Consider the following 56401-nt stretch of genomic DNA (forward strand, 5'->3'; position numbering starts at 1 on the left):
CGGCGACAAGCCTGAGGGTGAGCTTGCGGCTGCGATCGACGATGCCTTTGGTTCCTTCGACGCTTTCCGTGCCCAGTTCACTGCCGCGGCCATGGGCCTGCAGGGCTCGGGCTGGGGCTTCCTCGCCTACGAGCCGATCGGCGGCAACCTGGTGATCGAGCAGCTGTATGACCAGCAGGGCAACGTTGCACTGGGCACCACCCCGCTGCTGATGCTGGACATGTGGGAGCACGCCTTCTACCTGGATTACGTGAACGTCAAGGCGGATTACGTGAAAGCGTTCTGGAACATCGTGAACTGGGCCGACGTCGCCAAGCGCTTCAACGCCGCGCGCACCAGCGCCACAGGGTTGATCACCCTCTAGCAGAGCCGGGGCACTTCTGCGTGGCAGAGTTCACGCACCCGTAACCAAGTTCACCGCACGGGCGGTTCAGCCCGAATCGTGGACGGTCCGCCCCCGCACTTGCGGGGGCGGACCAAGTTAAACGTAAGATGGATCACGGAAGGCGGTTAGCCTTCAGCAATGTGGCTGGTCGCCCTCCGATCTGTAATCATCTCTGCCCAATGGCGTGCGGGATCTGTTAGTTGGCTTGAGCGCCTTCTCAACTAGTCGTGCTTGCAAGAGCACCAAGGAGACTGAAAACGTGACCACCCGTATTGGTATTAACGGCTTCGGCCGTATTGGCCGCAACTACTTCCGCGCCGCACTCGCCCAGGGGGCGGACCTCGAGATCGTTGCAGTCAACGACCTCACCAGCCCGGAAGCACTCGCCCACCTCTTCAAGTACGACTCCGTCGGCGGGCGCCTGGCCGAATCCATCGAGGTCAAGGACGGCAACATCGTTGTCGACGGCAAGACCGTGAAGGTCCTCGCAGAACGGGACCCCGCCAACCTTCCGTGGGGTGAGCTCGGCGTCGACGTCGTGATCGAATCCACCGGCTTCTTCACCAAGGCCGCCGATGCGCAGAAGCACATCGACGCCGGTGCCAAGAAGGTCCTGATCTCCGCCCCCGCGTCGGACGAGGACATCACCATCGTGATGGGTGTCAACGAGGGTCTCTACGATCCGGCGGCGCACCACATCATCTCCAACGCCTCGTGCACCACCAACTGCCTCGGCCCGCTGGCCAAGGTCATCAATGACTCCTTCGGCATCGAGCGCGGCCTGATGACGACGATCCACGCCTACACCGCGGACCAGAACCTGCAGGACGGTCCGCACAAGGACCTCCGGCGCGCCCGGGCCGCTGCCATCAACATGGTCCCCACCTCGACGGGCGCAGCCAAGGCGATTGGCCTGGTCCTGCCGGCGCTCAAGGGCAAGCTCGATGGCTACGCCATCCGTGTACCCGTGCCCACCGGCTCCGCCACGGACCTGACCGTCGTCGTCTCCCGCGAAACCACCGTCGAGGAAGTCAACGCCGCCCTCAAGGCCGCATCCGAAACCCCTGAACTCAAGGGCCTGCTGACCTACACGGACGAGCCGATTGTCTCTTCGGACATCGTCGGGGACCCGGCATCCTCCATCTTCGACTCCGGCCTGACCAAGGTGATCGGCAACCAGGTCAAGGTCGTTTCCTGGTACGACAACGAGTGGGGCTACTCCAACCGCCTGGTGGACCTCACGGAGCTCGTCGCAGCCAAGCTGGGCTAGGGTAAGACTCATGACATTCCACACCCTCGACGAATTAATCGCTGATGGTGTCCGCGGGCGGTACGTTCTGGTGCGCAGTGACCTGAACGTGCCGCTCGACGGCTCTACAGTGACTGATGACGGCCGGATCAAGGCCTCCCTCCCAGTGCTGGCGAAGCTCACGGACGCCGGCGCCCGCGTGCTGGTCACAGCCCACCTCGGCCGCCCCAAGGGTGCGCCCGAGGACAAGTACTCGCTCAAGCCCGCCGTCGCCCGGCTGGCCGAGCTGGCCCCGTTCAATGTGTCCCTCGCGGAGGACACCGTCGGGGACGCCGCGAAGGCCGCGGCTGAGGCGTTGCAGGACGGCGAGGCCCTTGTCCTGGAGAACGTGCGTTTCGACGCCCGGGAGACGTCCAAGGACGACGCCGAACGGGGTGCCTTCGCGGATGAGCTCGTGGCCCTTACCGGCTCCGGCGGAGCTTTCGTGGACGACGCTTTCGGCGCGGTGCACCGAAAGCATGCATCCGTTTACGACGTCGCCACCCGGCTGCCGTCCTACCAGGGCGATCTGGTCCGCACCGAAGTTGAGGTGCTGCGCAAGCTCACCACCGACACCCAGCGGCCCTACGTCGTTGTGCTGGGCGGTTCCAAGGTCTCGGACAAGCTCGCTGTGATCAGCAACCTCATCGGCAAGGCAGACACGATCCTGGTAGGCGGCGGCATGCTGTTCACCTTCCTTGCCGCTGCAGGCCACAAAGTCGCCGGCAGCCTGCTCGAAGAGGACCAGATCCCGGTGGTCCGGGACTACCTCAACCGCGCGGCGGACGCCGGCACCGAATTCGTGGTTCCCACCGACGTCGTGGTCGCCGGCAAGTTCGCTGCCGACGCCGACCACGAAACGGTGCGCGCCGACGCAATGGAAGAGTCCGGCTTCGGTGCTTCCGGTATCGGCCTGGACATCGGACCGGAATCGGCGGCCGCGTTTGCGGAGCGGATCAAGGACGCGAAGACGGTGTTCTGGAACGGTCCCATGGGCGTGTTTGAGTTCCCGGCGTTCGCTGCCGGTACCCGCGCCATCGCCGAGGCCTTGACCGGAACGGACGCGTTCACCGTCGTCGGCGGCGGCGACTCCGCCGCTGCGGTCCGGACCCTCGGCTTCGCCGATGATCAGTTCGGGCACATTTCCACCGGCGGCGGCGCCAGCCTGGAGTACCTCGAAGGCAAGGAACTCCCGGGCCTCAGCGTCCTGGACCGCTAACCTTCCGGCCGGCAGGGCGCCCTGTCCCCGGACGGGGCGCCCTGCCGGCCTTTTTCACCGCTACCAACTTTTGGAGACCACGTGACTACGTCAACCAACGGCACCTTCGACCGCAAGCCCTTCATTGCGGGCAACTGGAAGATGAACATGGACCATGTCCAGGGCATCACCCTCCTGCAGAAACTGGCCTGGACTCTGTCCGATGCCAAGCACGATTACAGCCGGGTGGAGGTGGCCATCTTCCCGCCGTTCACCGATCTCCGCGGGGTCCAGACCTTGGTTCAGGGCGATGAGCTCAGCGTTGTATACGGCGGACAGGATCTCTCCCCGGCGGACTCCGGCGCTTACACCGGCGACATCTCCGGCCAGTTCCTCGCCAAGCTGGGCTGCAGCTACGTCCTGGTCGGCCACAGCGAACGCCGCACCATCCACCACGAGGCGGACGACGTCCTCAACGCCAAAACCAAGGCGGCCTTCAAGCACGGCCTCACCCCCGTGCTGTGCGTCGGCGAGGGCCTGGAAATCCGGCAGGCCGGAACCCATGTTGATCACACCCTGGCGCAGCTCCGCGCCGGCGTCGAAGGCCTTAGCCCCGAGCAGGCTGCGGAGCTCGTCGTCGCCTACGAGCCGGTCTGGGCGATCGGAACGGGCGAAGTCGCCGGTCCCGAGGACGCTCAGGAGATGTGCACCGCCATCCGTGCCGAGCTCGCCACCCTGTTCGGAGCGGACGTGGCCAACAAGACCCGGCTCCTCTATGGCGGTTCCGTGAAGGCCAACAACGCCGCGTCGATTCTCAAGGAACGCGACGTGGACGGATTGCTCGTGGGCGGCGCCAGCCTTGATGCCGCCGAGTTTGCTAACATTGTCAGGTTCGAGAGTCACCTGTTGACCGATTAGTTCGGACACCGTCGTGGCCCCCGCAATTCACCTCTTCTGAAAGGCCGTCGTGGACGTTCTTCATGTCATTCTGCAGGTCCTCCTGGGCATCACCAGTCTCTTGCTGACCCTGCTCATCCTGCTCCACAAAGGCCGCGGCGGAGGCCTCTCGGATATGTTCGGTGGCGGTATGACATCCGGCCTCAGCTCCTCCGGTGTGGCCGAAAGGAACCTGAACCGCTTCACGGTTATTCTCGGCGTCACCTGGGGTGTGGTGATTATCGGGCTGGGCCTGCTCATGCGATTCACCGGCGGCGGCGACTCCTAGCACCAAACCCTTAGAACCTGGAAGACTGCCTGCGAAGGCACAGGGTAAAAACTTCATCTAGGGCCCTGTGGCCCTCCCCGCATCGGGAACTCCAGATTTACACTGTGGCATTGCACGCGTGGCTGATTGCACGCGTATTATGTCCGCCGAGTAGCCAGGAGTTCCCGATGCTGCATTCTGCCCCCGGATTTCGGGGTATCCGTGTAGGAGCCACCGAGGGGGCTTCCCCGCGGCACGAGCCGCCCGACGGCATCCGCACACCCCGCATCCAGGTGATCTACCGCTGCGCCAAAGGCCACGAGACTCCGCTGATCTTTGCCCAGTTGCCGGACGAGCTGATCCCCGGTGTCTGGGACTGCCGCCGCTGCGGCGGAACGGCCACCCGCGACGAAGCCCAGTTCGCGTTGGAGGACATTCCGGCTGACGGCTTCAAGAGCCACCTGGAATACGTTAAAGAGCGGCGCTCCAGCCAGGACGCCGAAGACGTACTGGCCGGAGCGCTTGAGCGCCTTCGCGCCCGCCGCTGCCTCCCGGGGGGATAGCGGCGCTGACCACCCGGCAGGCGCTAGCCCTTCCGGACGAGCTGGGCCGGCACCCTGGCGGCCGCGTTCTCGTCGATCAGCCACAGCGTTTCGTTCCGGCCGCGCGGGCCCGCAGCCGGCACCTGCACCGGGTTGGCGCCGGCCAGGGCCAGGCCGACGGCCCCGGCCTTGTCCTCGCCGGCCACCACCATCCAGACTTCGGACGCGGTGTTGATCGCAGGCAGGGTCAGTGACACCCGCAGCGGCGGCGGCTTGGGGGAGTTGCGGACCCCGACCACGGTGAGTTCCTTCTCCCGGATGCCGGCCTGTTCCGGAAACAGCGACGCGATGTGCGCATCGGGCCCCACGCCGAGGAGGACGATGTCGAAGCGGGGGAGCGCAGCCGGCCGTTCCGGCCGGTCATCGGACATGTCCGCAGCGTGCTCGGCGGCTGCGGCCTCGGCCAGCCGCCGGGCATAGTCCGCGGCTGCCTGCTCCGCAGAGTCGAAGTCCGCCGTGGACCCGGGCACGTGGATCCGCGCAGGCTCCGCATTGATGTGCGCCAGGAGTGCCTCGTGCGCCTGGCCTGCGTTGCGTTCGGCGTCATCAGGCGCGACGAAGCGTTCGTCACCCCACCAGAAGTTGACCTTGGACCAGTCAACGGCGGGGGCCGCCGGGGATTCGGCCACGGCCTTCAACGAACCGATGCCCATCGACCCGCCGGTAAGTACCACAGTCGCCTCGCCGTGTTTGTCCTGGATGTCCACCAGCTTGGTGATCAGGCGGGCTGCGATGGCGGCCATGAGGACTGTCGAGTCGGGATGGATGCTTACTCTGGGTTCAGCGCTCACTGGGACGGACACTCCTTAGATTGGTACGCGGCAGTCCAATAGTAATCACTTCACCGAACACTTCGTCCGGGTCCAGTCGCCGCAACTCCTCCGCCAGGCAGTCCTTGAGGCTCCGGCGCGGCAGCGAGATGCGCTGCACCGGCTGGCCCGGCTGGCTCAGTTCTGCCACCGTCAGGCCCGGCCGGAACAGCTGCACGTCGCCGCCGGTCCGGGTGAGCCGCACCCGGCGAATGCCGGTGCCGGCCGGATCCGCGACGATTGTCACCGGCGCGTCCAGCGCCAGCGTAAGCCACGCTGCGAGCAGGATGGTGCTCGGCGAATCGGAGGCACCCTCGACGGCGACGGCCGTCACCGGGGAGCTGTCCACCTGGTCCAGGACCGCGGCCAGTTGGATCCGCCAGTTGGTCAAGCGGGTCCAGGCAAGGTCCGTGTCGCCGGCCTTGTAGGTGCGGCGGATGTTCTCCAGCGCGCGCTGCGGATCCGCCTCGTTGCCCGAGTCCGTGATCCGGCGGTGCGCGATCCCGCCGATGGAGGTCTGGCAGGCGTTCCTCGGGGCGCCGTGCGGCCACCAGGCCACGATCGGCGCATCAGGCAGCAGCAGGGCGGCGACCAGTGATTCGCTTTCCTCGGCGAGTTCCCCGTAACCGCGCAGCAGGATGACCTCCGAGGCACCGGCGTCGCCTCCCACCCGGATCTGTGCATCGAGGCGGGTCGGCGCCTCGGCTCCGGCGTCGGCGAGGACGATAATCCGGCAGGGATGCTCCCGGCTGGCCTCGTTGGCGGCTTCGATGGCCTCCTCTTCCAACCCGGACTTGGTCACGACCACGAGGGTAAGCACCCTGCCGAGCGCGATCACACCGCCCTGCTCGCGCAGGGCCATGATCTTCTTGGAGACCTTGGAGGTGGTGGTGTCGGGAAGATCTACAATCATGGCCTTCTCCAGGTTCGTCCGTCGCGGGCAAGGAGTTCGTGGGCGGAGGCAGGTCCCCAGCTGCCGGGTGCATAGGGTTCGGGCTGTTCCGCCAGGGATGCCCAATATTCCTCGAACGGATCCAGGATCTTCCAGGACAGCTCAACTTCAGCGTGTCGGGGGAAGAGCGGGGGCTCGCCAAGAAGCACGTCGAGAATGAGCCGTTCGTACGCCTCCGGGCTGGACTCCGTGAACGAGTGGCCATACCCGAAGTCCATAGTGACGTCGCGGACTTCCATCTGCGTGCCCGGAACCTTGGACCCGAAGCGGATGGTGGCACCTTCATCAGGCTGGACCCGGATGACGACAGCGTTTTGGCCGAAATCGTCCTCACCGTGGTCGGTGAAGAGCAGGTTCGGCGCACGCTTGAGCACGACCGCGATCTCGGTCACCCGGCGGCCCAGGCGCTTGCCGGCCCGCAGGTAGAACGGCACGCCGGCCCAGCGCCGGGTGTTGATGTCGACCCGGATGGCGGCAAACGTTTCCGTTTTGGAGTCGGCGGGAATGCCGTCCTCCTCCAGGTACCCTGCCACCTGCTCGCCGCCCTGCCAGCCGCCGGTGAACTGACCGCGGGCCGAATGCGTGGAGAGGTCCTCAGGGAGCCGGACGGCTGCGAGGACCTTTTCCTTCTCGGCGCGGAGATCGTCCGCGTTGAAAGAAATCGGCTCTTCCATGGCGGTCAGCGCCAAAAGCTGCAGCAAGTGGTTCTGGATGACGTCGCGGGCTGCACCCACGCCGTCGTAGTAACCTGCCCGGCCGCCGGTTCCGATGTCCTCGGCCATGGTGATCTGGACGTGGTCCACGTAGTTGGCGTTCCAGAGCGGCTCGAAGAGCTGGTTGGCGAAGCGCAGCGCCAGAATGTTCTGCACTGTCTCTTTCCCCAGGTAGTGGTCGATCCGGAAGACCGCGTCCGGTGGAAAGACCGATTCCACGATGTCGTTGAGCTGGCGTGCCGATTCAAGGTTGTGGCCGAAAGGCTTCTCGATGACCACGCGCCGCCACTTGTCACCCTCGGCCTGGGCCAGTCCGTGCTTGGACAGCTGCCGGCAGACGAGTTCGAAGGCGTTGGGTGGGATGGACAGGTAGAACGCGTGGTTGCCGCGCGTGCCACGCTGTTCGTCCAGTTCGTCGATGGTTTCGCTCAACCGCTTGAAGGCGTCGTCGTCGTCAAACTCGCCCTGCACGAACCGGATGCCTTTGGAGAGCTGCGTCCAGACCGTCTCGTCGAAGGGGGTGCGGGCGTAGGCCTTGACCGCCGCCTTCACCTCCGCGGCGAAGTCCTCGTTTTCCCAGTTCCGCCTGGCGAAGCCAACGAGGGCGAAGCTCGGTGGGAGCAGCCCCCGGTTGGCGAGGTCGTACACGGCCGGCATGAGTTTCTTCCGGGCCAGGTCCCCAGTGACCCCAAACAGGACCAGCGACGACGGTCCTGCAATACGGTTCAGGCGCCTGTCCCGCGGATCGCGGAGCGGATTGCGCCGCGGCCCCCCGGAAGGACGGCTGCCGTTGTATTTTTCTGGCATGGTTACGTGGGTGCCTTAGCTTTCGGTGGAGGGTGCGGCGTGGCCGGCCAGGGTGGAGACGAGTTCCTGGAACTGGCGGACGCCAGCCCCGCGGTCCGTGAGGTGCAGCCGGAGAACCGGCCGGCCGTGGTCGGAGAGCACCTGTGCGTCGCCGGCGGCCTGGGCTGAGATCAGCTCACCGAAGGTGAAGGGGCGGTCAGGGATCGCCAGGTCGGTGGCGGCAGCGGCAGTGACCTGCAGAAAGACGCCGATCGCGGGGCCGCCTTTGTGGAACTGGCCGGTGGAGTGCAGGAACCGCGGGCCCCAGCCGAAGGTCACGGGACGGCCGCTGAGGGCTGCCAGCTGGTCACGGACGCCCTCCAGCGGCGCGTAGGCCAGACGGTCGAAATAAGCCTGCACGCTGAGGTAGTCTTCCGGGCCCAGCTCGCCGAGGAGCGCGCTGACGGCATCAGCGGCGGTGCTTGCTCCGCCGAGCCAGTCTCCGCCGCGGACTTCGATGGCACCGTCGGTGAAGGCCGCCGGCGTCGGTTCCGGCTGCGCGTCCAGCAGACCGCGCGCCGCCACTTTGGCGGCCTCGACGTCCGGCTGGTCGTAGGGATTGATCCTGAGGAGGCGCCCGGCCACCGCTGTGGCGAATTCCCACGTCATCATCTGGGTGGGCAGGCCCCCGGCGATGGCGACTTCATTCTCACCGAGTTCGACGTCGGCGTCCGCCGCGACGAGGCGGACCACGAGGACGTCCGGTGCGCCGAGGGTGGCTTCGGGGGAGCGGGGGCCGGCGACCACCGGCAGCACCCCGGTGCCGAGCTTGCCGGTGGATTCGGCGATGAGCTGTTCGGCCCAGTCCGCAAAGCCTTTGATGCCGGAGCCGTCCTCGGCGATGACCACTTTGTTGCGCAGCGGGCTGGTGCCGCCCAGCGCGGCACCGAGGGCGAGGCCGATGTTTTCCGCACCGTCCTCGTTGAGAACCTCGGCGGCCTCCTCCGCTTCGTCAAGAAACGCCTGGATGTCCACACCGGCGAGGCCGCAGGGAACCATTCCGAACGCGGTGAGCGCCGAGTATCGGCCGCCGACGTTGGGGTCCGCGTTGAAAACAGCCCGGTAGCCCGCCTCGCGGGAAGCTTTGTCCAGGGGCGAACCCGGATCGGTGACGATCACGATCCGGCTCTTCGCATCCAGACCCGCCTCAGTGAACGCGTGCTCAAAGATGCGGCGCTGGGAATCCGTTTCCAGCGTGGAACCGGACTTGGAGGACACGACGATTGCGGTTTCAGCCAGCCGGTCTGCGAGGGCAGCGGCAACCTGTTCCGGGTCGGTGCTGTCCAGCACTGCCAGCTCGACGCCCGCGGTTCCGGCGATGACTTCGGGGGCCAGCGAGGAACCGCCCATGCCGCACAGCACGATCCGGCTGACGCCCTCGGCGCGCAAGGCGTCCCGCAGGGCCAGGATGTCCGCGACCAGCGCCTGGGAGACGGTGGCCGCCTCAACCCAGCCGAGCCGGACGGACGCCTCGGCCTCGGCCTCGGGGCCCCACAGGGTGGCGTCCTTCGCGAAGATCCGCGTGGCGACCTTTTCTTCGAGCAGGGCGGGCAGGTGCTGGTCGTGGGCCAGGCGGGCGGCGCCTGTGGCGTCGTAGCTGAGAGTGGTCATGGACTATGCGTCCTTCCGTGCAGCGGCGAGGGCAATCTCGACGTCGGCGAGCAGTTCCTTCCAGCTTGCCACGAACTTGTCGAGGCCTTCGGTCTCGAGCAACGCGACGACCTCGTTGTAGGAGATTCCGAGGCCGTCCAGCGCGTTCAGCGTGGCGTTGGCGTCGTCGTAGCCGCGGCTGATCGTGTTGCCCGTGACGGTGCCGTGGTCGAAGGTCGCGTCGAGTGTCTTTTCCGGCATGGTGTTCACGACGCCGGGGGCGACGAGTTCCGTGACGTACAGGGTGTCCGGGTAAGCCGGATCCTTGACGCCGGTGGAGGCCCACAGTGGACGCTGCGGGAGGGCACCCGCGTCCGCCAGGAGGGCCCAGCGTTCGGTGGCGAAGAGCTCTTCGTAGACCTGGTAGGCCAGCCGGGCGTTTGCCAGGCCCGCTTTGCCCTTGAGGGCCCGGGCTTCATCGGTGCCGATCGCGTCGAGCCGCTTATCCACTTCGGAGTCAACGCGGGAGACGAAGAACGACGCCACCGAGTGGATCGCAGCGAGGTCGTGGCCGTTGTCCTTGGCCTGCTCCAGGCCGCTCTGGAAGGCGTTGATGACGGCCCGGTAGCGCTCCAGCGAGAAGATCAGGGTGACGTTGACGCTGATGCCGGCGGCCAGCGTTGCCGTGATCGCTTCCAGGCCCTCCAGGGTGGCCGGGATTTTGATCAGGACGTTGTCCTTATTCACGCGTTTGTAGAGTGCCTTGGCCTCGGCAATGGTGCCGGCCGCGTCCCAGGCCAGGCGGGGGTCAACCTCGATCGACACCCGGCCGTCCACGCCCTTGGTCGCGGCGGCCACCGGGGCGAAGAGGTCGCAGGCGTCGGCGACGTCGGTGGTGGTGATGGAGAAGACAGTCTCCTCGACGCTGTTGCCGGCGGCCGCCTGCGCGGCGATGACGGTGTCGTAGTCGTGGGCGACCGCGAGGGCCGACTGGAAGATGCTCGGGTTGGTGGTGACCCCGACAACGTTCTTCTCTTCGATCAGTTTGCGCAGGGTGCCGGTATCCAGGCGTCCGCGGGACAGGTCATCGAGCCAGATGGAGACGCCGGCATCGGAGAGCTGCTGCGTGGGGGTAGAGCTGGGGGTGGTGGTCATAAGTCACTCCTGGAGTCTGGGGCCGCCGCCACGGTACGGGACAGCGGCCCGAAAACGAAAAAGGTACTGGTTAGGCCTTGAGGCCGGCGAGGGAGTCCCTGGCGGCGGCCGCTACGGCCTCCGCGGTGATGCCGAACTCCTGGAAGAGGCGCTTGTAGTCCGCCGAGGCGCCGAAGTGCTCGAGGGAGATGGAACGGCCGGCGTCGCCGACAAATTCCTTCCAGCCCAGGGCAAGTCCGGCCTCCACGGATACCCGGGCCTTGACGGCGGCAGGGAGCACCGCTTCGCGGTAGGCGGCGTCCTGGGCGTTGAACCACTCCACGCACGGCATGGAAACGACGCGGGTGGGGATGCCCTGGGCCTGCAGGGCTTCACGGGCCTCCACCGCGAGTTGGACCTCCGATCCGGTGCCGATCAGGATGACCTGAGCCTTGGCGGTGCGGCCGTCGGCTGAGGCCTCGGCCAGGACGTAGCCGCCGCGGGCCACACCGGCGGCGGAACCGAAGGTGTCCCCCTCGGCCTCTGACGTTCCGCGGGCGTAGGTGGGGATGTTCTGGCGGGTCAGTACGATCCCGGCGGGGTTCGCGTGGTTCTCGAGCATGACCTTCCAGGCTGCCGCGACCTCATTGGCGTCGCCGGGGCGGACAACATCCAGGCCCGGGATGGCGCGCAGAGCGGCCAGCTGCTCCACCGGCTGGTGCGTGGGTCCGTCCTCGCCGAGCCCGATGGAGTCGTGGGTCCAGACGTAGAGGGCCGGGGCGCCCATGAGGGCGCCGAGCCGGATGGCCGGGCGCTGGTAGTCGCTGAAGATCAGGAAAGTGCCGGAGAACGCGCGGGTGCGGCCGTGCAGGCTGATGCCGTTGACGATCGAGGCAGCGGCGTGTTCGCGGATGCCGAAGTGCAGCACGCGGCCGTAGGGGTTGCCCTTCCACGCCGCCGTGGACCGGGAGGCCGGGATAAAGGAGGGCGAACTCTCGATCGTGGTGTTGTTGGACTCGGCGAGGTCGGCCGAACCGCCCCACAATTCCGGCATGACCGGGGCGATCGCGTTCAGGACCTTGCCGGACGCGGCGCGGGTCGAGACGTCCTTGCCGGCTTCGAACACCGGCAGGGCGGAATCGAGTCCGGCGGGGAGCTTGCGCGCTTCGACGCGCTCGAGCAGCGCAGCGGCCTCGGGGTTTCCGGACTGCCACGCCTCAAAGGCCTGCTGCCATTCGCTGCGCGCAGCCGCGCCGCGGTCCGCAGCTTCGCGGGCGTGGGCCAGGACCTCGTCGTCGACCTGGAAGGTGCGCTCCGGGTCGAACCCGAGGATGTCCTTCAATGCGGCGACTTCCTCGGCGCCGAGGGCGGAGCCATGGATCTTGCCGGTATTCTGCTTCTTCGGGGCCGGGTAGCCGATGATGGTGCGCAGCGAAATGATGGACGGCTTGCCCGTCTCGGCCTTGGCCGCGACAAGTGCGGCGTGCAGTTCCTGCACGTCTTCCTTGTACTCACCGGTGCGGGTCCAGTCCACGCGCTGGGTGTGCCAGCCGTAGGCCTCGTAGCGCTTCAGGACATCCTCGGTGAAAGCGATGTCGGTGTCGTCCTCGATGGAGATGTGGTTCTCGTCGTAGATGACCACGAGGTTGCCGAGCTCCTGGTGCCCGGCGAGAGAGGAAGCCTCAGCCGTGACGCCTTCCTGCAGGTCGCCGTCGGAGGCGATCACCCAGACGGTGTGGTCGAACGGGCTGGTGCCGGGGGCGGCATCGGCGTCGAACAGGCCGCGTTGGCGGCGCTGGGAGAATGCGAAACCTACGGCCATGGCCAGACCCTGGCCGAGCGGGCCGGTGGTCACTTCCACGCCCGCGGTGTGCTTGTACTCCGGGTGCCCCGGAGTCAATGAACCCCACGTGCGCAGCGCCTCGAGGTCGGACAGTTCCAGGCCGTAGCCGGAGAGAAAAAGCTGGATGTATAGCGTCAGGGAGGTGTGGCCGGGGGAGAGGACAAACCGGTCACGTCCCAGCCAGTCAGGGTTCTTCGGGTCGTGCCGCATCAGCTTGTGGAAGAGAAGGTACGCGGCCGGAGCCAGGCTCATGGCGGTCCCGGGGTGCCCGTTTCCGACCTTCTCCACGGCATCCGCGGCGAGGACGCGGATGGTGTCCACGGCGCGGTCGTCCAAGCTGGTCCATGACAGTTCTTGCTCTTCCAAATGTGGCACGAAAACCGGGCCCCTCTCTGTGCTGACGGCGGGCGGTAAGGGCAGTCCCGTCCGGGGCACAGTGTGGTGCCCGCTGCGGTACGTCCCAGCCGTTCACCATCGAAACGTTGATCTATCCTTCAGCCGCGAATGGGCGAATGGACATCTGCGGTAATAGCGGATGGACACCTCAGACATTGGGACCGCCGATGTGGCGGTCCCGTGCGCGCTGATCTGCAGACAGCTTAGCCCCATTCGCCCGGGCAGGCGCGGTTTATCTCACCAACTGGACCGGATTTCGCCCTCGAGTGAATCACCGGCCTCCGGGGCGGCTGTGGGCACGCGCTGCCACGCGATAATCTGTGTGGCCTCCGGGAGCGGTATGATGGGCGTGGCTACCAACGGGGGCGGGGACACGGCTGTGCGCTGCTTGTGGACCTTTGCGAAAAGCAACCCGTGTTGCGAAAACAAGCCGGACTGAACAGCCAGACAGAACAGAGTGACTGCCACCGTGAGCACAACACATACGCCGCTGACCGCTTCTCTTCCGCGCGGACGGGCCGGCTTCGCCCGCAAAGCCAAGGCCTACCTGGCGCTCACTAAACCCCGCGTCATCGAGCTGCTGCTCGTCAGCACCCTGCCTACCATGATCTACGCCGAGCGCGGCTTCCCATCCATCGGTCTGATCCTGGCGACCCTCGTGGGCGGCGCCTTCGCCGCTGGCAGCGCAGGAGCGTTTAACTGCTACATCGACCGGGACATCGATAAACTCATGCACCGCACCGAGAACCGGCCGCTGGTCACCGGTGAGGTCACGCCACGGGAAGCGATGGTGTTTTCCTGGCTGCTGGGCGCGGCGGCAATTGCCATTCTCTGGTTCGGCGCCAACCCGCTCGCAGCGTGGCTGGGGCTGGGTGCGATCGTCTTCTACGTGGTCATCTACACCATGATCCTCAAACGACGCACCGCACAGAACATCGTCTGGGGCGGCGCCGCCGGCTGCTTCCCCGTGCTGATCGCATGGGCCGCGGTGACCAACACCGTGGAGTGGCCCGCCGTCGTGCTCTTCATGGTCATCTTCCTCTGGACACCGCCCCACTACTGGCCGCTGTCCATGCGCTACGGCGAGGACTACCGCAACGCCAAGGTCCCGATGCTCGGTGCGATCGCCGGCGCCAAAGTCGTATCCGTCCAGGTGGTCCTGTACGCATGGGCCATGGTGGTGTGCTCGCTGCTGCTGATTCCGGCGGGCGGCGCCGGCTGGGTCTACACCGCCACCGCCGTGCTCGCCGGAGCCTGGTTCCTCCACGAATCGCACGGCCTCTACAACCGGGCGCAGGCCGGGGACGTCTCCAATAAGGGCGCCATGAAAGTCTTCCATGGCTCGATCAGCTACCTGACCCTGCTCTTCCTCGCCCTCGCGGTTGATCCGTTCGTCGGCTCCGCCATCATGGGAAGCTGACCGGCGGCTTCCAGCAAACAACGACGCGGGGTCAGTTACCGCCCGGTCCGAGGATTCGGAACGGGCGGTAGTTGACCCCGCGTTGCTGGGTGAGATCCCTACTTCACCGGGCTGCTGCGGGCGAGGTCGGCGGCGTTGACCGCCGCGCTCATGAGAAGTGCCGAGCCGAGCATGTGCGCGGCGACCAGAAGCGCCGGGATGCCGTTGTAATACTGTGTGAAACCGATGACCGCCTGCAGCACAGTGACGCCCAGCAGCAGAGCGACGGCGGTGCGGAACGCACCGGAAATCCTGCCCCGCACCACGAGGAACACCGCGAACAGCGCCCCGGCTGTCACCAGGTAGGCCGGAACCGCGTGGATGTGCGAGAAAAGGTCCCAGTCCAGGTCGTTGCGGGGGGCGTCGGCGTCGCCAGCGTGCGGGCCTGCCCCGGTGACCACCACACCCAGGCAGACCGCCACGGCGGAGAACAAGGCGAGGGCAGCCGTCAGCGGACGCGCCACACCCGGCAGGGCCGGGAGTGCGGCGGTGCGGAACTTCCCGGTCCGGCCGAATGCGCGGTTGACCAGCAGCGTGGCCACCACCACGAGGGCCATGGAGACCAGGAAATGCAGGCCCACCACCCACGGGTTGAGCTGGGTCAGCACGGTGATGCCGCCGATCACGGCCTGCGCCGGGATGCTGGCGAGCAGGGCCAGGGCCAGCAGGAAAAGGTCGCGGCGTTCCCGGCGCAGATTCCACAAGTACACCAGCATGGCGACGGCGACGGCGGCCAGCGCGAACGTCAGCAGCCGGTTGCCGAATTCGATGATCCCGTGGATCCCCATTTCCGGGGTATTCACCAGCGAGGAGTCCGTGCACCGCGGCCACGTGGGGCAGCCCAGGCCCGAGGCGGTGAGACGGACGGCGCCGCCGGTGACGATCAGGAGGGTCTGGCCGATCAGGGACAGCACCGCCAGCCGCTTGACCGCCGTATTAACGGTGTCGGGCAGCCAGGGGATGGTGCGGGAAGCGGTCCGGGGTGTACGGGAGGCCGTGCTCACAGTTTTCTCAATTCCATTTGAACCAGCGGTTTGCTGCGGTGCCGGCGACTGCCGTCCAGAGCAGCAGGACAAGGACCGGGGCGGGGTGGACGCTGCCGGAAAGAAACGCGTCCCTCAGGGCCTGCCCCAGGGCCCCGGACGGGAGGAAGTGCACGACGTCCTGCAGGAGGGCAGGGAGCCGCTCGGCCGGAATCACGATGCCGCCGAGGGCGCCGAGCAGGATCCAGAGCAGGTTGGTGATGGCAAGGGTGGCCTCCGGCCGGACGGTTCCGGCGACGAGCAGGCCCAGCGCGGTGAACGCCGCGGCGCCCAGCACCAGCACGGCGAGCCCGGGAACCCAGCCCGCCGGCTCGGGCTGCCAGCCCAGCAGGAGGGCTACCGCCGTGACGACCAGTACCTGCAATGCCAGGACGGCGAGGACCGCGAGAATCTTTCCCGCCATCAGGCCCGTTCGGCCCAGCGGTGTCGTCGACAGGAAGCGGAGGACCCCGTACCGGCGGTCAAACCCGGTGGAGATGCCCTGGCCGGTGAAGGCGGTGGACATGGCACACAGTGCGAGGATGCCCGGCACCGCAACGTTGATCCGGCTCGACCCGAAACTGTCCAGCAGGGGGGTCACGGTCAGGCCCACCATGGCCAGGAGCGGCAGGACGATCGCCAGGATCAGCTGCTCGCCGTTCCGGAGCATGGTGGCCGTCTCGTATTTGCCTTGCTGGAGGATGCGGCGCAGCAACGGGGCGGGGGCGCTGCCGAGGGAACGGACCGGCGGCGCGCTGCCGGCCGGTGCGTTCCCTACTGCGGCACTGTCGCGGGTCATCGAATTTCCCTTCCGGAGATGTCGAGGAACACGTCTTCCAGGCTGCGGGCCTCAAGACTCAGTGAGCGCGGCATGATGCCTCGGGATGCCCACTCCGCAGTGATCGCGGCAAGGTCTGCCGCGGTCAGGGCGCCGGTGGCGGCGTAGCTGCCCGCGCGCGCCTCGGTGACGGTGACGCCGTCGGCCAGCACCCCGGCGAAATCAAGGCCGGGCTCGGTCTCGAACAGCAGCGTGCGGACGTGCTGCTCGCCGGCGCCGGGCGGCAGTGGGTGCTGCAGGAGCTGGGCCACCGTTCCTTCGGCAACGTTGCGGCCGGCGTCGATGATGTAGACGTAGTCCGCCAGTCGCTGGGCGTCGTCCATGAGGTGGGTGGTCAGGATGATCCCCATCCCGCGGTTCCGGAGCTCGGAGATGAGCTCGAACACCAGTTGGCGTGATTGCGGATCCAAGCCGGCGCTGGGCTCGTCCAGGAACAACACCTCGGGATTGCCCACCAGGGCGGCGGCAAGGGCAAGCCGCTGTTTTTGGCCGCCCGAGAGCCGCCGCACCGAGGTCCGGCTGAAAGCGTCGATGCCGAGCCGTTCGATCAGTTCCTCGACCGGCCACGGGGCCTGGTACATCCCGGCCACATGCCTGAGCAGGGGGATGGGACGCGCCGACGGCGGGAGCCCGCCGTCCTGGAGCATCACCCCGACGCGGGCCCGCAGCCCCGCCCCGGCCGTGTCCGGGTCCTCACCCAGAAGGCTGATGCTGCCGGAAGTGCGCTTCTGCAGCCCCTGGGCGCATTCGATGGTGGTGGTTTTGCCTGCGCCGTTGGCCCCCAGCAGGGCCGTGACCTGTCCGCGTTCGGCTACGAGGGAAAGCCCGCTGACCACCCGCAGCATTTTGCCGTCGAGAGTGGGCAGTGGACCAACATCCTTGACTAGCCCGCTGATGGACAGGACGGGGGATTCGGGGGATCGCACCACAGCATTCTACGTGATGTAGTACGTCCTGTTCGGGCCCGAGGATAGTCATGCCTTACTGGATGCAGGGACTAAATTACGACATGATTGTGTTGTGTATTCCATGAGCTCTCCTTCTGTTGCCCTCGCCGGGCCCGGCCGTCCGCGCAACGCGCCGGCCGCCGCCTCCGGGGCGCCCGGAGCCGTGGCAGCCCAGGCGGCGACCGCCTTCCCGGCGGCCGACGCCGAGGAACGGACCCGGGACCGCGTGCTGAACGCCGTGCTCGAACACGGCCCCATCAGTGCTGCCGAACTCGGTGAGTTGCTGGGCTTCACGCCGGCCGCGGTCCGCCGGCACCTGGACCACCTTTCCCGCGACGGGGTAATCGAGGTCAAGCGCGCAGCCCGGGCAGGCGCAGGTGCCGGGCGTCCGGCCCGGCGTTACGTCCTCAGTTCCCAGGGCCAGTCCACGCTCGGGAACGATTACCTGGACATAGCAACGCTGGCGCTGCAGCGCCTCAGCGAAACGGCCGGTCCCGAGGCGGTACGCCAGTTCGCCGTCGAACGCTTCGGTGACATGGAACGCCGTTACGCGCCGGAAATCGACGCCGCCGGTCCGGACATCACTGCCCGGGCGCAGGCGCTTTCCGAGGCGCTGAGCCGCGACGGGTTTGTGGCGTCCACCGCGTCCATCGAGGCCAGGGCACCGCTGCCGGCGGCGCTCTCCAGTGCGCAGCTCTGCCAAGGGCATTGCCCCATCCAGCAGCTCGCCGCGCACTTTCCGGTGTTTTGCGACGTCGAAACGGATGTCTTTTCCCGGCTGGTGGGCGTCGACGTCCGCCGGCTGTCCACGCTGGCCCGGGGCGGCCACGTCTGCACCACCCACATACCTACAGGCCGTCCGGCGGCCGCGGTGCCAACCGGTCCCGCCCTCCCGGGCAGCCTGGACGAAATATCCAACCATCTGCAAGAAAGGCCGTGATGACGGACCAACTATCAGAGAAGAAGGTTGCTGAATCCACTGTGATTTCGGAGATTCTGGAAAAGAATCCCGAGCTCCACGGAATCGGAACCTATGAGTACGGCTGGTCCGACAAGAACGACGTCGGCGCCAACGCCCGCCGTGGCATCAACGAGGACGTCGTCCGCGACATTTCGGCGAAGAAGAACGAGCCGGAGTGGATGCTGGACCTGCGTCTCAAGGGTCTGAAGTACTTCGACCGCAAGCCGATGCCGACCTGGGGTGCTGATCTTTCCGGCATCGACTTCGACAACATCAAGTACTTCGTCCGGTCCACGGAAAAGCAGGCCAACACCTGGGAGGACCTGCCCGAGGACATCCGGAACACGTACGAGAAGCTGGGCATCCCGGAAGCCGAGCGCAGCCGGCTCGTCTCCGGCGTGGCCGCACAGTACGAGTCCGAGGTGGTGTACCACCAGATCCGCGAGGACCTTGAACAGCAGGGCGTCATCTTCCTGGACACGGACACCGCGCTGCGCGAGCACCCGGAGATCTTCCAGGAGTACTTCGGCACCATCATTCCGGTGGGTGATAACAAGTTCGCGTCCCTGAATACCTCCGTCTGGTCCGGCGGTTCCTTCGTGTACGTGCCCAAGGGTGTCCACGTGGACATTCCGCTGCAGGCCTACTTCCGCATCAACACGGAAAACATGGGCCAGTTCGAGCGCACCCTGATCATCGCCGACGAGGACTCCTACGTCCACTACATCGAAGGCTGCACAGCGCCGATCTACACCTCGGACTCGCTGCACTCCGCCGTCGTGGAAATCGTCGTGAAGAAGGGCGCCCGGGTCCGCTACACGACCATCCAGAACTGGTCCACCAACGTGTACAACCTGGTCACCAAGCGCGCCATCTGCGAAGAGGGCGCCACGATGGAGTGGATCGATGGCAACATCGGTTCCAAGGTCACCATGAAGTACCCGGCCGTCTACCTCGTGGGCGAGGGCGCCAAGGGTGAGACCCTGTCCATTGCGTTCGCCGGTGAGGGCCAGCACCAGGACACAGGCTCCAAAATGGTCCACATCGCGCCGAACACCAAGAGCTCGATCGTGTCCAAGTCGGTGGCCCGCGGCGGCGGCCGCGCCGCGTACCGCGGCCTGGTCCAGGTCCGTGAAGGCGCCAAGCACTCGGCCAACACTGTCCGGTGCGACGCGCTGCTGGTGGACACCATCAGCCGGTCGGACACCTACCCGTACATCGACATCCGCGAGGACGATGTGACCATGGGGCACGAAGCCACGGTCTCGCGGGTCAGCGAAGAGCAGCTGTTCTACCTGATGTCCCGCGGCATGCGCGAAGACGAGGCCATGGCGATGATCGTCCGCGGCTTCATCGAGCCGATCGCCCGTGAGCTGCCGATGGAATACGCCCTCGAGCTGAACCGCCTGATTGAACTGCAGATGGAAGGATCGGTCGGTTAATGACTGACATCACTACTGAAAAGGCCCGCATCGGCGCGCCTTCAGCCCAACCGTTCATCAACGGTTTCACCGAAGAAGGCGAAAGCCTGTCACCGTTGAACACCGCGGAGTCGAAGTCACCGCTCGCCGGGGAAGCCGTCAAGGCCCACTCGCATGGCGGCGGCGTGGGCGTGCCCGACAGCTCACGCGCCGGGCGCCTGGCGTCCTACCAGCTGGCGGACTTCAAACCGCTGACCGGCATGGAGGAAGACTGGCGGTTCACTCCGCTTAAGCGTCTCCGCGGCCTGCATACCGCAGTCCTCAATGGAGCCGCCCCGGCCGTAGCCGTCACCGCACCGGACAACGTCACCGTTGAGACGGTCGGCCGGGAGGACCGTCGGATTGGTTCCGCTGCGATTCCGGAAGACCGCGTCTCTGCAAACGGCTGGGAAAACTTCACCGAAGCCACCGTCATCACTGTTCCGGCAGAGGTCCACGCCGACGGCGAGATCAGCGTCGTGTTTACCGGCCAGGGCACAGAGGCGTCCGCGCAGCACGTGGTCATTGTTGCCGAAAAGTTCTCCAAGTCGGTTGTCGTCCTGGACCACCAGGGCACCGCCGTAGTCTCGGAAAACATCGAAATGCTGGTAGAGGACGGCGCGCAGCTCACCGTGATCTCGCTCCAGGAATGGAACGACGACGCCGTTCACGCGTCCTCCCAGCAGGCGAAGCTGGGCCGCGACGCCAAGTTCAAGCACATCGTCGTCAGCCTCGGCGGCGACTTGGTGCGCGTCACGCCGTCGGCACGCTTTACCGCCCCCGGCGCTGAAGTGGAACTCTTCGGCCTGTACTTCGCCGACGCCGGCCAGCACCTGGAGCAGCGGCTCTTCGTGGACCACGCCGTCCCCAACTGCAAGTCCAACGTCCTGTACAAGGGCGCCCTGCAGGGCCGCAATGCGCACACTGTCTGGGTGGGTGACGTCCTGATCCGTAAGGAAGCAGAAGGCACCGACACCTACGAGGCGAACCGCAACCTTGTCCTCACCGACGGTGCCCGCGCCGACTCTGTGCCGAACCTGGAAATCGAGACCGGCCTGATCGCCGGCGCCGGCCACGCCAGCGCCACCGGACGGTTCGATGACCAGCACCTGTTCTACCTGATGGCCCGCGGCATTCCCGAAGAGGTGGCCCGCCGACTCGTGGTCCGCGGATTCCTGAACGAGATCATCCAGCAGATCAGGGTTCCCGCGATCGAGGAGCGCCTCACGGCCGCCGTCGAACGCGAACTCGCGGCAACGGACAACTAGTGCGCAGCACTGGAGAACACAGCACCAGAGAACACGGAAACCTTTCATGACTGAACAGCCAAAGGGCGAACTGGTCTGCAACGCCAGCGAAATCCAGCTTAAGCAGGCGCTCCGGATCCTGATCGACGACTATCCGGTCGCGATCGTGAAGGACTCGATGGGCGAGATCCACGCCATCGGCGATACCTGCTCGCATGCGGACATCTCCCTCTCCGAAGGCGAGGTGGAAGGCTGCAAGATCGAATGCTGGGGCCACGGCTCCCAGTTCGACCTGCGCAGCGGCGAGCCGCTCCAGCTGCCGGCCTACGATCCGGTCCCTGTCTTTGCCGTCACCGTCCTGGATGACGAGGTCTATGTGGACTTCACCAACGTCCTGAACGGCGCCGAGGCCCCGACCTTCAGCTAGCTGCCCGCAGCCGGCACCCGCACAACTGAACTTATCGACAAGAAACCGCACAGTGCCGGAAGGCACCGTGCAGAGGAGAACAAGGCACATGTCTACTCTTGAGATCAAGGACCTGCACGTCAGCATTGACACCGAGCAGGGCACGAAGGAAATCCTGAAGGGCGTCAGCCTGAGAATCCGCACCGGCGAAACCCACGCGATCATGGGCCCCAACGGTTCCGGCAAATCCACCCTGGCGTCCACCATCGCCGGGCACCCCCGCTACAACGTCACCTCCGGCACCATCACGCTGGACGGCGAAGATGTCCTGGCCATGAGCGTCGACGAAAGGGCCCGCGCGGGCCTGTTCCTGGCGATGCAGTACCCGGTGGAGGTCCCCGGCGTCAGCATGACGAACTTCCTGCGGACCGCCAAGACCGCCATCGACGGCGAGGCTCCCAAACTGCGCACCTGGACCAAGGACGTCAAAGCCGCCATGGCCCAGCTGCGCATCGACGCTGACTTCACCCAGCGCAACGTCAACGAGGGCTTCTCCGGCGGCGAAAAGAAGCGCGTGGAGATCCTCCAGCTGGAGCTCTTCAAGCCGAAGTTCGCCATCCTCGACGAGACCGACTCAGGACTTGACGTCGACGCGCTGAAGGTTGTTTCCGAGGGCGTTAACCGCGCGCACGCGGAAGGCAACATGGGCACCCTGCTCATCACGCACTACACCCGGATCCTGCGCTACATCAAGCCGGAATTCGTCCACGTGTTCGTTGACGGCCAGGTTGTTGAAGAAGGCGGCCCGGAGCTCGCCGACCGCCTGGAAGAAGAAGGCTACGACCGCTACGCCACCGGCGCAGGGGCGGCCACCATCGCTGCTGCTTCCGCTGCAGCACAGGCCTAGATAGGACAACGCCATGACCGAACTCAATGTGGCCCGAACGGGCCTCGAGGACGTCGAAGAGGCCCTCAAGGATGTCATCGACCCGGAACTGGGCGTAAACATCGTCGACCTGGGTCTGCTCTACGGCCTGAAGTACTCGGACGATGACGGCGCGCTGCTGATCGACATGACGCTTACCACCGCTGCCTGCCCGCTCACCGATGTGATCGAGGAGCAGGTTGGCCAGGCCCTGGAAAGCGTCGTCGACGAATGGCGCCTCAACTGGGTGTGGATGCCGCCGTGGGGTCCGGAGCGGATCACCGAGGACGGCCGCGACCAGATGCGCGCCCTCGGCTTCAACATCTGAACCGCACCGCGCCAGGCGCATCTAACACGGTGCACCGTAGACGGCGCACTTACGACGGCGGCCGGTCCCCTTCCACTGAGAAGGGGGCCGGCCGCCGTCGTACCCTCACCGGGTTATTGGGGGTCAGGGGGTGGCAGCGCCGAACGTGTCGCACTGGTTGATATCGCCGGTCTGGTAGCCCTGGTAGAACCATTTCTGGCGCTGCGCGCTGGAGCCGTGGGTCCAGGCCTCCGGGGACACCCGGCCGGTGGCGGCCTTCTGGATCCGGTCGTCGCCGACGGCCGAGGCGGCGGAGAGGGCGTCCTGCAGGTCCTGCTCCTTCAAGGGCTCCAGGTACGGGACCCCGGTGTTGGGATCCTGCTGGGTTGTGGCGTACCGGACCCACAGGCCCGCGTAGCAGTCGGCCTGCAGCTCCACCCGGACGCCCCCGGATTCCGGCCCCTGGGGATCCTGCTGGGCGCGGTCCAGGTTCCCCAGGACGTTCTGGATGTGGTGGCCGAACTCGTGGGCCACCACGTACTCCTGCGCCAGCGGACCGCCCGAGGAACCGAACCGGTCCACGAGCTCCTGGAAGAAGCCGGGGTCAAAGTACGCGGTCGTGTCCGCGGGGCAGTAGAACGGACCCACGTCCGACGTCGCCGCGCCGCAGCCGGTGTTGGTTGCCGCATCGAAGATCACGGTCTTGGGTCGCGGATACTTGGTGTCGTACTGGGCCAGGTACGCCGGCCAGAACGCGTTCAGGCTGTTGACGGTGCCGGTGATGCGGCAGTCGAGCCTGGCGTCTGCGTCGGCTCCGGTCTTGCAGGCCGGCGCCGTGCTCTGGCTTTGCGAACCGGATTCCTGCGTGCTGGACCCCAGACCTTCCAGGAGGCCGGGATTGATGCCGAGGAGGGCGGCGATCAGCAGGACAATTCCGCCTCCGATCCCGCCGCCCACTTTGACGCCGCGGCCCATGCCGCGGCGGTCCTGGACCTGGGATGGATCCAGCTGGACGTTGTCGTTAAAACTCATGGAGTCACAATATCGCGGACCGGCTGCGGGAGCGGTTCCGCCCGGTAAAGTTGGGCTGATGCCTTTCCTGAACAGACTCCAGCGCTGGGCCGCCGACCGCCCCGACGGGACCGCCGTCGTGGTGGCCGGGCAACGCCTGAGCTGGGAAGCGCTGCGCGATGCTGCCGCCGGGCTGGTGCCCGGCTCGCCCGCGGTGATCATGCTGTCCGAGGAAAACTCCCTGCACTTTGCCGCCGCGTTCGCCGCGGCCGTCGCAGGGGAGCGGCAGTGCGCCGTTTTGGACCCGACGTGGCCGCAGAGTCTGCAGGACGGGATCAGGGCGCGGATCCGGGACACCTTCCGGGCCGCGGTGTCCACCGCCGCCTCCCCGGACCTGGCCGACGGGCCGCCGGACACGCCGTTTCTGATTGGGCTGACCTCCGGCACCACGTCCGTGCCCAAGGCCTTCAGCCGCTCGCGCCGGTCCTGGCAGCAATCCTTCGAGGCCTCGGTCGCCTTCTTTGGCCTGACCGCGGAGGACAGGACGCTGGCACCGGGCCCGCTTGCGGCCAGCCTGAACCTCTATGCCCTGGCCGAATGCCTGTACGCCGGGTCCGAGTTCCACACCCTGGCAAGGTTCGACGTCGGCGACGCCCACACCGCCGTCGGCCACGACGGCATCACCCGGCTGGTCCTCGTCCCCACGATGCTGAGGATCCTCAGCGAACGCGGGTTAAGCGGCGGTGTCGACGCCTCCGGAATCCGGAGCATCATCTGCGCGGGCTCAAAGCTGGACGCGCGGACGTTGGAGGCGGCCCGCCGCTGGGCGCCCAACGCAACCATCTTCGAGTACTACGGCGCTTCGGAGCTCAGCTTCGTCGCCGGCGCGGGGTTGCTCCCCGGGGAGCAGCCGGATGGTCGCGGAACCAGGATCGGCGAACCGTTTCCCGGCGTCGAGATCCGCATCGTCGACGCGGACGCCGGCGGGGTTCCGCTGCCCGACGGCAGCGACGGGACCATCTGCATCCGCAGCTTGATGGTCAGCGACGGGTACCTCTGGGGCGACGACGGCCGGGCCCTGCAGAGCTTCAACGGCTGGCACACCGTGGGGGACCAGGGCTACCTCGACGGCGGGACGCTGCACCTGCTGGGACGCCGCTCGGACCTGATTATCACCGCCGGCACCAACGTCTACCCGCATGAGGTGGAGCTGGCCCTGGCCTCCGTTCCCGGTGTCGCCGCTGCCGTGGCGGCCGGTACCGCCGACGAGCTCCGCGGCCAGCGGGTGGTGGCCGGGGTTGTGCCGGCCCATGGCGGGCTGACCTCCACCCAGCTGAAGGCGGGCATTGAAGACGTGCTGCCCCGCAACAAGCGCCCGCTGGAGTACTTCGTGCTGGCCGAACTTCCCCTGACCGACCGCGGCAAGCTCAGCAGGGAGCTCATGCTGAACTGGATCGACCGCGACGATCCCCGGATCCGGCGCCTTGCCTGAGCGTTCCCGCCCGGTGCTTCCCGACGACCGGCAGCCCGTCATCATCGCAGCGCTGCGCACCCCGATCCGCCGGGCCAACGGCGCCCTGAAAACCGTCCGGGCCCACGAACTGCTGGCTCCGGTGCTCGGCCGCCTGCTCCGTGACGCCGGCGTGGAGCCGGGCTGGGTGGCGGACGTGGTGATCGGCAACGCCGTGGGCGGCGGAGGGAATGTAGCCAGGCTGGCAGCGCTTGAGGCCGGGGTGCCGGTCAGCGTTCCCGGCTTCACGGTGGACCGGCAGTGCGGGTCCGGGCTCGACGCGATCGCCCTCGCGTCCCGGCTCGTGGCCGCCGGTGGTGGTGGTCTGTACTTGGCCGGTGGAACGGAAAGCATCAGTACCGCACCGCTGCGCGGCCACCTGAACAGCGCCGGCTCTCCGGAGTTCTATGCCCGGGCTCAGTTCGCGTCCGCCGGCTACGGCGATCCGGACATGGGTGTGGCGGCGGAAAACGTCGCAGCCGAGTTCCGGATCAGCCGGGAACGGCAGGATGCCATGGCGCTGCGCAGCCACCAGCGCGCGCTGGCTGCGGCCGCAGCCGGCTTCTTCGACGCCGAGATTGTGCCCCTCGCCGGGGACTCCGGTCTGGACGGGGCGGGCGTGGTGCGTTCCGACGACGGGCCGCGCCGGGGGCTGACCCCGGCCGTGCTGGCCCGCTTCCCGCCGGCCTTTGCTGCGGAAGGCACAGTCACCGCAGGGAATTCCTGTTTCGACGCGGACGGGGCGGCCGCCGTCGTGATCACCTCCCTGGCGCACGCCCGCGAGCTTCGGGCGTATGACGGATTGCTCGTGCTGGGCACCGATACGGCCGGCGTGCACCCGCAGCTGCTGGGTATCGGGGCGGCGGCCGCTGCCCGGCGCCTGCTCGAACGCAGTGGTGTTTCTGCCGCGGAGCTGGGACTGATCGAGTTCAACGAGGCCTTCGCGTCCCAGACGCTTGCCTGCCTGGACCAGCTGGGCATCAGCCCGGAGCGGGCAAACCTCGACGGCGGTGCCCTTGCCCTGGGTCATGCCTATGGCGCGTCCGGCGCCGTTTTGGTGACGCGGCTGCTGGCCCAGGCGCGGCGTACCCCGGTTGAGGGCCAACTGGCACTGGCGCTGATCAGCATCGCCGGCGGCATGGGGACGGCAGCGCTGCTGGAGTACCGGAAATTGTTCTAGCGGCCCCCCGGGCACCAGGACCAGGGGACCCGCGGGCACTCGGGCACTCGGGCACTCGGACCAGGGGACATGTCCGTTCCTGGACCGGCCAGGGGCCCGCGGACCAGGGGACATGCCCAGTCCTGGCTCGGACATGCCCAGTCCCAGGTTCAGCCAATGCGCATGTTCAGTTCTGGCGAGGACATGTCCGGTCCTAGGATCAGCCATTGGGCATGTCCGGTCTTAGAATCAGCCAACGGGCAGGTCCGGTTCTGGCGAGGACATGCCCAGTTTTGGATTCAGCCAATGGACGTAGCGGGTTTATGTTCACTGGCCCGGGCGAGGGGTGGGCATGTGCGGTCTTAGGATCAACCAATGGGCATGTCCGGTCTTGGCTGGGCCCGGGTGAGGGGTGGGCATGTCCGCTGGCGGGCGGCCACCGGACAGGGATTTAGTCGTCAGGGTCAGCCTCGCCCAGGCCGCGTGCGGCGAGCGCGTCTCCGGTCTGCCGGGCGAAGGCGACGGTGGTGATGAAGACCGGGAGGATGAGGGCCCGGGGGTTGCGCTCAAGTCCGCGCGCCCGTGCGGCGTCGCGGACATCGCTGTAGGCACCGGCGATGAACGGGATGCTGCGCAGCATGATGGCGATGGTCAGCGCGAAGCGTTCGGGATCCGCGCCGAAGCGCTCGAAGGGCCGGGCCAGGGATGCCACCCCGTCCAGTAACCGTTGCACCGGCGTTGTGGCGGTGAGGATGGACGCCGCAACGATGCAAACCAGTACGTTGAGCACAATCCGGGCCGCAGTGGGCCCGCCGAGCTGCCACCACTGGAACACGCCGATCGCCGCCATAACCGGAAGCACCGGCCGGACCGCCCGCCACAACCGAACCGGACCCGCCCCACTGAGCAGGAAAACCCCGCACAAAGAGGTCAAAGCGGCGGCTGCGGCGGCCCAGTCCACCACCAGGAACGACGCCATGCCGCAGCCGACCACCAGGAGGAACTTCAGCCACAGCGGCGCCCGGTGCACCACGGAATCCCCGGGCGCGTAGTTGGCGAGCAGGATGCCGTGGCCGCTCACCGCCGCCCCAATCGCGATTCCGTGGACGCGGGGTCGGCGGGATAAGGATCTTTGGCAACGGGACCTGTCGAACCGGAATCTGTAGAACCGGGATACGTGGGCTTCGGATCGTCCGGCTTCATCCCGTCCCGGGGCGGCCGGCCCGAGCCCGGGCCCGAACCCGGGTTGGAGCCCCGGCCCGAACCCGAGCGAGTGTCGGAACCCGATAGTCCCGCCGCGCACAGCTCCCGGTAATAATCGACGGCGGCGGCCGGCAACCCATCGAACACCACCGCGCCGGCGTCAACCACGAGGACCCGGTCCAGGTCCCGTACGAGTTCAAGATCATGGGTGGACAGGATGACTTGCTGGCTGAGTCCGGCCAGGGTCCGCCGCAGCAGCTCTCGGTTGCGCAAATCCAGCAGGGTGGACGGTTCGTCCAGCACCAGCACGTCCGGGTCCACGGCGAGGACCGCTGTGAGGGCAAGGAGCTGGCGTTCCCCGCCGGACAGTTCATAAATACTCTGGTCAGCCGACGCCAGCAGCCCGAAACGGTCCAGCGCCCGTTCCGCCTTGGCCCGGCGTTCCCGTGCGTTCCGAACAGAGCGCCGGAGGGACAGTTCCACGTCCTCGCGGCCGGTCGGCATCACGAGCTGGGACAGCGGGTCCGTGAAGACAAAGCCCACGCGCCGGCGGACATCACGCACGGAGCGTACGGTGTCCCAGCCATCCACCGTGACGGCGCCACTGCTCGGCGCCACCAAGCCATTCAACAGCCGGAGCAAAGTGGATTTGCCGGAGCCGTTGGCACCTATCACGCCAATCCGCGGTTCGGTCAGCTCCAGGGACAGCTCCTCGAGGAGGGTTTTCGGGCCGGAGCGGCCGTCGACCGCCACCCGCACCGCAGCCCGGTCCAGCACAATACTGCTCACGGCCGGTGATTCGGCGTGGCGTTGGCGGGTGCCGCAGTGCCGACCGCTCCGAAGGTACGGACCCGGCGGACCAGCAGGTCAGGAAACGCCTTGTGCAGGGCCAGGGCAATGATGACTGCCAGTATGTTTTTGATCACGTCGCCGGGATAGAACACAAGGTCCGACAGGAACGCCTGCGAGAAGCCCAGCTTGGCGTTGACCATCATGCCTAGAATGCCGAGACCGTGGACAAAGATGACACTGCTCACCATCGCGGCCGCGAAGAGAAGCACCGCACGGAGCTTGCCCGGTCGTCCCGCTGTCCGGCGCAGCACCACGACGGCCAGCCAGCCCGCCGCCGTGGCCGCCAGCACGAATCCAATGATGTAACCCGCCGAAGGGCCCGCCAGGACCCCCAGCCCGCCGCGCCCGCCGCTGAAGATGGGCAGTCCGGCCAGTCCAAGGAGAACATACAGCCCGACGGCGGCAAACGCCCGGCCGGGGCCCAACGCCAGGCCGGTCAGCATCACGGCGAGTGTCTGCACCGTAATGGGGACACCCAGCCCGGCCACCGGGACGGCGGCGACCAGCGCGGAAGCACCCACCAGGGCGGCGAAGACTGCAATCAGTCCCAGGTCGGTGGCGTTCCAGCGGTTCCGCTGCCGGGCGGTGGTGGCGGCAGTGCCACCGTCAGTCTTCGTCATGGGAGTTCCTGTCGCGGGTAAAGGGCTGGCATTTGATTCCGACTCTACGAGCATGCCGGGCCCGGGATTTTGTAGGAGCCCTACCAACCCGCCGCGCCGGAACTGGAGGGCAGGACCAATGGCCACTGGGGATTACGGCTATGCGGGGTGCCACCGCCGCCGGCCGTTCAACGCGGGCGCCTGCCGGCCCTTCAACGCCACCGCCGCCGTCCGTTCAACGCGGGCGCCTGCCGGCGCTTGTCACCAGCGCGAGGCTGGGCCGGTAGACTGGGGAAGGCCGAACTCTCGGCCGTACTGTCCCGGCACCCCCCAGCTTCCATCCGTTGTGCCGCGGCGTTCCCCGTTGTGAAAGGCCTTAGCTGCATTGATTACCGTCCAGGATCTCGAACTGCGCGCCGGCGCCCGCCTCCTCATGGACCAGGTGAGCTTCCGGATCGACAAGGGAGACAAGATCGGCCTTGTAGGCCGTAACGGTGCAGGCAAGACCACGCTCACCCGGGTGCTCGCCGGCGAGGGCCTGCCCGCCGGAGGGAAAGTCACCCGCAGCGGTGAGATCGGCTACCTTCCCCAGGATCCCCGGACCCCCGACATGGAGCAGCTGGCCCGCGACCGGATCCTGGCCGCCCGCGGCCTGGACATCGCCGTCAACAAGCTCAAGCAGACCCACGAGGACATGGCCAGCGACGACGCCGAGGTCCAGCGCAAGGCGATGAACCGGTACGACCGGCTCGAGTCCGAGTTCCTGGCTGCCGGCGGCTATTCCGCCGAGGCCGAAGCCGCCGCGATCTGCTCCAACCTTGCCCTCCCGGACCGGCTGCTGAACCAGCCGCTCAAAACGCTCTCCGGCGGCCAGCGCCGCCGCGTCGAACTCGCCCGCATCCTGTACTCGGACGCCGAGACGATGCTCCTCGATGAGCCCACCAACCACCTCGATGCGGACTCCATCGCCTGGCTCCGCGAGTTCCTGAAGAACCACCAGGGCGGCTTGATTGTGATCAGCCACGACACCGAGCTGCTGGAGGCCACTGTCAACAAGGTCTTCCTGCTGGACCCCAACCGCGCCCAGATCGACTTCTACAACATGGACTGGAAGCGTTACCTCCAGCAGCGTGAAACGGACGAGCGCGCCCGCAAGCGGGAGCGAGCCAACGCGGAGAAGAAGGCCCAGGTCCTCTTCGACCAGGCCAACAAGATGCGCGCCAAGGCCACCAAGGCCGTCGCCGCGCAGAACATGGCCAAACGTGCCGAGCGTCTGCTCGGCGGCCTCGAGGCCGTTCGCGCCACCGACCGGGTAGCAGCGCTGCGCTTCCCGGATCCGTCGCCCTGCGGCAAGACCCCGCTCACCGCCGACGGGCTCAGCAAATCCTTCGGTTCGCTGGAGATTTTCACCGACGTGGACCTTGCCATCGACCGCGGCTCCAAGGTGGTCATCCTGGGCCTGAACGGCGCCGGCAAGACCACGCTCCTGCGCATGCTGGCCGGCGTTGACAAGCCGGACACCGGCGAGGTGGTGGCCGGCCACGGCCTGAAGGTGGGCTACTACGCCCAGGAACACGAGACGCTCGACGTCGACCGCACTGTTCTGCAGAACATGCGCTCCTCCGCCCCGGATATGAACGACGCGGAGGTCCGCAACATCCTTGGTTCGTTCCTGTTCTCCGGTGACGATGTCGATAAGCCCGCCGGGGTCTTGTCCGGCGGCGAGAAGACCAGGCTTGCCCTGGCCACCATTGTGGCTTCCAGCGCCAACGTGCTGCTCCTCGATGAGCCCACCAACAACCTGGACCCGGCCAGCCGCGCGGAAATTCTGGGGGCGCTGAGCAATTACACGGGCGCCGTGGTGTTGGTCAGCCACGACGAAGGCGCCGTCGCGGCCCTGAATCCCGAGCGCGTCGTGCTGCTGCCCGACGGCATTGAGGACCACTGGAACGAAGACTACCTCGACCTGATTACGCTGGCGTAGGCGCCGTCGCGCCTCGGCGCATGCGGGCAGATTACCCGCGTCAGCGCACCGGCATGACCTCGGCACCGGTGATCCTGCGCAACTCCTCGTAGCTGATCGAGAACATCGAGTGGTGGTCTCCCGCGCCTGCCCAGAGGACGGGGTGGGCCGCGAGGGACTCGTCCGGCAGTGTTCTGATCTTTGCCGGATGCCCGACCGGGGCCACCCCGCCTACCTCTTGGCCCGTGTGTTCCAGCACGAACCCGTGGGCGGCCCGGCGGATCGTGCCCGCACCCAGCTGTCCGGCGACTTTGCCGACATCCACCCTGGCTGAGCCGCTGGCCAGGATCAGCAGCGGAACGCCGTCATGGTTGAACACCAGGCTGTTGGTGATGGCTGCGACATCGCAGCCCAGCGCGGCGGCCGCCGCTGCCGCCGTCGGGACCGCCGACGCGAAGCTCATGACGGTGACCTGCGCCCCGAGGGCACCCAAGGCACGCTTCACCCGGGCCACTGGCTCCGGGACGATGCCGGCCACCTCAGAACCCCTGGGCATCGAGGATGGCGTCTTCTTCTTCCTCCGCGGTCGCGTTCTTCCGTTTTCGCGGCGCGGGACGGCGACGCGCGGCCGGGCCACTGGAGTGCATGAAGGCGCCATCCCCGTCGCCGGCCTGGGTTTCGGCGTCCTCGGCGTCAATGGCCGCGTTGCGCGCCTGCTGCCGGGCCGCGTATCCGAAGCCGATGAACATCAACACGCCGAACGCGAACCACTGCAGCGAGTACGACAAGTGGGTGCCCTCGTCAGTCGACGGCTTCGGAAACGGGAACGGCATGTCCGCGGCAGCCGGATCTTCTGACGCCAACTGGCCGTAGGCGCCCGTGAGCAGAGGATATCCAAGCTGCGCGGAGTACGTTTTGAGGTCGATCGAGGCCAGCTGGCCGTCCGGGGCACCCCGCTGGAGTTCCGGCTCGGCCGGCTTCAAGCGTGCGACGACGGTCACGGGGCCTGGCGGGGGCGCCGGGACCGAATCGGGGCGGCCCGGGTTGTTGTTGCCGATCGGGAGCCAACCGCGGTCGATCACGACGGTCTCCCCGGTGTCGACCTTGAAGGGCACCACGACTTCGTACCCGGGCTGGCCGTTGAGGGGACGGTTGCGGACTATCCTCTGCCCGGCGACGTCGTAGCTTCCCTTCAACTCCACCTGCGTCCATTCGCGGTCGGCCGCCAGGGTGGTGAACTGGTCTTTCACCTGAGCGAACGGGACCGGGGTGGCGGAGTAGTTGGACACGACGCGGTTGATGCCGGCGAGGGTCTCAGCGCGGCGGTCCATCTGCCAGCGGCCCAGACCAACGCAAGCCGCAGCAAAAATCGCAGCCAGCAACAAATACCCCAGCCACTTACTGGAGAACAGAAAACGGTACATTCAGCGTGCCTTGCCTGCCGGGTCCAATGCCACAGTGTCCTTCCAGAGCCCGCGGGTCTGCAGATAGTCCTCGAGCCAGGCCCGATGCTCTCCGCAGGCCAGCCAGATCTTGCGCCGGTCCGGGGCATGGATCTTGGGGTTGTTCCACAGCAGCTGCCAGTCAGCACCGCTCCGGCATGCCTTGCGGGAACAGCGGGCGTCGGCCGGTCCGGCTGCGCTCCCATTCCCGGTGAGGTCAAAAAGGTTCATGATGCAGCCCGCCCCGAATCGTCGCCGCGGCGCCCGGGGACGTCCTGCGGGGACTCCTCATCCTCAACGACTTCGCCCTGGAGCAGCGTCACGGCGGGATCTTCCGGCACCGGCACACCAGTCTCGGGCGGAACGACGAGTGCGGCCGGCGCATCGAGCTGTGCCAGCGGCGCGTACTCCAGCAGCGAATCGGAGTGAACCTCCGCGGCGTCGCCGCCGTTGGCGATGATCACCGCAAACCAAGGCAGGAACACGGCCCCGATGACAGGGAGGATCTTCAACCAGCCATCCACCACAAAAATCAGAACAAGGCACACCATGCGGATGCCCATCGCAATGGCGTACTTGATCATCCGCTGGCGCATCTCTTCCGAGTGCGCGGTGGCGGCGTCCGTAATGCTGTGAACCTCAATGTCACCGGACGGCAGGTCCGGATTCCCGGGCACAGGTACACCGGGTCGGTTTTTGAGTGTCAAGGCTGTTCGATCACGCTCCCAAGGCTTACAACAATTCTCTCACCAACGGCAGGGCCACCCAAACGCGGACCAACCGGGCGCTAAGATCGGAGGCAGCAAAAATTCCGCCCCCAGCGCGGCGCCGTCCCGCCGCAGAATTCCGGAGCCCCACCATGCCTGAAGCAGCAACCACCGGCCGCAGCGTCCTGATCACCGGCGGCAACCGCGGAATCGGCCTTGCCATCGCCGAGGCCTTCCTCGCCAACGGCGACAAAGTGGCCGTGACCTACCGCAGCGAATCGGTCCTCCCCGCCGGCATTCTCGGTGTAAAGGCCGACGTCACCGATGAGGAGTCCGTGGACGCCGCGTTCGCCGACGTCGAAGCGGTGCACGGGCCCGTGGAGGTGCTGGTGGCGAATGCCGGCATCACCAAGGACACGCTCCTGATGCGGATGAGCGAGGACGACTTCACCTCGGTCATCGACACCAACCTCACCGGCGCCTTCCGGGTGATCAAGCGCGCCTCCAAGGGAATGATCCGTGCACGCAAAGGCCGGGTGGTCCTGATCTCGTCCGTATCGGGCCTCTACGGCGCACCCGGCCAGATCAATTACTCGGCCTCGAAAGCGGGCCTGGTGGGCATCGCCCGCTCGCTGACCCGCGAGTTGGGTGCCCGCGGCATCACAGCCAATGTGGTGGCGCCGGGGTTCATCAACACCGACATGACGGCGGAACTGCCGGAGGCCACGCAGAAAGACTATCTGTCCAAGGTGCCGGCCGCGCGCTTCGCCGAGGCCTCCGAGGTCGCCAACGTGGTCCGCTGGATCGCCAGCGACGAGGCCGCATACATTTCCGGGGCCGTGATCCCGGTGGACGGCGGCCTCGGCATGGGCCACTAGCCGGCCACAACGGGACCTTATGCCCTAAGCGCCGATCCAAGCCGGGTGTGTACTGGGGCTACAGCCCCTGACCACACCTTGGCAGGGGCATGGGATCAGGAGGACTATCGTGGCCGAGCTAAACAAGTGGGTGCCGTCGGACGTGCTGGAACCATTCAAGCGTTTCATGGACGGCGACCTTACGATGACCCCATCCATCAAAGTGGAGCAGTTCGTGGACGGCAGCACCCTGGTGGTGCGGGCCGAGGTACCAGGGATAGACCCGGACAAGGACGTGGACGTCTCCGTCAGTGAAGGCAGGCTGCACATCAAAGCCGAACGCGAGGAAAAGTCCGAGCACAAAAGCAAGGACGGTTACCACTCCGAGTTCCGCTACGGCTCGTTCACACGCAGTGTCGCTCTGCCGCCGGGAGCCAGGGAAGAGGACATCACCGCCACCTACAAAGACGGCGTGCTGGAGGTACGCGCCCCCGCCGCCCCGGTCACCCCGCCGGAGGCAACCACCCGGAAGATCAGGATCGACCACCCGTAGCCTGCGCCGGGGCACTAATCGGCCCGGGCCGGCACTAGCCTCGTGCGGCTTCTTTGTGGAACCCAGACAACCGAAAAGACCCGTGGCGCTGGCATGATGGACAGCAGACCCACCGTTTTTGGACGTTTGGAACAAAGGAGCTTATATGGGACTGCTGGATAACAAGACCGCAATCGTGACCGGTTCGTCACGGGGCATCGGCGCGGAGGTGGCCAAGTTCCTCGCCGCCGAGGGCGCCGCCGTCGTGGTGAACTACCGTCAGAAGGCGCCCCGCGCCAACAAGGTGGTCGCGGAAATCGAAGCCGGCGGGGGCCGCGCCGCGGCCGTCGGAGCCGACCTCACAAGCCAGGAAGGCGTCCAGGCCTTGGCCAGCGCCGCGATGGAGAACTTCGGCTCGCTCGACCTCCTGGTGCTTAACGCCTCCGGCGGGATGGAATCCGGTGTCGAACCGGACTACGCCCTCAAGCTCAACCGCGACGCCCAGGTGAACATGCTCAACGCGGCCGTACCGCTGATGCCGGAGGGTTCCCGGGTGGTTTTCGTGACCAGCCACCAGGCCCACTTCATCAACACAGTACCCACCATGGAGAACTACGAGCCGGTGGCACGCAGCAAGCGCGCCGGGGAGGACGCCCTCCGCGAACTCATTCCGAACCTGGCCGAAAAGGGCATCTCCCTCGTCGTCGTCTCCGGGGACATGATTGAGGGCACCGTCACCGCCACCCTGCTGGACCGCTCCAACCCCGGCGCCATCGAGGCCCGCCGGGCAGAGGCGGGAAGGCTGTACTCCGTCAAGGAGTTCGCGGCAGAGGTCGCCAAAATGGTGACCGCCGACGTCGAAAGCGGCCACACCGAGTACGTCGGCGGAGCCGATTACTTCGACAAGAGCAGCAGCTAAACATCAGCCGCTTCGAGCGGAACACGGAAATGGCCGGGGCGGTTGCCCCGGCCATTTCTGCCGGGCCCGCCTGTTCCCCCCGCCTACGGTGAGCTTCAGACGCCGGCGATGTACCGCACGGCGTCGAGATAGGGCATGTTCACCGCAGCGTCCGCCGCGGCCCGGACAGCCGGTTTGGCGTTGAAGGCCACGCCCATCCCGGCAGCTGAGAGCATGTCGAGGTCGTTCGCGCCGTCGCCGACAGCAATCGTGTGCTCCAGCGGGATGCCCTCCTCGGCAGCCCATTCGCGCAGGTACCTCTCCTTGGCCGCCCGGTCAATCACCTCACCGACCACTTTGCCGGTCAGCGCGCCGTCGACGATCTCCAGCTCATTGGCAATCCAGTGGTCCAGCCCCAGTCCCGCCGCGATCGGTCCCAGGATCTGGTTGAAACCGCCCGAGACCACGGCCACCACATGGCCGGCGGCCCGGAAGGCGGCCACGAGCTCCGCCGCACCCAGGCTGAGTGTCACTTCGGCCAGGACAGAATTTACGACGTCGGCCGGCAGTCCCGCGAGCACCGCCACCCGGGCGTGCAGACTTTGGGCAAAGTCCAGTTCGCCGCGCATGGCGGCCTCGGTCACGGCCGTGACCTCGTCGCGTTTGCCGGCGTAGGCCGCCAGGAGTTCGATCACTTCCTGCTGGATGAGGGTGGAATCCACATCCATCAGGAGCATCTTCCGGGCCGCACCGCGAAGGGCCGCGGGGACGATGGCCGTGTCGACGCCGCCGGGGCCGATCCCGGCCACCGCGCGGCGGAGGTCTGCCAGCGTTCCGTCTGCGATCGGGGTGCCGGCCGCGCCGAAACCAACGTCCGCCGTGTAGACCTCGAAGCGGGAGTCCCCGGTACGGGTTTCGGCGCCCAGCGCCAGTCCTGCCCCAGCGAGCAGCGAACGGAGCCGTTGCACCTGGGGATCGGTCAGTTTCGGGGCATAGCTCACGGCGGTTCCGAACAGGTTCATGGCTGCAATCCTAACGAGGATGCGGATAGCCGCCGGAATTCGTTGCGCTCCGGTGACGCCGCGGAACCCTGGCGGCACGCCCCCGGTGCTCCCCGCCGGTTAGCAGTCGCCCGCTTTTTTGTCCTAGTGTCTACTCCTATGAGTGATGTTCTTGAAATGGCCGCCGTCAGCGTTGTACGTGGGGCAAAAACCCTCCTGGACAAGGTTGACTGGCAGGTCAAGGAAGGCGAGCGTTGGGTGATTCTGGGCCCCAACGGCGCCGGTAAGACCACTCTGCTCCAGCTTGCTGCGGCGCGGATCCATCCCACGAGTGGGATGGCCGGCATCCTGGAGGAAGTCCTCGGTGCCGTCGACGTCTTTGAATTGCGGCCCCGGATCGGCCTGTCCTCGGCCGCGCTGGCCAACCAGATCCCGGAGCATGAGAAGGTCCTGAACGTTGTCGTGACGGCCGCTTACGGCGTGACCGGACGGTGGCGGGAGGGATACGAGAAAGACGACGAACGCCGCGCCTTCGCGCTGCTGAACGAGTGGGGCATGGGACCGCTGCTGAACAGGCCCTTCGCCTCGCTGTCCGAGGGGGAGCGCAAGCGCGTTCAAATCGCCCGCGCCCTGATGACGGACCCGGAATTGCTTCTGCTTGATGAACCGGCCGCCGGACTCGACCTCGCCGGACGCGAGGATCTGGTGTACCGGCTCAGTGAACTCGCCCGCGACGAGGCCGCCCCGGCCATTGTTCTAGTCACGCACCACCTTGAAGAAGTCCCGCCCGGCTTCACCCACGCCCTGCTCCTGCGCGATGGCGCCGTGGTGGCCCAGGGTCCGATCGACGGCGTCCTCACGGCCGAAAACCTGAGTGAGACGTTCGGGCTGCCGCTGGATATCAGCGTCAACGCCGGCCGGTACGCCGCGACCGCACGGCGCTGATTGGGCCGTTGACCGAGCGTGGAATTCTTCAATAGCGTCCTCATATTCTTCGCCGGCCTGTGGGCCGGCACCATCAACAGTGTTGTCGGTTCCGGCACCCTGGTGACGTTCCCTGTCCTGATCGCCCTGGGCTACGCGCCCGTCACCGCCTCCATCAGCAACGCGATGGGTCTGGTGGCCGGGAACGCGGCCGGAGCATGGGGCTACCGCAAGGAACTGACGGGCCGCGGCAGACAGCTCCTCAAACTCCTGCCGGCCTCGCTGCTGGGCGGCATCACCGGGGCTTATCTGCTGCTGCACCTGCCCGAGAAGGTCTTCCACTACGCCGCGCCCGCCCTGATTGTGCTGGCACTGTTGATGGTGCTGTTCCAGCCCAAACTGCAGCAGTGGGTCCGGAACCGGGAACAAAACCCCGAACACGCCATCCGGGACCGACGCCACGGCGTCGTTCTCGTGGTCCTGGTCTACCTGGCCGGCGTCTACGGCGGATACTTCGTGGCCGCCCAGGGCATCCTGCTGGTCGGCATCCTGGGGATCTTTATGACCGGGACCATCCAGAACGCCAACGCCATGAAGAACATTCTGGTCCTGGGCGTGAACGTTGTGGCGGCAGCCTCATACCTGCTGTTCGCCTTCGGCCGGATCGACTGGCCGGTTGTGGGGCTGATCGCTGTCAGCTCCCTGATCGGCGGCGTGGTCGGCTCCAAAGTGGGCCGCCGGCTGTCCCCGGTGGTCCTGCGCGGGGTGATTTTTGTCCTGGGCCTCGTCGCCCTGGGTTTCATGATCGCCAACCTCTTCAAATAATCCGCTCCGTCGCCACCGAAATGACCAGCCCGTGACCTTCCACCGCCTCAACGCCGCCGACGACCCCAGGGTTTCGGACTACACCCAGCTGACGGACGTGCACTTGCGCAAGCTCCGGGAACCGGCCGAGGGCATGTACATCGCCGAGTCCTCCCGGGTGCTCCGCCGGGCACTGGCGGCCGGACACCGGCCGCGGTCGTTCTTCCTTGCCGAGAAATGGCTCGAGGACCTCACCGATGTCTTTGCGCGGTATCCGGACGTTCCGGCGTACATCGGCTCCGCCGAACTCCTGGAGGACATCACCGGCTTTCATCTGCACCGGGGTGCGATGGCTGCCATGCAGCGGCCGGCGCCCGTGCCGCTCGCCGAACTCCTCGCCGGCGCCAGGAGGGTGGCTGTGCTTGAGGACATCGTGGACCACACCAACGTCGGGGCGATCTTCCGCTCCGCCGCGGCGCTGGGCGTGGATGCCGTCCTCGTCTCACCGCGCTGCGGGGATCCGCTGTACCGGCGCAGCGTCCGGGTCAGCATGGGGACGGTGTTCCAGGTGCCCTGGGCCCGGCTGGAGGACTGGCCCGGGGACCTGGAAGTGCTGCGCAGGCACGGGTTCACTGTGGCTGCCATGGAACTCACCGACGGCGCCGTAAACCTCGATGAGCTGGCCGCACGCCGGCTGGATAAGCTCGCGCTCGTACTGGGCACCGAAGGCGCGGGCCTGAGCGCCGGTACCCTCGCCGCCGTCGACCTCGCGGTGAAGATTCCCATGCGGGCCGGCGTGGACTCGCTCAACGTGGCGGCGGCCTCCGCCGTCGCCTTTTGGGAACTGCGTCCGCCCGAACTGCAGCCCTGAACTGCAGCCCTGGCCCGCGCCGCCGGACCGCAGCGCCCGGCAGTCCGCGAAGGCCCGGCGTTTCCGCTATGATGGGTAGCTGGCCGTCCGGTGCATTCCGCCGGCCATCCCATTCATACCTGGCAGCTGGCAAAATCCAGTTGTGCGAACAAAGGCCCAATTATGAAGTCTGATACTCACCCGAAGTACGAAGCTGTTGTTTTCAACGACCTGGCTTCCGGCGTCAAGTTCCTGACCAAGTCCACCGTGTCTTCCAAGAAGACCATCGAGTGGGAAGACGGAAACACCTACCCGGTTATCGACGTCGAAATCTCCTCCGAGTCCCACCCGTTCTACACGGGCAAGCAGCGCATCATGGACTCTGCAGGCCGCGTCGAGCGCTTCAACGCTCGCTTCAAGGGCTTCGGCGGCAAGAAGTAACCTCTTCTCCCCAAGGTCTGTTGAAAAACCCGCACCGTTCCCGGTGCGGGTTTTTTCGTCCTGCGCGGAACCGCACCGGTATCCGCCACGGGGACCTCACCGCGTGGCAGGATTAATGCCATGACAACCCCCACCCCGGCCCCTGATCCCCGCAGCTCTGACGACGGCGGCACCCGCCACCACGGGGAGTACAAGGTTCCCGGCGGTAAGCTCGTCGTCGCCGATTTCGACGTCGCCGACGGTGTACTCGCTCAGGTCTCCCTTAGTGGTGACTTCTTTCTGGAGCCGGACGAGGCGCTGTCCGAGATCAATGCGGCGCTCACCGGCCAGCCCGCGAATGCCAGTGCGGCGGAGATCTCCGCCGCGGTGTCCGAGGCCCTCCCCGCGGACGCTGTCCTGTTCGGGTTTTCGGCCGACGCCGTGGCCGTCACCATCAGGCGCGCCCTGGCGAAGGCCACCGGCTGGGCGGACCACGAGTGGGACATCATCGCTCCGACCGTGCTGCCCACCCACGTCAACGTGGCGCTCGACGAAGTCCTGGCCGAAGAGGTCGGGGCGGGGCGCCGCAATCCCACCTTGCGCTTTTGGGACTGGAAGGAACCGTCGGTGGTGATCGGCAGTTTCCAGTCCGTGCGCAACGAACTGCACCCGGACGGCGTGGAACGGCACGGAATCAGCGTGGTCCGCCGGGTCAGCGGCGGGGGAGCGATGTTTATGGAGGCCGGTAACTGCATCACCTACTCGCTGTACCTGCCGCAGAGCCTGGTGGACGGCATCAGCTTCGCCGATTCCTACGGCTTCCTGGATGCCTGGGTGATGGCAGCCCTGGCGAAAATGGGGATCAGCGCGTTCTACGTGCCGCTCAATGACATTGCCACCGATCAGGGCAAGATTGGCGGCGCCGCGCAGAAGCGGCTTGCCAACGGCGGGATGTTGCACCACGTGACCATGAGCTACGACATCGACGCGGACAAGATGGTCGAGGTCTTACGGATCGGCAAGGAAAAGCTTTCGGACAAGGGAACCCGGAGCGCCAAGAAGCGCGTTGACCCGCTCCGCCGGCAAACCGGCCTGGCCCGCGCGGACATCGTTGCCACGATGATGGAGGTCTTCACCGAACGGTATTCCGCGACCCCCTCGGAACTCACCGCGGCGGAGCTCGCCGCCGCGCGCTACCGGGTCGATGCCAAGTTCGGCACCCCGGAATGGCTGCACCGGGTGCCCTAGCGGCCAGGGCCGTTGCGGAGCAGTCGACGTCGGTTCGTGCGGGTTATGCCGGGGAGGCGGTGTGGGCCTGCGCCGTGAGGGCCCGGTGCAGATGGCTGCACTGTTCGATGATGATGCGGCGCAGCGCCCGCGGGGCCTCCGGATGCGCGGCCAGCCAGCGGTCTGTCCGGACGATGACTGGGTGCGTGTCTGCACTGCCGCCATCCAGGTCCTGGCCCGACGGGTAAAGACCGCGGACTATCCGGCTGGCGATCTCGATGCTGCGCCCCGCCCAGACCTCTTCGAGGCAGTCGAAATAGCGGTCCACGAAGCCGTGCAGCAGCGCTGCCGGGGCCGTGGTGAAACCGGCAATGGTGGCGCTCAGCAGCTGGTTGGACAGCGCGGTGCCGTGCACCGCGTCCTGCCAGGCTGCCTCCTTGACGGCCTCGTCGGGGCGGGCCGCGAGGGCGGTGGCATGACCGGACTTGCCGGCTGCCGTGTTGTCCAGGGCGAGCTCCGCGTCGAGCTGGGCCGAGGTGGCCTGCCCGTTCGCGGCCAGGGCATGCCACAGGTTCCAGCGGAGCTCCGCGTCGACGGACAGGCCGGCAATGACAGTGGTGCCGGCCAGGATGCCGCGGAGCAGGTCAAGGCGGCTGTGGTCGTAGCGGCTGGTCGCGGCGAGGGTGCGGGCCCACGCCAGCTGCTGGTCCGAGCCGGGTGCGGCCCGCTGCAGCTGATCCGCCGCGAGGTTAAGGAAGCCGGAGCGGAGCCCGGCCCGGGCGGCGGCGGGAACGTAGCGTTCAATCGCGGTGGAGGCGTTGCCCAGGACGTTCAGCAGCACGCCGATGCCGGACTCGGACGGTCCGAAGCGCGTGACCGCGTCGACATAGAGCGACGCCGGGGTGACGGCGTCGCGGGCCGAGTTCCAGAGCGCGGTCCAGCACAGGGCGCGGGCCATCGGGTCGCTGAGGGCACTGAGGGAACTCCGGACAGCAGCTTCAGAGCCCGGGTCCAACCGGACCTTGGCGTAGCTGAGGTCCTCGTCATTGACCAGCAGCAGCGCCGGGCGGGCCTTGCCCGACAGCGCGGCCACCCCGGTCCAGGTGCCGTCGAGGTCCGTCTCGACGCTGTCCGTGCGGACCAGGGCACCGGCGTCGTCGAAGTTGTACAGTCCAATCCGGAGCCGGTGCGGCCGGGGTTCCTGCCGGCCCGTCGTCGGGTCCTCGGCGTCCTGGCGGACCCGGACGGTGCCCAGGACGCCGTCGTGCTCCTCGATTTCGGTGCTGAGGGTGGAAATACCGGACGTCTGCAGCCATTGCCGGGCCCAGTCCGTGAGGTTCCGTCCGGAGGCGGTGCTGAGGGCGGCCAGCAGCTCGGCCAGGGTGGTGTTGCTGTAGGCGTGGTCCTTAAAGTACTGGCGGGAGCCGGCCACGAAGGCCTCGAATCCAACGTAGGCGACGAGCTGCTTGAGCACCGAGGCGCCCTTGGCGTAGGTGATGCCGTCAAAGTTCTGCTTGGCGGCCTCAAGGTCGGGGATATCCGCGACGATCGGGTGCGTGGTGGGCAGCTGGTCCTGCGTGTAGGCCCAGGCCTTGCGGTTGTTGGCGAAGTTCACCCACGCGGTGGCCCAGTCCGTGGTGCGGTCCACAGCCAGGGTCCCCATGTAGTCGGCAAAGGACTCCTTGAGCCACAGATCATCCCACCACTGCATCGTGACGAGGTCCCCGAACCACATGTGGGCCATCTCGTGCAGCAGGGTGTTCGCCCGGCCCTGATACTGGGAGTCGGCGGCGCGGGAGGTAAAGACGTAGCTTTCGGTGAAAGTCACGAGCCCGGGGTTCTCCATGGCGCCGAGGTTGTACTCGGGCACAAACGCCTGGTCGTACTTTCCCCACGGGTACGGGAAATCGAAGAGCTCATTGAAGAAGTCCAGGCCGTTTTTAGTCAGAGTGAACAGGGCCTCCGGGTCGAAGGAGGGCGCCAGTGAGCTGCGGCAGTAAAGGGCGAGCGGGACGTCCAGGGTGGTGCCGTCGTCGAGCGTCCGGCTCCAGGAGTCCTCGGCTTTGAAGTAAGGGCCGGCCAGGACCGTCGTGATGTAGGTGGACATCGCCTTGGTGGGAGCAAAATCCCAGCGGCTGGTGTCCGGGTCGCTTGTCAGGAGCGTACGCTGGGTTTCGATCCCGTTGGAGGACACCTGCCAGGCCGACGGTGCCAGCACGTGGAAGGTGAATTCCGCTTTCAGGTCGGGCTGTTCAAAGTTGGCGAACACCCGGCGGGCGTCAGCGGGCTCGTACTGGGTATAGAGGTAGCACTGGCCGTCGGCCGGGTCGACGAAGCGGTGCATGCCTTCCCCGGAGGTGCTGTAAAGCGCGGTGCCCGTGACGGTGACCTGGTTTTCCGCCTGGAGGTTGTCGAGCCGGATCCGGGAACCGTCCACGACGCCGGCAACGGGGAGCCCTTTGCCGTTGAGGAAGACGCTGTGCACATCGCTGCTGATGAAATCCAGGAACGTCGAGCCGCCGGGCTCACTGGCCGAGAAGGTGATGACGCTGCGGCTCGGGTAGCCCGGAACGTTTGGATTCTCAGCCCGCCGGACGTCCAGGGAGACGTCGTAGCTGTGCGTGGTGATCAGGGTGGAGCGGGTGGCGGCCTCATCGCGGCGCAGGTTCTGGTTCGACACTCCGCTATCTAATCATGAGGAACGCGGCGCCCAGGCCCAGCGCCGCAATCAGCATCCAGGACGCCAGCGCCGCCAGCAGTGCCCGCAGCCCGGTGTGCAGCAGGTGGCGCACCCGCACAGCCGAGCCAAGGCCGAACAGCGCCATGCCCAGGACCAGGTCCTGCAGCACCGCGGCGGCGTCGAGGATGGCGGGGGAGAGCCAGCCCGTGGTGCGCAGGGCTGCCAAAGCGATGAATCCCAGCACAAACAGGGGAACGATGGGCGGCCGCTTCAACCCGTCGCCGGCCCCGGCACGGCTGCGGTGATGCAGCCCTGCGGCGGCGACCATGGGCGCCAGCAGGATCACGCGGGTGAGTTTGACGACGACGGCGACGGCGAGCGCCGATGCCCCCGCTGTCTGCGCCGTGGCGACCACCTGCCCCACATCGTGGACCGACGCCCCGGTCCAGGCACCGAAAACTTCCGGACTGAGTGCCAGCGGCTGGATGAGCAGCGGCAGCACTCCGATGGCGAGGGTGCCGCAGAGTGTTACGAGGGCCACCGGAAGGACGGTGTCGAGCTGACGGATCCGGCGCACGGCGGCCATCGCCCCGATGGCCGAGGCCCCGCAGATCGCAAACCCGGTGGCAATCAGCAGCGACACCTGAGGCGGCAGCCGGAAAAGCCGGCTGATGCCATACGTTCCGGCGAAAGCGGCGAGGACGACGCCCGCGATCAGCAGCAGCGCGCCCCAGCCGAGGCCCAGCACGTCCACCAGGCTGATCTTCAGCCCCAGGACGACAATCCCGGCACGCATCAGGCGTTTACCGGCAAAATCGAGCCCCGGGCGGCCTGTCCCCGCGGCCCAGCCGGCCGGGCCGGGGACGTTCGCGGCGAGGAGCCCGAAGGCCACGGCCAGCGTCATGGCCGGCAGCGCCGGCACCAGGGCGTGGCCGGCGAGGGCCAGAACGACCGCGGCAGCGGCGGCCAGCAGCCCCGGCAAGAGGCCTGACTGTCCGACCGGTGGCAGGCCCGGGGCGGGGGTCGGCGCTGGCGGCGGTGGGGGAGTGGACGGTGGCACGTCTCCACCTTGCCGCAACCATCCCCAAAAGCCGTCACCGCCACGGTGGCCTCCGCGCGGAAGGCCGCCGCTGCCGGGCTGCTGGACTGTCCGTCTCAGTCGGGCGCGCCTGCGGGGCTGGAAATGATTTCGCAACAAAAAGGTGGTTGTCTTGGAATCATGTCAGACCTATTCCAGGATTACTCAGTAGCCGCCGAACGCTCCGGCGCCTACGACGAGATGTTCACCCCCGGGCAGCTGGTCCGGGAGTCCTACGGGCAAATTGCCGGGGCACTGCGTGAACTGTCGCTTGCTGATGTCACCGCCCGCGCCGATTCCATGGCCCGGACATTCCTGGACCGCGGCGTGACCTTCGACTTCGCGGGGGAGGAGCGGCCCTTTCCGCTTGACATCGTGCCCCGGGTCATTCCCGCCGATGAATGGTCCGTACTGGAGAAGGGTGTGGCGCAACGGGTCCGGGCACTTGAGGCCTTCCTCAATGACGTCTACGACAAGATGACAGTGGTGGCCGACGGCGTCATTCCGCGCCAGCTCGTCACCACCAGCGCCCACTTCCACCGGCAGGTGCACGGTTTTGAACCGGCTGGCGGTGTGCGCGTCCATATCTCCGGCATCGATGTGGTCCGTGACGCCGCCGGAACCTTCCGGGTCCTTGAAGACAACGTCCGCGTCCCTTCCGGCGTCAGCTACGTCCTGGAGAACCGCCGTGCCATGGCCAAAGGGCTGCCGGAGGCCTTTGGCCAGCAGCTGATCCGGCCGGTCGAGGAGTATCCGCGCCGGTTGCTGTCGGCGCTGCGCAAGACGGCACCCACCGGCGTCGACGACCCCACCGTGGTGGTCCTCACTCCGGGTGTTTTCAACAGCGCCTACTTTGAGCACACCCTGCTCGCCGGCCTCATGGGAGTCGAACTCGTTGAAGGCCGCGACCTGATCTGCCGCGGCAACCGCGTCTACATGCGCACCACCGCCGGTGAACAGCGGGTCGACGTCATCTACAAGCGGATCGACGACGAGTTCCTCGATCCGCTGCAGTTCCGGTCCGACTCCATGCTGGGCTGCCCGGGTCTGGTCAACGCGGCCCGCGCCGGCGGCGTCACGATCGCGAATGCCGTGGGCAACGGCGTCGCCGATGACAAGCTGGTTTACAGCTACGTTCCGGACCTGATCCGCTATTACCTCAATGAAGAACCCGTGATCGCCAACGTGGACACCTTCCGGCTGGAGGAGAAAGAGGCCCGGGAGGAGGTCCTGGACCGCCTGGCCGAACTCGTCGTCAAGCCGGTGGACGGTTCCGGCGGCAAGGGCCTGGTGATCGGACCGGATGCTTCCAGGGACGAACTTGAGGCCTTGCGCAAGCGTGTCGTCGCGGACCCGCGCGGGTGGATCGCGCAGCCGGTTCTGCAGCTGTCCACCGTTCCCACGCTCAGCGGCGACAGGTTCGGTCCCCGGCACGTGGATCTGCGGCCCTTCGCTGTCAATGACGGCGACGACGTCTGGGTGCTGCCGGGCGGCCTGACCCGCGTGGCATTGAAGGAGGGCTCACTGATCGTGAACTCCAGCCAGGGCGGCGGTTCCAAAGACACCTGGGTTCTGGCGGATTCCCCCGAAGTGCCGGTGGAGACCCTGCCGCGCCCGGCCATCACGGTCCGGGAACGCGTCTCCGTCTGGCCCGTGGAGAGCAACTGGCGCGACAGCCAGAAGGAGCAGCAGCAATGACCCCGACCACGGTGCCACCGGATTTTCCGCCGGTCTGCTCTTTTTCGAATTTCGATGCGCTGGAGGTAACTGCGAATGCTTAGCCGTATCGCCGAGTCATTGTTCTGGATCGGCCGTTACGTGGAACGGGCTGACGGTACCGCCCGGATCCTCGACGTCCACCTGGAACGGCTGAACCACCTGCCCATGGAAGAACAGCGCAGCGTAGCGCAGGAACTTCTGGCCGTCATGGGCGCCCGGGCGCAAAGCGGGGACTTCGGCCTCCCCGAACTGCTCAACGCCCTGGCGTACGACAAACACAGTGCCACCTCCATTGCCGGTTCCCTCGGTGCTGCCCGGGAAAACGCCCGCAGGGCCCGCGAAACCGTGTCCTCCGGCCTGTGGGAGAGCCTCAACACCACATACTACGGACTCAACCAGCACCGCAAGGACGTGGTCGGCACGTACCGGTTCTGCAACTGGGTACTGGAACGCACCGCCATGGTCAGCGGCCTGGCCGACACCACGGTGAGCCACGACGAAAGCTGGCAGTTCCTGGTCCTGGGACGCTCGCTGGAACGCGCGGACATGACTGCGCGGATGCTCTCGACCCGGGATGTCCTTTCCGCCGGCATGTCCTGGGTGAACATGCTCCGGTGCGCCGGGGCGTACGAATCGTTTCTGCGGACCCGCCGGGCGGCCTTCGGCGACCAGCACGCCGCCGAGTTCCTGCTCCTGGACCGGCTGTTTCCGCGGTCCATCGTGTATGCACTGCGGGACGCCGACGATTGCCTTGCCAAGCTGGACCCGTCGGCCCAGCGCGTCGGCTTCATCAACGACGCCCGCCGGATCGTGGGCCAGGCCCGCACTTTCCTGGAGTTTCACCGCACCGAGGACCTCATGTCTGAACTTCCGGAGCACATGGAGCGCGTGCAGAAGGCCGTCTCCCAGGCGTCGGATGCCATTTCCCGTAAGTACTTCAATCAGGCAGACGAACTGGCCTGGGTGGGAGAAGTTTCATGACCCGGCTCAGCATCATCCACAAGACCGCGTACAAGTACAACAAGCGCGTCACGCTCTCCTACAACGAGGCCCGCATGACCCCCCTGACGGACCCCCAGCAGGTGGTCCTGGAGTCCTCGCTGAAGGTCTCCCCGTCCCAGGCTGCCCTCAGCAGCTACCGGGACTATTGGGGAACCCGGGTCACGGCGTTCGACATGCAGATGCCGCACGAGCACCTGGAGGTCCTCTCCACCACCACCGTTGAGGTGCACCGGGTGGAGCGCATCCCGGCGGAGACGGACATCGTCACCTGGGACGCTTTGGGGGCCGCGGAGACCGTCAACACGTTCAGCGACTGGATTCCGCAGTCGCAACTCACCGGGCCCGGCACCGAGGTGCTCGGAATCATCCCCGGCGTCGTTAGCGGCCGCAGTCCGCACGAGGCGGCTCTGGCGGTCTTTGACTGGATGCGCGGTGAAATGTCCTACATGGCGGGCTCCACCGGAGTCACCACCAACGCAGAGGAAGCATGGAACCAGCGCCAGGGTGTCTGCCAGGACCTGGCGCACCTCGCCATCGGCGCGCTGCGCAGCCTCGGCATCCCGGCGCGGTACGTATCCGGGTACCTGCACCCCCGGTCTTCTGCGGAACTCGGCGAGACAGTGGCAGGGCAGTCCCACGCATGGCTGGAGTGGTGGGACGGCGAATGGCGCAGCTGGGACCCGACCAACCACAAACCGGCCGGCGACTTCCACGTGACCGTGGCGAGGGGCCGCGACTACCGCGACGTACCGCCGCTGAAGGGGATCCTCTCCGGCGGCGGCGGCTCAGCGCTCAGCGTGGCCGTAGAGATCACCCGTCTCGCCTGACCCTGATCTGCCGGCGCCGGGATTAGCAGGCGTTATTCGAGCCCGGAACGGGTGGCGTCATCCAGGGGTGTCCACCAGGTGAGTGGCGGCACCACCTTGAAGCGGCGGCCGGTCACGGTGTCCGGGGTGATCCGGACAAAGTGCTCTTTCTTGCCGGCCTGCCACGGGAACAACAACAGGCCCACTGTGTCCAAAATTTCCTGCTGGTTCTGCACCGGCGCTGCCTGCCCTTTGATCACCACACTCCACGCAATGCCGGTGTCGGCGTCCACGCCGTCGGCCTCCACCGCCACGGGGGTGTCACTGGTGGCCGCCTGCAGTTTGGTGCCTTCCGCCGTGCGGAACACCAGCGTGCCGTGGTCCACCTTGTAATTGATCGGAAAGATGTCGGGGTGGTCATCCACCCATACGGCAAGCCTGCCGACGGTGACGCCGCGTAACAACCGCCAGCATTCGTGGTGGTCCAGGTTCTCAACTTCATGTGCCGGCTGGTGTTTCCCCGGAGTCGAATCAGTGCTCATGTCCGGGAGCCTACGCCGGCCCGGCGGCCGCAGGTAGGGCAAAAGGTCACAATCGGGCGTAATATCATCCGGCCCACCGGGTCTTTGTACCCGCATCGGGGGTAGTCTGGCATCAATCGTCAGCGCGGACGATCGTTGTCTTCGATGGATCGAATTGGGGCCATGAGCATGCATTCAATGGGGGAACGCCCGGACTACACCGCCATTGAGCAACAGCCAATGATCGACGGTGTGCTCAAAGGTTTTGTGTCCCGGGCCGAGGAACTGCTCCAGTCGCAGGAACGCATGGCCGGGCTGCTGGAGGCCGTGGTCGCCGTGGCCGAGGACCTCAGCCTGGACGCCGTGCTGGAACGCGTAGTGCAGTCCGGCTGCCGTCTGCTTCGGGCCCGGTACGGCGCTTTGGGCCTCATCGGCGATGACCAGGCACTCAGCCACTTCATCAGCGTCGGCATCGACGAACAACTGGCGCACCGGATCGGGCCGCTGCCCACCGGCCACGGCGTCCTCGGATTGCTGATTTCCGATCCCCGGCCCCTCCGCCTCCACGACCTGCGCAACCATCCCGAAGCCTACGGCTTCCCCGCGAACCACCCGCCCATGAAGTCCTTCCTCGGCGTCCCCGTGCGCGTCCGGGATGTGGTGTTCGGCAACCTTTACTTGACGGAGAAAGAAGACGGCAGCGACTTCACCGCCGAAGACGAAGGGCTGGCCGTGGCCCTGGCTGCCGCCGCGGGGGTGGCCATCGAGAACGCGAGACTCTACGACGACGCCCGACGCCGGGCCCGATGGCTGGAAGCGTGCATGGACGTCTCCGGACTGATGCTCAGCACCGACCGGGACTACACCGCCGGCGGGCTGGATCCCATCGCGAACCGGGCACTTCAGGAGTCGGGCTCCCAGCTCGCACTGATTGTGGCGCCCGGCACCGACGGCCACGGCCACGTGGTTGCCGGAGCGGCAGGTCAGAACAGCTCGCTGTTTTCCGGCCGGACGCTGGCGCTGGATTCGCCGCTGCTGGAAAGTGTCCTCGACGGCGGTGAGCCCGTTGTGCTCGACAGCGCCTCCGCACTGTTCGGGACGATCGACGGCGCGATCACCGGACCGCTGCTGGCGGTGGCGCTCAGCACCCAGGGAGCACACCATGGCCTCCTGCTGCTGGCCCGGGATGCCGACGCGCTCCACTACTCACGGACGGACATCGAAATGGGGGCTGTTTTTGGTTCCCACGTGGCCCTGGCCCTTGAGCTTGCCCGCGTCCACCGGCTCCGCGAGGAACTGCTGGTGTTCACCGACCGGGACCGGATTGCCCGCGACCTGCACGACCTCGTCATCCAGCGGTTGTTCGCGGCCGGGCTGAGTGTCCAGAGCCTCACCCGCTTCACGAAGGACGAGCTCGCCACCGAACGGATCCGCAACATCACCGGGGAGCTGGACGAAGCGATTCGCAGCCTGCGGGACACCATCTATTCGCTCAAAACGAGCAGCGGCGACACGGAACTGCTCAGCGGACGGATCCGGCGGGTGACGCGCAGCTCGGCGAAATCCATGCCGTTCACGCCCCGCCTCACCCTCTCCGGACCCGTGGACGCCGTCAATCCGATCAAAGCCGACAACGTGGTGGCGGTGGTTTCCGAGGGTCTGAGCAACGCCATCAGGCATTCGGGGGCGGACAGCATCTCCGTCTCCGTAGGCGTGGTCAAAGGCAGGGTGACGGTGGTGATCACGGACAACGGAGCCGGCTTCGCGGACCCCGGAAACCGCCGGGGCCTGGCCAACCTGGAAGACCGGGCACGCATGCTGGATGGTGAATGCCTTATCACCAGCGCTCCGGACGCCGGCACCAGCCTCGAATGGTCGGTGCCGCTTTAGCGGACAGTGCGGGGGTGGAGGGCGTCGGAGTGGCTGCCATGGGGCACCTGCGTGGCGGGTCCGGCAATGAAGACGGCAGCCTGGGTCCGCCGTTCAAAGCCCAGCTTGGCCAGCAGCGATGAGACGTAGTTCTTGACAGTCTTTTCCGCGAGGAACATCTCTGCGGCAATCTGGCGGTTGGTGAGCCCCACGCCCACCAACTCCAGCACCCGGCGCTCCTGGGGTGTGAGGGAGGAAGTCCGGGGGTCGACGTCGTCGGTCTTGACTAAACTCTCGACAATGCCGGCGGCGACGCCCTCCGCGAAGAGTGACTCGCCGGCGGCGGCCCGGCGCAAGGCTCCGATGAGGTCGGTACCGCCGATCTCCTTGAGGACGTAGCCGCTCGCGCCAGCCAGCACAGCTCCCCGCAGGGCCTGTTCGTCGTCGAAACTTGTCAGGATGATGCAGTTCAAGGAAGGGTCCACCGAGCGGACGTCGCGGCAGACTTCAATTCCCGTTCCGTCCGGGAGGCGGGCATCGAGTACGCAGACATCCGGATGCAGCGCGGGAATCCGGCGGGTAGCCTCAACAGCGGAACCCGAACTTCCCACCACCAGGAACCCCTCACCCTCGAGGAGTTCCTGCAGGCCGCGCCGGACGAGTTCGTGGTCGTCCAGGATGAAGACCCGGATAACCGCTGGTGTCTTGTCGGATGCAGTGAGACCTGCGTCTGCCCAGGCAATCATGATTCTCCAGTCCGGCGGCCTGCGCTGCCATATACGGTGCGGAGCCCCCCACCGGGCTCCGCAGTGTCCTTGGTTGGCTCGCTGACGGAAGCTGTCCCCACAGTCTGCTCCAGATACCGGTTCTTTCCCAACCAGGACCATTCTTCTCCGCATCCGGGAGCCCGGCTAGGGACCTAGGTCCTGACAAGGGGCGGAGTGTGGCCCCGTGACTTTTGGCCCTTGCCGCTTTCCCCACGGTGCGGCATTCTGGGCCGGACGCACGAGCCGTGCGTCGACACACTGCGTGAAACGCACTGTACGAGACGCACTGCGTGAAGCGCACTGTACGAGACACACTGTACGAGACGCACTGTACGAAGGGACCCGTTATGACCGAAGCCAGGGACATCCGGACGATTGTGGTGGGGGTGGACGGCTCCGACGCCTCCGTGGAGGCCTTGCGGGAGGCCCAGAATCTCGCAGTACAGCTGTCCGCGAAGCTCGTGGCCCTGGCCAGTTGGGATGTCCCGCCGGTCTACGACGGCTACGTCGCAATGGGCATTGACGATTTCGACGTCCGCGCCGGCGAGATCCTGCAGGAAACCGTCCAGAAGGCGTTAGGGGAGCAGACCCCGGGGAACGTCGAAACCCGCCTCGTCCAGGGGCATCCGAGGCATACCCTGATGGAGGCCAGCCGGGATGCCGACATGGTGGTAGTGGGACGCCGCGGCCACGGCGGTTTCGGCGGAATGCTGATCGGTTCCGTCAGCTCGGCCCTGGTGGCCCATGCCCATTGCCCTGTGCTGGTGGTTCACACGCCGGAAACCAAGGCGGGCAAGTAGCTTCGCAGGTATCCCGGGCCGCGGGTATTCCGGGCAGGCGAGCTTCTATTCGAACGACTTCCGGCGGGGATCGGAGAGCCGGGTGTTCCAGAGGTCGGGATTATTGACTTTGAACCGGCGTCCGGTCAGGGCCAGGGGGGTCAGCCGCACGTAGTAGTCCTTGTTTCCGGGCTGCCAGGGTTCAAGAAGGCGTGCGTCGACGGCGTCCTTCTCTTCCTTGTCCTCGATCAGCTGGGCCTCGCCGCGGGCTACGACGCTCCAGGCCTGCTGTTCATGGGAGTCGTAGCCGTCAATCTCAAACGCAACGGGTTTCGTTGTCATGGCGGCCCACAGTTTGGTACCTCCGGCGGTGCGGAAAACGATCGAGCGGCGCTCCAGGGCAAAGTTCACCGGAAAGATCTCTGGGTGCCCGTCCACAATCAGGGCGATCCGGCCAACAACTTCCGTGTCCAGGAGCACCCAGCACTGGTCATGGGACAATCCGAAGTCGGGGGCAGGCGTCGTCTCAGTATTCATGTGGCCCCACGCTACGCCCTCCGCCGGCCATCCATAAGGGCCATAGGGCCCCGGCCGCTGCCGGCAGTGTTGTGGCGACGCTCCCACCTGTCGGGGTACCGCCCTACCAGGGACTCGGCTTGTAATCCTTCAGGAAAACGCCAAACTGGTCCTCCCCGGCTTCGCCGAGCACGATCGGATCGTAGACCCGTGCGGCGCCGTCGACCAGGTCCAGGGGGGCGTGGAAGCCCTCCTCCATCAACCGGACCTTGGTGTAGTGCGGGCGCTCATCCGTGATCCAGCCGGTGTCGACGGCCGTCATCAGGATGCCGTCCGCGTCGAGCATCTCCTGGGCGCTGGTGCGGGTCATCATGTTCAGCGCTGCCTTGGCCATGTTGGTGTGCGGGTGGCCGGGGCCCTTGTAGGCGCGGGAGAACTGGCCCTCCATGGCGCTGACGTTCACGATGTATTTCCGCCGCGCACTGGAACGCTTCATCGCCCCGCGCAGCCTGCTGACCAGCAGGAAGGGCGCGGTAACGTTGCACAGCTGGACCTCGAGCATTTCCAGGGGATCCACCTCATCCACCACCTGCGTCCAACTGTTGATGCTGGCCAGGTCCGGGACCAGGCCGCCGGCGTCGATGGCGGTGCCTGCCGCGATGCGCTCCAGTGACGCGGAGCCTGTGGACAGCGCCAGCGATGTGACCGCGTCACCGGCCAGCACGGGGTGTTCCAGGACGGTACTTGCCAGGGCCAGCGGGTGTTTGTCGTGGGCGTGACCGAACGTGACGAGTTCCGGACCGCCGTTGGCCGGCTCCAACGCAGCGGGGAGCGGCTCGTCCTCGGCGTCGACCAGCGGCTTGTACGCGTTCCCCGAACGGCGCACCGTTTGCGCGGCATTGTTGATGATGATGTCCAGCGGCCCCGCCGCGTCCAGGGAGTCCGTCAGTGCCATGACTTGCGACGGGTCCCGCAGGTCAATCCCGACGATGCGCAGCCGGTGCAACCACTCACCGCTGTCTTCCATGGCGGCGAACCGGCGGGCGGCGTCCCTGGGAAACCGTGTGGTGATGGTGGTGTGGGCTCCGTCGCGGAGCAGCCGCAACGCAATGTACATGCCGATTTTCGCCCTGCCGCCGGTCAGCAGGGCACGGCGTCCGGTCAGGTCTGTCCGGGCGTCGCGCTTGGTGTGGCTGAAGGCGGCGCACTCCGGGCACAGCTGGTGATAAAACGCGTCGACCTGGGTGTAATGCTGCTTGCAGACGTAGCAGGGCCTGGACTTGATCAAGTGCCCGGCGATCTCGCCGGTGGCGGACGGCGCCAGCTTGTTGCCCCGGGTCTCGTCGTCGATCCGGTCCGGGGCCGCCGTCGCGGTCTGGGCGATCACCGCACGGTCGGCGTCGGCGATCAAATCCCGCTTGCTGACCCTGCGGTGGCGCTTCACGGCCTTGAACATCTTCCCGGTGGCGCGGCGCACCGACACGTAGTCCGGGTGCTCCTCGTCATAGACGTGGATGCTGTTCAGGACCTTCAGGCAGGACCGGATTTCTTCAGGGGTCAGATCAGGCGGCACATCGGAGGAGCTCATTGCCCCAATTTTACAGCCTGCGGGGAGCCCGGCCCGACGCCGGCACCGGGCTCCCCGCGCGGCTCACGCTTGGCGGGAGTCGGCTGCCGTCGGGGCCGGAACGCCCACGGCGGCCGCCTGCACTTCCGCGACCCGGTCCACGGACTCCCGCAGGGCGGGCCAGTTCTCCGTGGCTGCCTTGACCGCGTTGGGGACCAGGATCAGGTTGGCGGCGGACAAGGCACGCTCCGCGTCCCCGGGTTCGGGGACGTGCTGGCCCTTGGACAGGACGGTGATGCCGGATTCGGTGACCTTGAATCCGCGGGCCCGGTCAAGCTCGTGGTCGAGCCCGATTGCCGCTCCCGCCGGGACCTGGACGTTCTTGTCGATGATGGCGCGTTTGACGACGGCGCCCGCACCGATGTTGACCTTATCCATCAACACGGAGTCGAGCACCCGGCTGGACGTTCCGACATAGACGTCGTTGGAGAGCACGGAACCCTCCACGATGCCGCCGGAGATCACGGTGCCGCTGGAAACAATGGAATCCAGCGCCGTGCCGACGGTGTTTTTCTCGCCGCGGACGAACTTGGCCGGCGGCGAGATGGTCTGGCGCGTGTAGATCGGCCATTCCGAGTTGTAAAGGTTGAACACCGGCACGGGCGAGATGAGGTCCATGTGGGCGTCGTAGAAGGAGTCGATCGTGCCGACGTCGCGCCAGTAGGTGCGGTCCCGTTCGGTGGAGCCGGGGATCTGGTTCAAGGTGAAGTCGTAGACACCGGCCTCACCCTGGTCGACGAAGTAGGGGATGATGTCCCCGCCCATATCGTGCTTGGTGTCGAGGCGTTCGGCATCGACGTGCAGGGCCTCGACGAGCGCGTCTGCGTTGAAGACGTAGTTGCCCATGGACGCGAGGAATTGGGTGGGATCGGCGGCCAGTCCTGGCGTGGAGGATGGCTTCTCGACGAAGGCGGCGATCTTTTCAGGGTTGTCCGGGTCCACTTCGATCACGCCGAACTGATCGGCCATGTGCAGCGGCTGGCGGACGGCGGCCACGGTTGCCTTGGCACCGCTGGCGACGTGCTGGTCCACCATCTGGCCGAAGTCCATCCGGTAGACGTGGTCCGCACCGACAACAACGACGATGTCCGGGTTCGCGTCGTGGATCAGGTTCAGGGACTGGTAGATGGCGTTGGCGCTGCCGAGGAACCAGCTCTTGCCCACGCGCTGTTGCGCGGGGACGGAGGCGATGTAGTTGCCCAGCTGGGTGGACATCCGCCAGGTCTCGGAAATATGGCGGTCCAGGCTGTGGGACTTGTATTGCGTGAGAACGACGATCTGCAGGTAGCGGGAATTGACCAGGTTCGATAACGCGAAGTCAATCAACCGGTAATTGCCAGCGAAGGGCACGCCAGGTTTGGCCCGGTCCGCCGTCAGTGGCATGAGCCGGTTTCCCTCGCCACCGGCAAGGACTATGGCCAGAACTTTCTTATTCGGCATGGTGATCGCTCCTGAACGCCTTTGTACTACCCCAAACAGTCCGGCACGCCCGAACGTCTTCACACTAGATCAGTTCCACCGTAACGACTACCTTGGGGTTTGTGCGTATAGACATTGTGACTAAAGAATTCCCGCCCGAGATTTATGGCGGCGCCGGGGTCCATGTGGCCGAACTTAGCCGGGTGCTCGCCCAGCACGTGGATCTGCAGGTCCGCGCTTTCGGCGCCGCCCGAGAGCCCGGATACCACGGTGCGACGGTGACGTCCTACGCCGTACCGGAGGACCTCGGCGGGGCGAACGCCGCGCTGCAGACCCTGGGGGTGGACCTGCGGATCGTTCCGGACATCGCCGGCGCGGACGTGGTCCATTCACACACCTGGTACGCCAATATGGCCGGTCACATCGCCTCCCTGCTCCACGGGATTCCGCATGTTCTCAGCGCCCACAGCCTGGAACCGTTGCGCCCGTGGAAGGCCGAGCAGCTCGGCGGCGGCTACGCCTTGTCGTCCTGGGTGGAAAAGACCGCCTACGAGGCGGCTGCGGCCATCATCGCCGTGTCCGAGGGCATGCGTCAGGACATCCTGCGCAGTTACCCCGAGGTGGACCCCGCCAAGGTCAAGGTGGTGCACAACGGCATTGACGTGAGCCTGTGGAACCGCGATGAGAACGACGACGTGGTCCGTGCGCTGGGCATCGACCCGGAGCGGCCCAGCGTGGTGTTCGTGGGCCGCAACACCCGGCAGAAGGGCGTGCCTTACCTGCTGCGCGCAGCCGCCAAGTTGCCGGCGGACGTTCAGCTGGTTCTATGCCTCGGAGCCGCCGACACCCCGGAGCTCGCGGCCGAAACGGCGCGCCTCATCGGGGAATTGCAGACCCAGCGCAGCGGGGTGATCGTGGTGGAACGGATGCTGCCGCGCCATGAGCTGATCCAGGTCCTCAGCCACGCCACTGCCTTCGCCTGCCCGTCCATCTACGAGCCCCTCGGCATCGTCAATCTTGAGGCGATGGCGTGCGGAGCGGCCGTCGTGGCCAGTGCCACCGGCGGCATCCCCGAGGTGGTCCAACACGGTGAGACCGGATTGCTCGTTGACATTGAGCAGGTCACG

54 protein-coding genes and 1 pseudogene (2 of these 55 only partly in view) are annotated in these 56401 nt (G+C 66.7%); 30 read left to right on the forward strand and 25 right to left on the reverse strand.

Annotation, left to right across the window (positions count from 1 at the left end):
- The 6 genes from RCH15_RS05980 to RCH15_RS06005 all read left to right on the forward strand — a co-directional run.
- A protein-coding gene (locus tag RCH15_RS05980) for a superoxide dismutase (RefSeq protein WP_326959026.1) crosses the window boundary here: on the forward strand, nucleotides 1–364 show its 3' portion. 260 nt of this gene lie to the left of the window's left edge; only the last 364 of its 624 coding nucleotides appear in the window; the start codon falls outside the window, past its left edge; it ends in the stop codon at nucleotides 362–364.
- Nucleotides 365–644: 280 nt separating this feature from the next.
- Entirely contained in the window at nucleotides 645–1655 is a 1011-nt protein-coding gene (gene gap, locus RCH15_RS05985; protein WP_326959028.1) for a type I glyceraldehyde-3-phosphate dehydrogenase, read from the forward strand.
- A 10-nt stretch (nucleotides 1656–1665) separates the two neighbouring features.
- The gene (locus RCH15_RS05990; protein WP_326959030.1) at nucleotides 1666–2892 is read left to right on the forward strand and encodes a phosphoglycerate kinase; all 1227 of its coding nucleotides are present in this window, start codon (nucleotides 1666–1668) and stop codon (nucleotides 2890–2892) included.
- 81 nt (nucleotides 2893–2973) lie between these two features.
- A complete protein-coding gene (tpiA, locus tag RCH15_RS05995) occupies nucleotides 2974–3789 on the forward strand; it encodes a triose-phosphate isomerase (protein WP_326959032.1) in 816 nt (271 codons plus the stop codon).
- Nucleotides 3790–3838: 49 nt separating this feature from the next.
- A complete protein-coding gene (secG, locus tag RCH15_RS06000; RefSeq protein ID WP_326959034.1) occupies nucleotides 3839–4096 on the forward strand; it encodes a preprotein translocase subunit SecG in 258 nt (85 codons plus the stop codon).
- 167 nt (nucleotides 4097–4263) lie between these two features.
- A complete protein-coding gene (locus tag RCH15_RS06005) occupies nucleotides 4264–4638 on the forward strand; it encodes an RNA polymerase-binding protein RbpA (protein ID WP_326959035.1) in 375 nt (124 codons plus the stop codon).
- Nucleotides 4639–4661: 23 nt separating this feature from the next.
- Here RCH15_RS06005 and pgl read toward each other — a convergent pair whose 3' ends face one another.
- The 6 genes from pgl to tkt all read right to left on the reverse strand — a co-directional run bounded on the left by pgl (nucleotide 4662) and on the right by tkt (nucleotide 12930).
- Entirely contained in the window at nucleotides 4662–5468 is an 807-nt protein-coding gene (pgl, locus tag RCH15_RS06010; protein ID WP_326959037.1) for a 6-phosphogluconolactonase, read from the reverse strand.
- A complete protein-coding gene (locus tag RCH15_RS06015) occupies nucleotides 5458–6399 on the reverse strand; it encodes a glucose-6-phosphate dehydrogenase assembly protein OpcA (RefSeq protein ID WP_326959039.1) in 942 nt (313 codons plus the stop codon). The genes pgl and RCH15_RS06015 overlap by 11 nt, the downstream gene beginning before the upstream one ends.
- Nucleotides 6396–7958 carry a glucose-6-phosphate dehydrogenase gene (zwf, locus tag RCH15_RS06020; RefSeq protein WP_326959041.1) on the reverse strand — a complete coding sequence of 521 codons (1563 nt, stop codon included), beginning with the start codon at nucleotides 7956–7958 and terminating at the stop codon, nucleotides 6396–6398. The genes RCH15_RS06015 and zwf overlap by 4 nt, the downstream gene beginning before the upstream one ends.
- 15 nt (nucleotides 7959–7973) lie before the next feature.
- The gene (locus RCH15_RS06025) at nucleotides 7974–9608 is read right to left on the reverse strand and encodes a glucose-6-phosphate isomerase (RefSeq protein ID WP_326959043.1); all 1635 of its coding nucleotides are present in this window, start codon (nucleotides 9606–9608) and stop codon (nucleotides 7974–7976) included.
- 3 nt (nucleotides 9609–9611) lie between these two features.
- Nucleotides 9612–10742 (reverse strand): transaldolase, encoded by a 1131-nt coding sequence (gene tal / locus RCH15_RS06030; protein WP_326959045.1) that lies wholly within the window; start codon nucleotides 10740–10742, stop codon nucleotides 9612–9614.
- Between the two features lie 70 nt (nucleotides 10743–10812).
- Nucleotides 10813–12930, reverse strand: coding sequence for a transketolase (gene tkt / locus RCH15_RS06035; protein WP_326959147.1), 2118 nt, complete (start codon nucleotides 12928–12930; stop codon nucleotides 10813–10815).
- 487 nt (nucleotides 12931–13417) lie between these two features.
- On the opposite strand from tkt, the gene RCH15_RS06040 reads away from it, so the two are divergent.
- Nucleotides 13418–14380 (forward strand): heme o synthase, encoded by a 963-nt coding sequence (locus RCH15_RS06040; RefSeq protein ID WP_326959047.1) that lies wholly within the window; start codon nucleotides 13418–13420, stop codon nucleotides 14378–14380.
- Between the two features lie 98 nt (nucleotides 14381–14478).
- Here the strand turns inward: RCH15_RS06040 and RCH15_RS06045 are convergent, their stop codons facing one another.
- The 3 genes from RCH15_RS06045 to RCH15_RS06055 are packed head-to-tail and all read right to left on the reverse strand — an operon-like array spanning nucleotide 14479 to nucleotide 17205.
- Nucleotides 14479–15423, reverse strand: a complete 945-nt coding sequence (locus RCH15_RS06045; RefSeq protein WP_326959049.1) for a COX15/CtaA family protein — start codon at nucleotides 15421–15423, stop codon at nucleotides 14479–14481.
- Nucleotides 15424–15430: 7 nt separating this feature from the next.
- Complete coding sequence (locus RCH15_RS06050) at nucleotides 15431–16240, reverse strand: ABC transporter permease (protein ID WP_326959051.1); 810 nt, start codon at nucleotides 16238–16240, stop codon at nucleotides 15431–15433.
- Nucleotides 16237–17205, reverse strand: a complete 969-nt coding sequence (locus tag RCH15_RS06055) for an ABC transporter ATP-binding protein (protein WP_326959053.1) — start codon at nucleotides 17203–17205, stop codon at nucleotides 16237–16239. The genes RCH15_RS06050 and RCH15_RS06055 overlap by 4 nt, the downstream gene beginning before the upstream one ends.
- Nucleotides 17206–17299: 94 nt before the next feature.
- Here RCH15_RS06055 and RCH15_RS06060 point away from each other — a divergent pair, with 94 nt between their 5' ends.
- From RCH15_RS06060 to RCH15_RS06085, 6 genes are all read left to right on the forward strand, one after another.
- The gene (locus RCH15_RS06060; RefSeq protein WP_409017171.1) at nucleotides 17300–18166 is read left to right on the forward strand and encodes a helix-turn-helix transcriptional regulator; all 867 of its coding nucleotides are present in this window, start codon (nucleotides 17300–17302) and stop codon (nucleotides 18164–18166) included.
- Nucleotides 18166–19629: a Fe-S cluster assembly protein SufB gene (gene sufB, locus RCH15_RS06065; RefSeq protein WP_326959057.1), complete on the forward strand. Its 1464-nt coding sequence runs from the start codon at nucleotides 18166–18168 to the stop codon at nucleotides 19627–19629. The genes RCH15_RS06060 and sufB overlap by 1 nt, the downstream gene beginning before the upstream one ends.
- Nucleotides 19629–20915, forward strand: coding sequence for a Fe-S cluster assembly protein SufD (gene sufD / locus RCH15_RS06070; protein ID WP_326959059.1), 1287 nt, complete (start codon nucleotides 19629–19631; stop codon nucleotides 20913–20915). Before sufB ends, sufD begins: the two co-directional genes overlap by 1 nt.
- Before the next feature lie 46 nt (nucleotides 20916–20961).
- A complete protein-coding gene (locus RCH15_RS06075) occupies nucleotides 20962–21321 on the forward strand; it encodes a non-heme iron oxygenase ferredoxin subunit (RefSeq protein ID WP_028275514.1) in 360 nt (119 codons plus the stop codon).
- Between the two features lie 88 nt (nucleotides 21322–21409).
- Nucleotides 21410–22207: a Fe-S cluster assembly ATPase SufC gene (gene sufC / locus RCH15_RS06080; RefSeq protein WP_326959062.1), complete on the forward strand. Its 798-nt coding sequence runs from the start codon at nucleotides 21410–21412 to the stop codon at nucleotides 22205–22207.
- Nucleotides 22208–22220: 13 nt separating this feature from the next.
- A complete protein-coding gene (locus RCH15_RS06085) occupies nucleotides 22221–22553 on the forward strand; it encodes a metal-sulfur cluster assembly factor (RefSeq protein ID WP_326959064.1) in 333 nt (110 codons plus the stop codon).
- A gap of 123 nt (nucleotides 22554–22676) precedes the next feature.
- Here RCH15_RS06085 and ypfJ read toward each other — a convergent pair whose 3' ends face one another.
- Nucleotides 22677–23564, reverse strand: coding sequence for a KPN_02809 family neutral zinc metallopeptidase (gene ypfJ / locus RCH15_RS06090; RefSeq protein ID WP_326959066.1), 888 nt, complete (start codon nucleotides 23562–23564; stop codon nucleotides 22677–22679).
- Nucleotides 23565–23622: 58 nt separating this feature from the next.
- Between ypfJ and RCH15_RS06095 the strand changes: the two genes are divergently transcribed.
- Together RCH15_RS06095 and RCH15_RS06100 are read left to right on the forward strand one after the other, a co-directional pair.
- Nucleotides 23623–25035, forward strand: coding sequence for a class I adenylate-forming enzyme family protein (locus RCH15_RS06095; protein WP_326959068.1), 1413 nt, complete (start codon nucleotides 23623–23625; stop codon nucleotides 25033–25035).
- Entirely contained in the window at nucleotides 25028–26233 is a 1206-nt protein-coding gene (locus RCH15_RS06100; RefSeq protein WP_326959070.1) for a thiolase family protein, read from the forward strand. Before RCH15_RS06095 ends, RCH15_RS06100 begins: the two co-directional genes overlap by 8 nt.
- Nucleotides 26234–26663: 430 nt before the next feature.
- On the opposite strand, the gene RCH15_RS06105 is transcribed toward RCH15_RS06100, so the two are convergent.
- From RCH15_RS06105 to RCH15_RS06115, 3 genes and pseudogenes are all read right to left on the reverse strand, one after another.
- Complete coding sequence (locus RCH15_RS06105; RefSeq protein ID WP_326959072.1) at nucleotides 26664–27293, reverse strand: energy-coupling factor transporter transmembrane component T family protein; 630 nt, start codon at nucleotides 27291–27293, stop codon at nucleotides 26664–26666.
- 188 nt (nucleotides 27294–27481) lie between these two features.
- Nucleotides 27482–28204, reverse strand: a pseudogene (locus tag RCH15_RS06110) (energy-coupling factor ABC transporter ATP-binding protein); the annotation flags it as partial.
- Entirely contained in the window at nucleotides 28201–28887 is a 687-nt protein-coding gene (locus RCH15_RS06115) for a biotin transporter BioY (RefSeq protein ID WP_326959074.1), read from the reverse strand. The pseudogene RCH15_RS06110 and the gene RCH15_RS06115, both read right to left, overlap by 4 nt.
- A 364-nt stretch (nucleotides 28888–29251) precedes the next feature.
- On the opposite strand from RCH15_RS06115, the gene RCH15_RS06120 reads away from it, so the two are divergent.
- A complete protein-coding gene (locus RCH15_RS06120; RefSeq protein ID WP_326959075.1) occupies nucleotides 29252–30850 on the forward strand; it encodes an ABC-F family ATP-binding cassette domain-containing protein in 1599 nt (532 codons plus the stop codon).
- Between the two features lie 40 nt (nucleotides 30851–30890).
- Here RCH15_RS06120 and RCH15_RS06125 read toward each other — a convergent pair whose 3' ends face one another.
- The 4 genes from RCH15_RS06125 to RCH15_RS06140 are packed head-to-tail and all read right to left on the reverse strand — an operon-like array spanning nucleotide 30891 to nucleotide 32978.
- Entirely contained in the window at nucleotides 30891–31385 is a 495-nt protein-coding gene (locus tag RCH15_RS06125) for a YbaK/EbsC family protein (protein ID WP_326959077.1), read from the reverse strand.
- Entirely contained in the window at nucleotides 31369–32253 is an 885-nt protein-coding gene (locus RCH15_RS06130) for an SURF1 family cytochrome oxidase biogenesis protein (RefSeq protein ID WP_326959079.1), read from the reverse strand. Before RCH15_RS06130 ends, RCH15_RS06125 begins: the two co-directional genes overlap by 17 nt.
- Nucleotides 32254–32502: a hypothetical protein gene (locus tag RCH15_RS06135; RefSeq protein ID WP_326959082.1), complete on the reverse strand. Its 249-nt coding sequence runs from the start codon at nucleotides 32500–32502 to the stop codon at nucleotides 32254–32256.
- Nucleotides 32499–32978: a DUF3099 domain-containing protein gene (locus RCH15_RS06140; RefSeq protein ID WP_326962242.1), complete on the reverse strand. Its 480-nt coding sequence runs from the start codon at nucleotides 32976–32978 to the stop codon at nucleotides 32499–32501. Before RCH15_RS06140 ends, RCH15_RS06135 begins: the two co-directional genes overlap by 4 nt.
- 152 nt (nucleotides 32979–33130) lie before the next feature.
- Here RCH15_RS06140 and fabG point away from each other — a divergent pair, with 152 nt between their 5' ends.
- The 3 genes from fabG (at nucleotide 33131) to RCH15_RS06155 (ending at nucleotide 35286) form a co-directional block, all read left to right on the forward strand.
- Entirely contained in the window at nucleotides 33131–33856 is a 726-nt protein-coding gene (gene fabG, locus RCH15_RS06145; protein WP_326959086.1) for a 3-oxoacyl-ACP reductase FabG, read from the forward strand.
- A gap of 109 nt (nucleotides 33857–33965) precedes the next feature.
- Nucleotides 33966–34388, forward strand: coding sequence for an Hsp20/alpha crystallin family protein (locus RCH15_RS06150; RefSeq protein ID WP_326959088.1), 423 nt, complete (start codon nucleotides 33966–33968; stop codon nucleotides 34386–34388).
- 145 nt (nucleotides 34389–34533) lie between these two features.
- Nucleotides 34534–35286: an SDR family oxidoreductase gene (locus RCH15_RS06155; protein ID WP_326959090.1), complete on the forward strand. Its 753-nt coding sequence runs from the start codon at nucleotides 34534–34536 to the stop codon at nucleotides 35284–35286.
- A gap of 95 nt (nucleotides 35287–35381) precedes the next feature.
- On the opposite strand, the gene serB is transcribed toward RCH15_RS06155, so the two are convergent.
- The gene (serB, locus tag RCH15_RS06160; protein WP_326959092.1) at nucleotides 35382–36287 is read right to left on the reverse strand and encodes a phosphoserine phosphatase SerB; all 906 of its coding nucleotides are present in this window, start codon (nucleotides 36285–36287) and stop codon (nucleotides 35382–35384) included.
- Nucleotides 36288–36425: 138 nt separating this feature from the next.
- On the opposite strand from serB, the gene RCH15_RS06165 reads away from it, so the two are divergent.
- From RCH15_RS06165 to RCH15_RS06185, 5 genes are all read left to right on the forward strand, one after another.
- On the forward strand, nucleotides 36426–37211 hold the full coding sequence (locus RCH15_RS06165) for an ABC transporter ATP-binding protein (RefSeq protein ID WP_326959094.1): 786 nt from the start codon (nucleotides 36426–36428) through the stop codon (nucleotides 37209–37211).
- Between the two features lie 18 nt (nucleotides 37212–37229).
- Complete coding sequence (locus RCH15_RS06170) at nucleotides 37230–38015, forward strand: sulfite exporter TauE/SafE family protein (RefSeq protein WP_326959096.1); 786 nt, start codon at nucleotides 37230–37232, stop codon at nucleotides 38013–38015.
- Between the two features lie 31 nt (nucleotides 38016–38046).
- Entirely contained in the window at nucleotides 38047–38865 is an 819-nt protein-coding gene (locus RCH15_RS06175; protein WP_326959098.1) for a TrmH family RNA methyltransferase, read from the forward strand.
- A 162-nt stretch (nucleotides 38866–39027) separates the two neighbouring features.
- Complete coding sequence (locus RCH15_RS06180) at nucleotides 39028–39285, forward strand: type B 50S ribosomal protein L31 (protein WP_024365679.1); 258 nt, start codon at nucleotides 39028–39030, stop codon at nucleotides 39283–39285.
- A gap of 120 nt (nucleotides 39286–39405) precedes the next feature.
- Nucleotides 39406–40512: a lipoate--protein ligase family protein gene (locus RCH15_RS06185; protein ID WP_326959102.1), complete on the forward strand. Its 1107-nt coding sequence runs from the start codon at nucleotides 39406–39408 to the stop codon at nucleotides 40510–40512.
- Nucleotides 40513–40555: 43 nt separating this feature from the next.
- Here RCH15_RS06185 and pepN read toward each other — a convergent pair whose 3' ends face one another.
- Together pepN and RCH15_RS06195 are read right to left on the reverse strand one after the other, a co-directional pair.
- Nucleotides 40556–43171: an aminopeptidase N gene (gene pepN / locus RCH15_RS06190; RefSeq protein ID WP_326959104.1), complete on the reverse strand. Its 2616-nt coding sequence runs from the start codon at nucleotides 43169–43171 to the stop codon at nucleotides 40556–40558.
- 4 nt (nucleotides 43172–43175) lie between these two features.
- On the reverse strand, nucleotides 43176–44153 hold the full coding sequence (locus tag RCH15_RS06195; protein ID WP_326959149.1) for a YeiH family protein: 978 nt from the start codon (nucleotides 44151–44153) through the stop codon (nucleotides 43176–43178).
- Between the two features lie 237 nt (nucleotides 44154–44390).
- Here RCH15_RS06195 and RCH15_RS06200 point away from each other — a divergent pair, with 237 nt between their 5' ends.
- From RCH15_RS06200 to RCH15_RS06210, 3 genes are all read left to right on the forward strand, one after another.
- Nucleotides 44391–45947 carry a circularly permuted type 2 ATP-grasp protein gene (locus tag RCH15_RS06200; protein ID WP_326959106.1) on the forward strand — a complete coding sequence of 519 codons (1557 nt, stop codon included), beginning with the start codon at nucleotides 44391–44393 and terminating at the stop codon, nucleotides 45945–45947.
- Between the two features lie 75 nt (nucleotides 45948–46022).
- Complete coding sequence (locus tag RCH15_RS06205; protein ID WP_326959108.1) at nucleotides 46023–46949, forward strand: alpha-E domain-containing protein; 927 nt, start codon at nucleotides 46023–46025, stop codon at nucleotides 46947–46949.
- Nucleotides 46946–47797: a transglutaminase family protein gene (locus RCH15_RS06210; protein WP_326959109.1), complete on the forward strand. Its 852-nt coding sequence runs from the start codon at nucleotides 46946–46948 to the stop codon at nucleotides 47795–47797. Before RCH15_RS06205 ends, RCH15_RS06210 begins: the two co-directional genes overlap by 4 nt.
- Nucleotides 47798–47829: 32 nt before the next feature.
- Here the strand turns inward: RCH15_RS06210 and RCH15_RS06215 are convergent, their stop codons facing one another.
- Nucleotides 47830–48318, reverse strand: coding sequence for a pyridoxamine 5'-phosphate oxidase family protein (locus RCH15_RS06215; RefSeq protein WP_326959111.1), 489 nt, complete (start codon nucleotides 48316–48318; stop codon nucleotides 47830–47832).
- 168 nt (nucleotides 48319–48486) lie between these two features.
- Here RCH15_RS06215 and RCH15_RS06220 point away from each other — a divergent pair, with 168 nt between their 5' ends.
- Complete coding sequence (locus RCH15_RS06220) at nucleotides 48487–50187, forward strand: GAF domain-containing sensor histidine kinase (protein WP_409017174.1); 1701 nt, start codon at nucleotides 48487–48489, stop codon at nucleotides 50185–50187.
- On the opposite strand, the gene RCH15_RS06225 is transcribed toward RCH15_RS06220, so the two are convergent.
- Complete coding sequence (locus RCH15_RS06225) at nucleotides 50184–50912, reverse strand: response regulator transcription factor (protein ID WP_326959115.1); 729 nt, start codon at nucleotides 50910–50912, stop codon at nucleotides 50184–50186. The two genes, RCH15_RS06220 and RCH15_RS06225, sit on opposite strands and share 4 nt — an antisense overlap.
- Nucleotides 50913–51280: 368 nt before the next feature.
- On the opposite strand from RCH15_RS06225, the gene RCH15_RS06230 reads away from it, so the two are divergent.
- On the forward strand, nucleotides 51281–51733 hold the full coding sequence (locus RCH15_RS06230; RefSeq protein ID WP_326959117.1) for a universal stress protein: 453 nt from the start codon (nucleotides 51281–51283) through the stop codon (nucleotides 51731–51733).
- A gap of 45 nt (nucleotides 51734–51778) precedes the next feature.
- On the opposite strand, the gene RCH15_RS06235 is transcribed toward RCH15_RS06230, so the two are convergent.
- The 3 genes from RCH15_RS06235 to glgC form a co-directional block, all read right to left on the reverse strand.
- Nucleotides 51779–52249, reverse strand: coding sequence for a pyridoxamine 5'-phosphate oxidase family protein (locus tag RCH15_RS06235; protein WP_326959119.1), 471 nt, complete (start codon nucleotides 52247–52249; stop codon nucleotides 51779–51781).
- Between the two features lie 103 nt (nucleotides 52250–52352).
- A complete protein-coding gene (locus RCH15_RS06240; protein WP_326959121.1) occupies nucleotides 52353–53816 on the reverse strand; it encodes an SDR family NAD(P)-dependent oxidoreductase in 1464 nt (487 codons plus the stop codon).
- A gap of 63 nt (nucleotides 53817–53879) precedes the next feature.
- Entirely contained in the window at nucleotides 53880–55301 is a 1422-nt protein-coding gene (glgC, locus tag RCH15_RS06245; protein ID WP_326959151.1) for a glucose-1-phosphate adenylyltransferase, read from the reverse strand.
- 95 nt (nucleotides 55302–55396) lie between these two features.
- Between glgC and glgA the strand changes: the two genes are divergently transcribed.
- Nucleotides 55397–56401: the 5' portion of a glycogen synthase gene (gene glgA, locus RCH15_RS06250; RefSeq protein ID WP_326959123.1), read on the forward strand. It continues 201 nt past the right edge of the window; only the first 1005 of its 1206 coding nucleotides appear in the window; it begins with the start codon at nucleotides 55397–55399; its stop codon lies beyond the right edge, outside the window.

The organism is Arthrobacter sp. MP_M4 (assembly GCF_035984855.1).
Classification (GTDB): domain Bacteria; phylum Actinomycetota; class Actinomycetes; order Actinomycetales; family Micrococcaceae; genus Arthrobacter.

Excerpts from the sequence above, each read along its gene's own strand:
- RCH15_RS06005 (WP_326959035.1), top strand. The coding sequence starts at position 4,264 with ATGCTGCATTCTGCCCCCGGATTTCGGGGTATCCGTGTAGGAGCCACC.
- tal (WP_326959045.1), bottom strand. The coding sequence starts at position 10,742 with ATGACCACCACCCCCAGCTCTACCCCCACGCAGCAGCTCTCCGATGCC.
- RCH15_RS06115 (WP_326959074.1), bottom strand. The coding sequence starts at position 28,887 with ATGACGAAGACTGACGGTGGCACTGCCGCCACCACCGCCCGGCAGCGG.
- RCH15_RS06155 (WP_326959090.1), top strand. The coding sequence starts at position 34,534 with ATGGGACTGCTGGATAACAAGACCGCAATCGTGACCGGTTCGTCACGG.
- RCH15_RS06220 (WP_409017174.1), top strand. The coding sequence starts at position 48,487 with ATGCATTCAATGGGGGAACGCCCGGACTACACCGCCATTGAGCAACAG.
- RCH15_RS06165 (WP_326959094.1), top strand. The coding sequence starts at position 36,426 with ATGAGTGATGTTCTTGAAATGGCCGCCGTCAGCGTTGTACGTGGGGCA.
- RCH15_RS06235 (WP_326959119.1), bottom strand. The coding sequence starts at position 52,249 with ATGAATACTGAGACGACGCCTGCCCCCGACTTCGGATTGTCCCATGAC.
- sufB (WP_326959057.1), top strand. The coding sequence starts at position 18,166 with ATGACGGACCAACTATCAGAGAAGAAGGTTGCTGAATCCACTGTGATT.
- RCH15_RS05990 (WP_326959030.1), top strand. The coding sequence starts at position 1,666 with ATGACATTCCACACCCTCGACGAATTAATCGCTGATGGTGTCCGCGGG.
- RCH15_RS06230 (WP_326959117.1), top strand. The coding sequence starts at position 51,281 with ATGACCGAAGCCAGGGACATCCGGACGATTGTGGTGGGGGTGGACGGC.
- fabG (WP_326959086.1), top strand. The coding sequence starts at position 33,131 with ATGCCTGAAGCAGCAACCACCGGCCGCAGCGTCCTGATCACCGGCGGC.
- RCH15_RS06025 (WP_326959043.1), bottom strand. The coding sequence starts at position 9,608 with ATGACCACTCTCAGCTACGACGCCACAGGCGCCGCCCGCCTGGCCCAC.
- sufC (WP_326959062.1), top strand. The coding sequence starts at position 21,410 with ATGTCTACTCTTGAGATCAAGGACCTGCACGTCAGCATTGACACCGAG.
- ypfJ (WP_326959066.1), bottom strand. The coding sequence starts at position 23,564 with ATGAGTTTTAACGACAACGTCCAGCTGGATCCATCCCAGGTCCAGGAC.
- RCH15_RS06200 (WP_326959106.1), top strand. The coding sequence starts at position 44,391 with ATGTCAGACCTATTCCAGGATTACTCAGTAGCCGCCGAACGCTCCGGC.
- RCH15_RS06125 (WP_326959077.1), bottom strand. The coding sequence starts at position 31,385 with ATGCCCAGGGGTTCTGAGGTGGCCGGCATCGTCCCGGAGCCAGTGGCC.
- zwf (WP_326959041.1), bottom strand. The coding sequence starts at position 7,958 with ATGCCAGAAAAATACAACGGCAGCCGTCCTTCCGGGGGGCCGCGGCGC.
- RCH15_RS06050 (WP_326959051.1), bottom strand. The coding sequence starts at position 16,240 with ATGACCCGCGACAGTGCCGCAGTAGGGAACGCACCGGCCGGCAGCGCG.
- RCH15_RS06085 (WP_326959064.1), top strand. The coding sequence starts at position 22,221 with ATGACCGAACTCAATGTGGCCCGAACGGGCCTCGAGGACGTCGAAGAG.
- sufD (WP_326959059.1), top strand. The coding sequence starts at position 19,629 with ATGACTGACATCACTACTGAAAAGGCCCGCATCGGCGCGCCTTCAGCC.
- RCH15_RS06240 (WP_326959121.1), bottom strand. The coding sequence starts at position 53,816 with ATGAGCTCCTCCGATGTGCCGCCTGATCTGACCCCTGAAGAAATCCGG.
- RCH15_RS06205 (WP_326959108.1), top strand. The coding sequence starts at position 46,023 with ATGCTTAGCCGTATCGCCGAGTCATTGTTCTGGATCGGCCGTTACGTG.
- RCH15_RS06075 (WP_028275514.1), top strand. The coding sequence starts at position 20,962 with ATGACTGAACAGCCAAAGGGCGAACTGGTCTGCAACGCCAGCGAAATC.
- RCH15_RS06130 (WP_326959079.1), bottom strand. The coding sequence starts at position 32,253 with ATGTACCGTTTTCTGTTCTCCAGTAAGTGGCTGGGGTATTTGTTGCTG.
- RCH15_RS06215 (WP_326959111.1), bottom strand. The coding sequence starts at position 48,318 with ATGAGCACTGATTCGACTCCGGGGAAACACCAGCCGGCACATGAAGTT.
- RCH15_RS06015 (WP_326959039.1), bottom strand. The coding sequence starts at position 6,399 with ATGATTGTAGATCTTCCCGACACCACCACCTCCAAGGTCTCCAAGAAG.
- RCH15_RS06095 (WP_326959068.1), top strand. The coding sequence starts at position 23,623 with ATGCCTTTCCTGAACAGACTCCAGCGCTGGGCCGCCGACCGCCCCGAC.
- RCH15_RS06225 (WP_326959115.1), bottom strand. The coding sequence starts at position 50,912 with ATGATTGCCTGGGCAGACGCAGGTCTCACTGCATCCGACAAGACACCA.
- RCH15_RS06135 (WP_326959082.1), bottom strand. The coding sequence starts at position 32,502 with ATGAACCTTTTTGACCTCACCGGGAATGGGAGCGCAGCCGGACCGGCC.
- RCH15_RS06185 (WP_326959102.1), top strand. The coding sequence starts at position 39,406 with ATGACAACCCCCACCCCGGCCCCTGATCCCCGCAGCTCTGACGACGGC.
- serB (WP_326959092.1), bottom strand. The coding sequence starts at position 36,287 with ATGAACCTGTTCGGAACCGCCGTGAGCTATGCCCCGAAACTGACCGAT.
- RCH15_RS06210 (WP_326959109.1), top strand. The coding sequence starts at position 46,946 with ATGACCCGGCTCAGCATCATCCACAAGACCGCGTACAAGTACAACAAG.
- RCH15_RS06180 (WP_024365679.1), top strand. The coding sequence starts at position 39,028 with ATGAAGTCTGATACTCACCCGAAGTACGAAGCTGTTGTTTTCAACGAC.